Here is a 57,671-nt window from a genome sequence, read left to right on the forward strand (position 1 = left end):
GCCATATCAATATCATTTCACAGGGACCACTCGTCGCTAAAAGCTTAGAAAAATATTTGGACCTGCACCATGATATTGAATACAAAAGTTCTAAAAATGGAAGCATGCAATTTTATACAACCGATGATCCACTTGATTTTGAATCTAAAGCAGAAATATTTTTCGGTCAAAAAATTAAAGCTACACACATTAAAGTCTCATAAAAAAGGCCTCATCTACTAAAAGATGAGGCCTTTCCATTTTATCGATGTAATTTAGATCTTAATCAGCCAATACCTCTTTTTTAACATAACTATCATTATGAACCGCGGCAACAGCTCTGCCCGAAGGATCATTTAAGTTTTGAAATGACGCATCCCATAATAAAGCTTCAGGAGTACTGCAAGCTACAGACTTAACAGAGGGCACTGTTTTAGCAGCCGCTTCTGAAGGGAAATGTGATTCAAAGATCGTACGGTATAAAAACTCTTCCTTATTTTTAGGAGGATTGATAGGAAATCTTTCTGCTGCACCAGCAAATACGGCATCACTTACTTTACTTTCAGCCTGTTCTTTTAAAGTATCGATCCAACTATAACCTACACCATCAGAAAATTGCTCTTTTTGTCTCCAGGCAATACTTTCTGGTAAATAATCTTCAAATGCTTTACGTAGCACCCACTTTTCCATTTTACCATCCTTAATCATTTTATCCTTTGGGTTGATCGTCATGGCAACATCCATGAATTCCTTATCTAAAAATGGGACACGTCCTTCCACACCCCATGCCGCTAAAGATTTATTAGCACGCAAACAGTCATATAAATACAATTTCTTCAATTTGCGAACTGTCTCTTCGTGAAATTCTTTAGCATTCGGTGCTTTATGGAAGTATAAATATCCTCCAAATAACTCATCAGAACCTTCTCCCGAAAGAACCATTTTTATCCCCATAGATTTGATCACACGTGATAATAAATACATCGGTGTAGAAGCTCTTATCGTAGTAACATCATAAGTCTCTAAATGGTAAATAACATCACGGATAGCATCGAGCCCCTCCTGAATAGTAAAGTTAATCTCGTGATGGATAGTGCCAATATGGTCTGCAGCTTTTTGTGCAGCAATTAAATCTGGAGCACCTTTTAATCCAACTGCAAAAGAATGCAATTGTGGATACCACGCTTCTTCTGCATTACCAGATTCGATACGTTTGGAAGCAAATTTTTTTGTTACAGCAGCAATTACTGATGAATCTAAACCTCCGGATAATAAGACACCATAAGGGACATCAGACATCAATTGACGGTGAACAGCAGCTTCTAAAGCTTCACGCAATTTAGCTATATCTGTTTCAGCATCCTTAACAGCGTCATATGATTCCCATTGTCTTGAATACCAACGCTTAGGCTCTTTACTTTCAATGCTATAAATATAATGTCCCGGAGGAAATTGATCCATAGTAGTGCAAAATCCTTCTAAGGACTTCAATTCCGAAGCAACAAAAAATTGTCCCTTATCATCCGTACCATAGTATAAAGGTATAATACCCATATGGTCACGAGCAACAAAAAATGAATCATTGCGAGCGTCATAAAGAGCAAAACCAAAAATTCCGTTTAAATCTTCTATAAATTGAGGTCCTTTCTCTAAATATAAAGCAAGTACAACCTCAGAGTCAGATTGTGTAGCAAAATCATAATTTGGTAGACTATCGCGCAATTCCTGATGATTGTAAATTTCGCCATTAACAGCTAAGACAACTTGCCCATCTGGACTATACAAAGGTTGACTACCCGATTTTGGATCTACAATAGCTAGTCGCTCATGCGCAAGTATAGCCAGATCTGAACTATAAATACCTGACCAATCTGGTCCACGATGACGTATACGCTTAGACATTTCTAAAACTTGAGGTCTGATTAATGCGACAGATTCCTTTAAATCAAATGCTCCGATGATACCACACATATTATTGTTTTTTTATTGTTTCTTTCTTTTGATTGAATTATTGATACAAATTAAAACAATAAATAATTAAATTCATAATGTTTTTTAAATTTTATTAAAAATTTAACATTAAAAAACTAAATTCTTTACCATTTATACATTAAAATGACTCAATCAGTACCAAATAAAAAATAAAGAACCCTTTAATAACCAGCAATAGAACATTTCTTATTAAATATACTTGTTTCATTTTTTAACCAGATTTGGCATTTTTTGCATAAATTCATATTAGAAAAAAAATATAAATCACCCATTATGAAAGCTTTACTTCATCATTATGAAAATCTAGCAATTAAACAAAGTGACCTAAATAAAATAATGACCGGACATGAGCTTCTTCATTTTTCTAAAAATGATTTTTTACTCCGGAAAGACGAAAAAGCACATGAATACTATATTTTGGAAAGTGGCCTCATAAGGTCATTTATTCATGATTATAATGGAAATGAAATTACAACTGATTTTTTTGGTGATCATGATGTAGTTATCGAAGTCACTTCGCTTTTTCTTCAGTTTCCTTCTCCCGAAAATCTTCAATGTTTAACTGACTGTAGCGTTTGGAAAATTGATTTTAATACCTTTCAATCTTTGTATCATACCATTCCAGCTTTTAATGAATGGGGACGGTCATGGATGACCTATGCTTTACACATTAACAAAAAACGTTTTATTGATATGGTTTCACTTTCTGCTACCGAACGCTATCACAATTTAATCAGTACCAAACCCCAAATAATTAAGCAAGCAGCTTTAAAATATATAGCTTCGTACCTTGGCATAACAGACACATCGTTAAGTCGCATCCGAAAAGAAATATAATTTATCCGAGCAGTAAAATTACTTGTCCTATGCGAAGTCGATTGATTAGGGTTTACTTTACTTTTGAGTAAGATAAATAAAACAACAGATCGTCAAGACTTTAAAACAGTTCTTTTATATTCTGGTTTATCAATAGAAACAAAACTTAAATAATAAAAATATTTTTGACCAATTTATTTACTGACATACAGCTGTCAAATCAACAACTAACTTTGATATAACTTAAATATAAAAAAGAAAATTATGGCTATTTTACATGCTTACTTAAACTTTAACGGTAATTGCGAAGAAGCTTTCGAATTTTACCAATCTGTTTTTAACACAGAATCACTAGGTATATACCGATTCAAGGATATGCCAGCCGATCCAAATTATCCACTACCTGCTGATGCAGGAGATAAAATAATGCATACCGCTATTAAAATCAATGATTCTGTCATGCTAATGGGATCCGATTGTATCGAAGGTTTCGGACATAAAGCAACTTCTGGAACAAATGCTTATTTAATGTTGGATACAAAAACAGCTGATGAAGCAAAAGACTTATATGCAAAACTCACTGCAGAAGCACAAAATATAGAAATGCCATTAGGAGAACAATTCTGGGCTGAGTTATATTCCTCATTCCAAGATAAATATGGTATTTCGTGGATGATTCATTTTGAAGGGAATAAAAAAATGCAATAATGAAAAATGCAGTTGTATACTTTGAGATTCAAGCAACTGATCCTAAAAACCTTGTTTCATTCTATCAACAACTTTTTGGTTGGACATTTATTAAAGAAGAAAACCTTCCAATTGAATACTATCGAATAGAAACAGCAGCTATAATGGGTGGATTATTAAAACGTCCAGCTGAAGTTCCTCCGTCAAATTGTGGTACTAATGCATTTACATGTTCAATGGAAGTTGACGATTTTGATCAGACATCAGCAAACATTTTACATAATGGCGGAAAGATTGCCTTACCTAAGTTTGCAGTAATAGGAAAATGTTATCAAGGATATTTTACTGATCCGGACAACAATATCTTTGGGATATTTGAAGTGGACATCAACGCTCATTAAACGTATACTAAAGGGATTAATAACTTATTTATTAATCCCTTTAGTATATTTCTATAAAAATATCTGCACCCTATTTGCTATCCGTTTCACAAGATCAAGTTTATAAAGGATCCGAATTTCTTTACCATCACTTTGTATAGGAATATTGAAAATTGTAATTTTTCAATATTGTTTTACAAAGATTTATACGTTCTTTGCAAATTCAAAAAAGGAATTTGTGTTAAAAAAATATCTACCCTACTTTTTACTCACTGGTAAAATAATCTTTACAGCTTGTATTTTATTTATTGCACTCATTTTTACTATTCCTTTATTATTTCAGGAACAAGTAAATATAAAAATTAAAGAGGTTATTAATGATCAGATTGATGGCGAGTTAAATTACAGTAAAATTCATTTATCTTTCTTCGACCACTTCCCAGCATTAACAGCTTCCCTTCATGACCTTTCCCTAAAAGGATCTGCTCCATTTAAAGATGTTGAACTATTAAAAGCAAAACAAGTAAGTCTTGGAGTCGATATTCTAAGCCTTTTAAAGTCAAAAATTGTCGTTGAACAATTCTATATCGATCATGGCAAAATCCACGTTAAAGTAAATAAAGATGGTGAGTCTAATTATAATATCGTTAAAAAAAAGAATGATAAAATAACAAATACTGATAAAACAAGTACCGCAATTGACTTAGCCTTTAAAAGCATTTTACTTCAAAAAGTAGATGTGTATTACGAGGATTTATCAGTTCCAATCATCCTAGAAGCTAAAAAAATGGATTATGAAGGTCATGGTGATCTCATGTCTTCACTTTTTGATTTAGATAGCAAAGCAGACATACAATCATTAAGCTTAACTCTCGACGGAGAAAAATATGTAGATGATAAAATGATCAATGCTAGTCTCATGACTAAAGTAAACACCAATACATTGGCTTTTATATTTGAAAGGAACGACATTCGGATCAATAGACTTCCTGTTAAATTTAAAGGTGAATTTGGTTTCTTAACAAATGGCTATCACCTGGATTTTAAATTAAAATCCAGTAAAAGCACTTTATCTGAATTACTATCTTTAGTTCCGGTCTCCTACTCGAAATGGTTGGCCGAAACAAAAATAAAAGGTAACTCAGAACTATTCATAGATCTCGTAGGAGAATACATTGTGGAAGAACATAAAATGCCAGATCTTACCGTGGGTTTAAACATTACAGATGGATACTTTTCCAATAAGACGGCTAAAATCCCAATAGAAGATATACAGACAAAACTTAAGATTAGCCTTCCTCAATTAAACCCAGATTCTATTTTAATTGAATTAAAACAATTTGAATTTAAGGTTGCTTCCGGATATTTCAACAGCAAAGGAATAGTTAAAGGACTAAATCCTTTATATGTAAATACTGAATTTAAAAGTAATCTAGACTTAAGTGCTGTCAGTAATGCACTAGCTTTGCCCACCTTAAGCTTTAGAGGAAATTGGATGTTAGCTGGTTTTATTAATGGAACCTACGCAACGGCTATTAAAACCTCAGGATTAAGAAATAAAATAGATACTACCATTGCATCTATACCTAATTTTGATATTCACAATACGTTACGCGAAGGGTATTTCAAACTCGCAAATTTACCTGCAGCTATCGAAAAAATTGAGTATGATTTAAAAGCAACATGTAATGATGCAAAAATCACCAATGCTCAAATTGCATTAGATCATATTGACATTAAAGCACTGAACAATTACATAAAAGGATTTATACATATCAACGATTTGCTAAAATTAGATGTCAAATCAAATATGCAGGCTGATATTCAATTGGCCGATATTAAAAAAGTATATCCAGTCGATAGCCTTGAAATATCGGGAAAAATCTTTGTCAATATGGTAGCTGATGGTAAAATGGATCTAAAAAAAGGTACTTTTCCACAAACAAATACAACAGTTACTTTAAAAAACGGATTTCTAAAAACACTAAATTATCCCTTTCCACTTGAGAAGATAAATATTGAAACCTATATATCCAGTGAAAAAGGTTCTTTAAAAGATTTAAAAGTTAAAGTTTTACCGATATCTTTCAATTTAGCTGGCGAACCTTTCTTTTTGCATGCAGATTTGCAAAACTTTAAAAATGTACGCTATGCAATTAAGTCTCAAGGGAAGCTTAATTTAGAACCCCTATATAAAATATTTGCCATCGATGGGATAAACGTCAATGGTTATATTAGAACCGATCTGGATCTCGCCGGATTACAAAGCGATGCTACAAGTGGGCAATACCATAAATTAAAGAACCATGGAACATTAGACATCGGGCAAATACAAGTACAATCCGAATTATTTCCTAAACCCTTTAATATCAAAAAAGGACATTTCACTTTTGCCAAAGAGAAGTTAGTTTTTAGCGATGTCGCATCTTCATATGGACACAACAAATTAAATATTACAGGATACTTAGATAATCTTATCCAATACTTCACAAACACAACACAGACATTAAAAGGTAATTTTCAATTAAGCAGCCCCATTATTAATGTAAATGATTTTACATTTTTTGCTGAAACTGAAAACAGTAGCCCAACAAGTACTAATTCAGGCGTAATTTTAATACCAAAAAATCTAGATATCTCAGTTAATGGTATCGTAAATAAAATGAAATATGATCAGCTTACATTAAATCAACTAACGAGCAAAGTATCAATTCAAAATGGAAACCTTTCATTCTCAAATACAGGATTTGAACTTTCAGGATTAAAAGTGGCTATGAGTGGTCAATATAAAGCATTGAACAGCAATAAAGCTCGATTTGATTACCTTGTAAAAGCTGATAGTTTTGACATCCAGCGTGCTTATCATGAAATCCCTATGTTTAAAGAAATGGTTTCTTCTGCGAAAAATGCCCATGGACTGGTATCGCTTGAGTATCAATTATCAGGACTTCTAGATAACAACATGAATCCAATAATACCTTCAATAAAAGGAAGCGGTTCCTTGACCCTTGAACAGATCCAATTCTTGGGGTTTAAACTATTGAACAACATTTCAAAAGAAACTTCAAAAGAAAGTCTAGCTGATGGATCGGTCAAAAAAGTTAAGATCAATACATCCATAGCCAATAATGTAATGACTATTGAACGTACAAAAATGAAAATGGGATTTTTCAGACCTCGTTTTGAAGGACAGGTCACACTGGATGGTAAGATGAATCTTGGATTCCGATTAGGGCTCCCTCCTTTTGGTATTTTTGGAGTTCCAATGCGAATAACTGGTAGTGCACAAAACCCAATAATAAAATTAGGAAAATATAAAGAAAATGATCTGGATACAGATATGGATAATGATGATAAAAAATTATATCAAGAATCATTGATGCAAGATTCAATCACAATATCCAACAAATAGACGATAAAATAAAAAAAGGTATCCAAAATCACAATAGATACTTAAAGAATATTAAAATTAAAAAGGCGAAGGATTGTTTTTATCAAATAATCCTTCGCCTTTTTAATCCATTCAAATTTTAAAAGTCATGAATAATAGATTATCTTTCGATGGATTTAGTTACTTTTTCCAATATTTCAAAAGCCACTTCAGCCATTTTATTCCCTTGGTGATCCAATAACGGATTTACTTCTACCACCTCAAAGCAAACAACCTTCTTAGAGCTTAATATACCTTCAAGCAATTCTGTAACTTCAGAAGCATAAAAACCTTTAGGGACAGGCGTACCAGTTCCATCAGAAATTAACTCGCTATCCATGCTATCAACATCAAAAGAAACATAAATCAGATCACAACCGGCGAGTTTCTTCATCACCTCACGTATACAGCCCTTTACAGATAACTGACGAACCTCATCGACAATATAATTCTTAATTTCTAAATCATTGATTAATATATCCTCAGGAGGTTCAGTATCACGTACACCAAAATAAATCAAATCCTGAGCCTGAAATTTCCCTAAATGTCCACCAATACCCTTTAACTTCTGCCAATATTTTTTCGTCTCCTCATCAGGCCGATTAACTGTGCACAATAAATTATCTATGCCCAATGTAGCTGCCAAAGGCATACCATGTAAATTCCCAGAAGGAGTGGTGTAAGGAGAATGGATATCGGCATGAGCATCAATCCAAATTACCCCTAATGATTGATCGGGGTAAACAGATTTTATTCCAGAAATAGTTCCAATAGCAGAAGAATGATCCCCTGAAAAAACTAAAGGAAAGAAACCTTCTCTTAATGTCCTTTCAACGACAAGTGCAACCTCACGGCATTGCTCGTAGACTTCTTTAATTCTTTTAGCATAGGGATGGAAGGACGGATCATAAACCGCATCATTTCGAGTTTCCACATCAATATGAGGATAATTATGAAAGTATTGGCTTCCCTTATTAATCGCAGCAATCTCAATAGCATCAATTCCTAAATCGGAACCTCTTGTTCCAGCCCCTATATCAGATCTATTTTTGATAATTTTTATGGATCTTTTCATACATCAAATCTAAAACTAGGCATACAATTAAAAATAAAAACCACGAAACATAATATGAATACTTAATATTCACTCATTGGGTTATAATTGTTTATATAAAGATAATTATTTCAAGTTAATAATACCGTCTAATACTAGGATAAGAATCAAAAACAAAACGGGCTTAGAAATATTTCTCTAAGCCCGTTTTTATAAAAAATAAAAAGAATTTAAAATCTTAATGTATTCAGATTTTTATCAACTAAAAACCCTTGAACAGCTTTCAATGTATATTTTAAATCTTTTTTTGCTCTAAGTTTCAAAACAAATAGATCTTCATTTCCATTTAAAGCTTTTTGATCGCCAATATTTACAAAAGTAGGATATAATACTTTTTCACCACTAGTATGAAGTCGGTCATTGGTCAGGTTATCCATCCCTTTAACAGCTAACGCCTGAACTGAAATAAATTCGTAATCTTGCGACTGATATGGTAATCCAAAACTGATGGCATTAACAGATTTAAGATCCTTACCTTTAACCATAATTTCAATGATCTCATCCTTCTTATAACTTGCTTTCGGAATCGATAGGTTGATTTCACCTGCAACTTTTTCGACTTTAGGATCTCTGATACCACCATCTAATTGAGTAGCTACAACTGAAATATCATAAGCATCAATTAAATCATTTTTATTAATATCACCGTTACTAACATAGCCTTCAAAATCAGCATCACCCCTTTTCAAACCAGTATAATTTGTATAAGAAGTCAAATCATTTCGATCGATCAAACGATCGTTGTTGATATCACCAGGAATGTAACTCTCTGTACCAGGAACTTTAAAAACATACATTTCACGACCTGAACCAAATCCGCCGACTCCTTCAGTAATTGCTAACTTAACATAACGAGCTGTAGGCTGATTAGCAAAATTGAAGGTCTTCAGTTCATCATTATTAGCCCAGGTAAATGCACCTGTTTCTGTCCAGCTATCTTTATCTGCGCTATAATAAACTTTACCTTTCAGCACAATACCGTTACCACGACCTGTACGAGGTAAATAGTGAATCTTATCCAATTGATTAACAGACTTTAGATCTAAAATCATATCAAATGGTAATGCATTTTTACCCCATGCAGTATGCCACATATTACCTTCGTCAAAGTCAAACAATTTATCAACTCCTGATCCATCTTGATTCTCAGCTGTTGTTTCGCCTTTAATATCATGAATAGCAAACTCCAGTGGATTTGACTTCGTCACGGACTTAACTTCAACCCAGTCAGAAAAACCACTCTTATTGACAGCTCTTAACTTAAAAGTATACGCCGTTTCTGGACTTAACCCATCAAAGAGCAATTCATTCTCCTTGATCGTCGAATAAAGCATATCTTTAAATTCGATCTCATAATAATCAGCATGGTCTACCTTGCTCCATGTCGGCTTCAATGTATATGCAGCTTTATTATCTTCACTAACAATAGCATTTTGAGGCGCAATCAATGCACCCGAAGAAATGCGGAAACGATCCTGTGGATTAAATTCAAATCCCTCCAACAGTAAGCTTACATTATTTGCTGTAATATCTGTAAAGGCCAATTTAATATGTACTACAGGATTTTTAGTAATAATCTGCTTCTCAAATTCACTACCTTTCGTTGCAAACTTATTCATGTTAGGCGCAGCATCATAAAAATAAACATTTTCTTGATTAGCCAATTCTCCTAAAGAATTTACTTCAACCAATTTAACCTTGCGTTTTCCAATCAGTCCAGTCAGTTTTTTAGGTTTCGAAGTAACGTTTATTCTAAATTCTGTTTGCTTATTTTTCACGAAACCATCAAAATCACCAATTGTAGCATTCACCGTAACAGCTAACCGATTTTTTCCGTCTAAAGATGATTCAATTAAGGTAGAAGATCCTTTACCTAATTTATAAGCTTCAGAAACCCCATCATCATCATACTCCGTAAAAGACGTTTTTCCTTCTGGATAGATTTCATAAATACGAAGTCCTTTATTTATTTCATGAACGTTATTGTTTGGATTTGCCATGGGAATAATGGAACCATTTTTTACAAATACGGGCAATTTCCAGATCGGCGAATCAAAATTATTGAGAATAACATTTCCAGTAAATTTATCACCTGTAAAATAATCTATCCAAGTACCCTCTGGTAAATAAATGCCATTACGCACATCATTACCTTTATCATCAGATTTCGTAGCCTGATAAATAGGAGCTACTAAAAAGGAAGGACCGTATAAATATTGATACTGTGTAGATGTTCCTTGTGTATAAGCATTTGGGTACTTTAAGAACAGTGCTCTGATCATCGGTAAACCATCTACTGCTTCTTTAGCAATACTATAAGCATAAGGAATAAGCTCTGATTTTAATTTCAGATAATTACGATTAATTGAGGTAACAGGCTCACCAAGTGCATGTGGATATTTTTCATTCGAACCCCACCCGTCCATATTCAACTCCATTGGAGTAAAAGTTTTCCATTGAAAATCACGAATATTGACCGCATTATTTTTACCTCCAAAAATACCATCCATATCGGATGTAATATTAGGCTGGCCAGATAAACCTGAACCTAAATATGTCGGAATATGGAATCTGATATATTCCCAGACACCACCAGTTTGATCGCCAGACCAAATGCCGGCATAACGTTGCGTACCTGCCCATCCGTCTAACGAAATAGTGAACGGTCGAGCTTCATTTCCATAATACGGAATAATATGACCAACATCCGCCACACCATTCAATCCAAAAGAATAACCAGCACCTACCCAGGCAACATCCGTTTTCAGAACACGAACTCCAGCATCTCTCACTTCTTTTACGATATCACGTTGCAATAATGCACTGATCTCAGGTTTTGGATGTAAATCAGACTGTGTCCACAATCCAATTTCAACCCCATTCTTACGTGCGTAATCACCAAGACTTTTTAAATTAGCAATATTACCATCTAAAGTTTCTGTCTGTCCGTAACCCGCTCCATAACCATCATTAGGCAACAACCAGCCAAAAGGCATATCATGCTTCCTATAACGATCAATAACAGCACGCGCCGAGAATTGGTAATTATTCAATTCTCCATTTAAAGACTCCTTTATACCGCCATTATCTTTTTGACCTTCCTTATAGCGCTTCCCATCTTCAAACAAGATGCCCTTTTCATCCTCTTTCCAAAAATCTCGGTTGTAAGCATTCAGATGACCTTGATAAAAACCAAACTTCGGAAGTAAAATAGGATTTCCTGTTAATTGATAGAAATCATTCAACAAAGGAACTGCGCCATCATTTACCATGAAGAAGACATCAAGATAGTCGCTGTCATGTGTCAATTGAACTTGTCCTTTTTGTTTTGAACCAAAATCATACTTACCGGGCTTGAAAGTATACCACATAAAACCATATCCTCCGGATGACCAGTAATAAGGAGTAGGCGAAGCAACACCACCGTCGGTCCAGCTATTTTGATTTTCAATAGAGATAACTTTTCCTTTATGAGAAAAACGCCCATTCTGAACACCTCCCCCATAAAAATACTCATCCGGTTTTTCCTGAAGACTTAAAGTTACCTTTCCCTTTTCAAATTGAATAGGTTTTGTAAAAACAATAGACTTGTCTTTATTTTTTTGATTAACAACAGTCAATAAATTAGTTGACTTATTAATAACAACAGAAATTTCATCTGTAGCAATAGTTATCTGATTATTTGAATCGTTAAGATTTAAAAGATGAACAGGCTTTCTGGGATTTGAAACTAATATCGAAGCTGTAGGTTTGGCTTCTGGATCACGAATGATACCTCCGGTATTATCCTGAAACAAACGAAAAATATGTCCTCCGTAAAAATCAAATGTTAATCGTTGATTATCGGAAAATAAAACCTCTATTGTCGTCGCATTTATTTTTTTTGCGCTCACAATAGTTAACGTTGGATTAATTTGCTTCTGCAAAGCCTCTCCCTTGAAATTGGCCTGCGTAGGAGCAATACTAACCATTAAAGGAAATGCCAAAGCAAACATCACCTTTCTGTGTTGTTTATACATTATGTTACAATTTTGTGTTTTCTTATTTTATTTATAGCTGTTTAGACGTTAAATAATAATTTGTTTTAAAACTGTATTTATAGGTCCGTAAATGTAGGAAAGAGATTTGAAAATAAAAGATTGTATCTATTAAAATACATTATTCTTCAATTTAAATTAAAGTGCATATCAATTTGTAACTCCTTCAATCAAGTTCTACTTATCAGAAACAGCTATATAGCATTAGCATTTAGATGAAATAACAAAAGGTCAGAACTAAGTTATAATTCTGACCTTTTGCTATTATTATATAAGTTCAACTATTTATTTGAAGGGGCAATACTGTAAAACTTCAGTTCCTCTTTTTTGAACCGATTATTCAATTCAATCAAGACATCATTTTTAAAACCACCACTATTACCCGAATTATCAATCCAGCAACTAATACTAAGGTAAATCATTTCTTCACTTATATCTTGAACGCTAATGCCAATACCCAATTCAGGTTTACTAAAAGTACTATGCTCAACAGCCTCTGTAATCCATGATTTTAAAGTATCAAGTTCAGCTGTACGATCCACCTGAATAACAAAACTTGTTTTTGCATCATCATTAGATAAAGTCCAATTGACCACACGTCCAGATAATAAATCACCATTTGGGATAATAACCTCGGCCCCATCTCCAGTATTTAAGATGCTCGCGCGAATACCAATCTCTTTTACCCTACCCTTTTTATCAGCCAACTCAATGCGATCTCCAACGCGAAAAGGTTTATCAAAAGCTAAAATAATACCGGAAACAAAATTATTAATGATATTCTGCATCCCTAAACCTATACCAACACTTAAGGCTCCAACGATTACCGTCAATTTATCAAGACTAACACCTAAAGCAGAAATAGCTATAAAAAAACCTATAACAATTATAATCAACCTAAATAAGGGAAAAAGGGTCATTTTCTGATCGTAATCAGTACTCAACGTTCCATTTTCACCACCGATCAACAATAAATTCAAATTCTTTTGAAACCAATTAGCAGCAGCCAATATAATTACCGCTAACAATAAATTACCAAAATTAAAATTAATTCCACCGAGCTGATGATTACTGCTCAAAAATTTAGACACCGAAGATGCTAAAGAAGCAGCAAACTGAAGGTTATTCGCCAGCACAATAATGGCTAGTAGAAGACAAACAAATTTCAAAGCATCTCCTGTAGCCTTCAAAGCACGTTCTTCATTAAATCGTAACCAAAATCCTCTCTTCACACGATTTCTTGAAAACTGATTTCTAACATCCTCTTTTATCATCTGCGTGAAAAAAGTCAAGGTAAAAGATTGTGCAAGACCAACGGCACCTGCAATACTAAAACTACGGGAGTGATCCACATAGCCTAAAATATTCAGAATAATTGCACCAATATTTAAAACGGCAAATATGATAAAAACTGGAAGTTGAATATAGCCCGCGGCAGTAGGATCATTAATATTCTTTTTTAAATAAAACCCTATTCCTAAAGCCACTATATTAAATAAAATACAAACAATCCGCATAATCAAGTCTTCGCTAACAACAGAATTAACAAAGACATCGCATATATAAAAAAGAAGTAAAAATCCTACAATTTTACCATGTTTTACAGTAAATTTATTTCTTAACAAAAGACCAAATATGGCCATAATTAGCAATTGCATCCCTTGAATAACCAAAGTTGGAGTAACAATGGAAACAATAGGCAATAACGTCAGAAATAGAACAATTGCTTTTCCAATAGGAACCCAATAATTAAAAGATGATTTCGTATTAGATAGGCTATTGTTATGCTTATTTAATACATAAGCTGTCGAAATAATCCAATAGAGATAAGCAAATACCAAAATAATCAATAACACCCTACTCGTCCACTCAGTCTTATTCACATAAGTATCTAGCGATTTACTCTTTCTGTAATTATCTTTTAAATTATTTAAAATTTTCTCTTTTGTAACTGCGGCACCTCCAGCTTTCCATAATGAACTTTTTACAGCTGAGGTATCCGACTTCCCTGCATGAGTTTGCTTAGAGACAGCTTCCTTCACATGATGGGATAAACCATAATAAGCCTTCAAATTATCATTGGTAATACTTACAGACACTTGTAAAGAATCAATTTTACGTTGCACATCTTGTTCTGATGTAGTCAAATAAGTGCTTAACCGCTCATTAGTTTCACTTTGACTATACTTTGATCGAAACCCTTTTAGTTGACTTAAAGTCAAATTAAGACTACGGTTGTAACTTTCTAAACTACTGTGAAATGCATTTAAATCAGCGATTTGAGTGCGAACATAATGCGTCCATGAAGTCACAGAATCTGGAGGAAGCGTTCCTGAAAAATTATTTACCTTCTCAATAAATTCAGTCCGTATATCACGCTTGTGTATAGCCTCACTTTCCAATGCGTATGCACGTATATTTGCAATGTATTTTACATTGATCTTTGATAGATCAGCCCGCAGACTATCAACAGTACTATTCGAATGCAAACTAGCGACAGTATCTACAAAATTGCGTCGCATCCTATTTTCTCTACGATTTTCCTTATTACGAGAAGCTTTAACAATGTATTCGCTCTTCCTTGCACTACTGGTATCAACAGCGATCTGAGCGAAACTTTTATCACTAAAGCAGAGCAATAAAAACAAAATCAATATATAATTAGATGGTTTCATTTAATATTCGTTAAATTAAAAACAAAGGATACTCAAGATTAATGTGTGCAATCAAATTCAAGTTCGACAAAAATAACTAAATATCTAAGATTATAAGGAGCAAGCGGAACCTTCGGTCATCCTTAATCTGAAATAAAAGTTCCAATATTTTCATTTAAAGCTCGAATCAAAATAAATTCCTAAATTCATGTTTTATAGATTATTTTATCAAATTAAAATAATGGCATTTCCAGAACAGATCTGACCATTGTATCTAGTAACAGGTGCATTACACGAATTGGTCACAGGCTTTTCCTAAAACTTGCGACCGTAAAAAACCAAAAGCAAGCTAGAAAATAAGATTTAACTGTTAAACCCAGCGTAGATTGAATGTACACGCTATTAAAGAAGCTTTACATAAACGAATAGCTAATTTTCACCATCTTATGTCTATAGATATACATAAACCATATAACAGGAATGAATAAGGCATTTCTTACCGCTTTGATAGATCTAAAAAATTAACATAGCAAAGTTAATTTTTCAATTTCTTGAATTTCAAAAAAACAGCACCAACTTAATAAACATCAAAATCGAAGTATGTTTTTTGGTAAGGTTCATGAATTAGAGTAAAATGCCACCATTCTTTCGCATAGCCTTTAAAACCATGTTTCATCATGATGCTTTTCAACAATGTTCTGTTCTTTTTCTGCGCCGCATTAATTTCCTCAGTATCAAAATGGGATATTGGTCCAAAAAAATCAAAAGGACTTCCCATATCCAATTCTTTATGATCAATAAGAGTGACTATCGTTAGATCGATCGTACTACCTCGACTATGCCCCGATTTATTTGCGATATAACCTAATTTAAATAAATTTCTTTTATCTAGATTCGGATAGAATTCTCTTTTTGATAAAGTGTCATTAATTTGTAGAGCCCATCTTTTAAAATGTTGAACCGCTTTTTGTGGGCGATAAGCATCAAAAACTTTCAATGACATTCCCTGTGCATTTAATTCCTTCTCCACTTTTTTCAAAGCACTTGTCGCTGCAGTACTCCATATAAGGACAGGGGATTTATAACCGTCGATTTTCTTACCAACAAAATTATGTGAACTATAATAACGTAGATCAACATTTATTCCAGGTATGATATCTTTAACATAACTAAAACCTTTCGGCAATTTTTGCTGAGCAAAAATGGTGGTTTGACTAAAAATAAAGATAAAAAAAAGATAGCGATGTATTTTCATTGATAAGTTGTATGCTTGAAGTTAATAAAAATATAGGATACTACTTGAACAACCTGTCGAAATAAAAGAGAATAAAAAAAGCCAGTACTTACGTACTGGCTTGGGGTAAATGATGGGGCTCGAACCCACGACCCTCGGTACCACAAACCGATGCTCTAACCAACTGAGCTACATCTACCGTGTTTGTTGCTACAAAAGTAGAACAATTATTGGTATTTAGAAACTGTTTTTAATCTTTTTTTACAATAAATTTTTACTTCGTTCATAATTAAGAATTTAATTTTCACAAATATCCACTTCAGCCCTATTCATCAAGCATATCGGCAATAAATGCAAAATATAAAACCGCACTTGTTAAATAAAAAACAAACAAATTCACTTTAGAAATTACGTGTGGACAAAAAAACGTAACGCAAAAATATCTACTCTTTCCTAAAACATATTTTTTGTAATCACCATTTCCAATATTTGACTTTTATCAAATTCAATCAATGGCACTTTGATAAAGATGATCGTACTCTGTCTTGTACTTCTGCAAAATCACTTTACGTTTCAGCTTTAAGGTAGGAGTAAGTTCTCCCCCTTCAATTGTAAATTCATCTGCAATGATTATAGGCCTTTTGATCTGCTCCCAATTACCAAAATGTTGGTTAGCCATACGCACCTCTTGATTTATTTTTTTAATAACCTGATCTTGCTTCAGAAAATCTGCCTTAGATAATTTTAGAAGATTAGGATTTTCAGATTTGGCCCAGTCAATTAAATGTCCATAATCAGGAACAATAAAAGCAGAAGCAAATTTCATCCCATCGCCAACCACCATCGCCTGCTCAATAAACTTAGACTCTACTAATTTTTTTTCAATAGGCTGAGGAGTCACATATTTGCCTCCTGAGATCTTAAATAATTCTTTTTTTCGATCAATAATTTTTAAAAATAGACCGTCCTCCCAAACTCCGATATCACCTGTATGCAACCACCCATCAATAATCGTCTTACTCGTTTCTTCCGAATTTTTATAGTATCCCATCATGATATTTGGCCCCTTCACTAAAACCTCACCATCACTGGCCAATTTTATCTGAACATCCTTTACTGCAAGTCCAACAGTACCTACCCGAGTCCCTCTTAAATAATGATTAACAGATATAAGTGGAGATGCTTCAGTCATCCCATATCCCTCATAAATAGGAATACCTGCAGCTAAAAAAACACGTGTCAACTTACTTTGCAAAGAAGCACTTCCAGAAGCAACTGTCTGTAAAGAACCTCCAAGCCCCTCATACCATTTATTCAATACCAGTTTCCTAGCTAGGTTTAATTTAACATCATATACAAAACTTCTTTTTTGAGGATCGGGATCATAATTTTCCCCTACCGATACAGCCCAATCAAATATTTTACGTTTAAGACCATGCAGATCATGTCCCTTCTTAATGATCTTTTCATATACTTTTTCCAAAATCCGAGGAACAGCAGTCATTATGTTAGGTTTTACCTCTATTAGATTTTGACCGATCTTATCAAAAGACTCTGCAATGTAAACGGTTATACCGATATAAAAATAAGTGTATATAACCATCCTTTCATAAGCATGACAAGGAGGTAAAAATGTTAGTCCGCGATCATAAGCCTTACAGGGGGTAATCTCTCGGGCCGATCGAACATTTGCTATGATATTATCATGTGACAACATCACACCTTTAGGCTTTCCTGTAGTTCCTGAAGTATAAATCAAAGTTGCAAGATCATCAGATTTTACTTCATTTTTCAGTTTTTGAAGATGCCCATCCTCAATATGACTTCCTATTTGAACAATCTCTTTCCAATTCCGTACCTCATCATGCGAACTCATACAGAAAATATACTTGAGCGTATAGATGGAATTTTTAATATTAACAATTCTTTGATAAAGACTCCTTGTACTAACTATAGCAACCCGAATCTCGGCATCATTAAAAATATATTGATAATCAGCATCCATAATATTTGGATAAATAGCAACAACTACAGCTCCAATTTGTTGAATTGCAAAATCAACAATATGCCACTGCACACTACTTTCGGCGATTAAACCAACTTTTTCATTAGGCTTGACCCCCAATTCGATTAATCCTTTTGATAGCGCATTAACCTGACTAATAAACTCATCAGTCTTTAGATCAGTCCAGTTTCCATTTATTTTACTGGAGAACATGGCTAGACCGGGATATAATCCTAACTGCCGTTCAGCTAAATCAAATATTCTTAATTTTTCTTCCATTTCAATCCTTAAAAAATCCACCTTCAGAGTAAGGTCATCTCTTAAACAAAATGTTAAGAGAATAAGTTTACAAAACTAACCAATTGTCAATAGAAAATAATTCAAAATATGAGTCCCAATAAAAGAATCTAAATATTTAAGATCAATTGAATTTATTCTGTAAACAAAAAAGGCCTTGAGTTATATCCCAAAGCCTTTTTTGAAGGTTATAAATATTTATTTTTTAGACCAACTTTTAAAAAACTGCATGACCTTATTTTTGTCATAGCCTTTACCAGATTCTAAACTACCACTTTCCTGAATTTTAAGGACTTCACCTGTACTATTCATGACAATAAAAAAAGGATATCCTAATTTTAACGAATCGGGTACATACTTTTTAAATATGGCCTCATTTTTATTCTCTTTGGAATAATTAAGATGGTAGTATAGATAGTTATGGCGGAGATAATCATCAATCTCAGCAGTTTTATGAATATAATCATTAAATCTCAAACACCAAATACACCAATTACCTCCCGCTTGAATAATAATATTTTTATCCTCTTTATTAGCCTGAGCTATTAATTTATCTAAATCCTCTTGTGCATTAGCTTCAGGATGATACGGATATGATAAAGTATCTTTTTCTCCTACAGGCTTCGTTTGTGCAATAACCTGCTGAAAAGTAAAAAAAACAAAGCATAACGTGATAACTCTTATAATCTTGCGCATACAATTCTATTCAAATGTAAAATCAAATTTAAGGAAAGTAAAGCTTAAAACAACCTGCATTCATGAGTTTTTATACATTCAACGACGATTCAAGCTCCATACTATAAAAATACTCCACCTGTTCAACCATGAGTTTACTTCCTATAACTACAGGAACACGCTGATGTAATTCAGTAGGCTGAATATCCAAAATCCGTTCACTGCCAGTAGTAGCTTTGCCTCCTGCCTGCTCAACAATAAAAGCCATAGGGTTACATTCATACATCAAACGCAACTTTCCTGTAGGAAAAGATAATGTTTCAGGGTAAATAAAAACACCTCCACGAATCAAATTACGATGTATATCAGCAACCATTGACCCGATGTAACGGGAAGTATAAGGACGTTTTGAAGCCGAATCTTCAATTTGGCAATATTTAATATAGTTCTTGACCGCTTGTGGAAATTTAATATAATTTCCTTCATTGATAGAATAAATCTGCCCACTTTCAGGAATTCTCATATTAGGATGAGATAAACAGAACTCTCCTATAGAAGGATCTAAAGTAAACCCATTCACACCATTTCCGGTAGTATATACAAGCATAGTCGACGAACCATAGATAATATATCCTGCCGCAACCTGCTTCCGCCCCTGTTGCAATAGTTCATCAGCCATCGAAACAGGTTCATTGTTCGCCCTTCTGTATATTGAAAAAATTGTTCCTACTGAAACATTCACATCGATATTAGAAGAACCATCTAGAGGATCAATACAAACCATGTACTTTGCATTCTTGGAAACAACATCATGCGACAAGTCAATGCCCAATTCATGTTCCTCCGAAGCTAAATAACAGCATTCTCCTCCCCTCTGTAGTGCGGAAGTAAATTGAACATCAGCATAGACATCCAGTTTCTGTTGCACCTCACCCTGTATATTCATATCCCCGCATGCACCCAGAAGATCAGCTAACCCCGCTTTATTAACTTCACGATTTACCACCTTTGCGGCGATAGCGATATCTCTTAACAATCGTGATAACTCTCCTTTTGCAAAAGGAAAATCAGCCTGTTTTTCAATAATAAATTGACCCAACGTTTTCATATATACACAATGATTTAGCCTTTACATTAGACGGTAGTAAAATAGGTATCTTGATATTTTTTGAAGTTATTCTCAAAAAGTGATTTTAGAGCCATGGCCTGCTCATCATAGGCATCATCATTGCCCCACAATTGCTTGGCCCCTAGAATCTGCTCTGGAACTTCTTGACAAAATGTGGGATACTTTAAATTAAAGATCGGATGCACTTCCATAGGATATTCCTCCAGTTCTCCTGATAATGCGGCCTGAATTAAACTACGCGTATAAGCGAGCTTGATGCGCCTACCTACACCATAGGGGCCTCCGATCCAGCCAGTATTGACTAACCAAACCTTAGTATCTGGATTCTTTTTTAATCGATCTCTTAATAACTCAGCATACTCCATAGGATGTAATGGCATAAATGCCTGCCCGAAGCAAGCTGAAAATGTAGCCGTTGGTTTTGAAACCCCCATCTCAGTACCAGCAACCTTTGCAGTATAGCCATTGATAAAATAATACATGGCCTGTTCTATAGTTAACTTTGATATTGGAGGCAAAACTCCAAAAGCATCCGCTGACAAGAAAAATATATTATTAGGTGCATCAACCAATTTAACATCTTTGTAGGAAGAAATATAGGATAATGGATAAGAAACACGCATATTCTCAGTAATACTCGCATCCTCAAAATTAGGAACAGCTGTACCCTCGTGAAATTTAATATTTTCCAAAAGTGATCCCGATTTTATAGCTCCGCAGATCTCCGGTTCTTGTTGCGGATTTAACCCTAAACACTTTGCGTAGCACCCACCCTCAAAATTAAACACACCATTGTCAGACCAGCCGTGTTCATCATCACCAACCAAATTACGATTCACATCCGCAGAAAGTGTCGTTTTACCCGTACCCGATAATCCAAAAAATAAAGCTGTATCTCCATCTTTACCAACATTTGCAGAACAATGCATGGACAAAACTCCATCCTGAACGGGCAATATAAAATTCAAAATCGAAAAAATACTTTTTTTAATTTCTCCAGTATAACCAGTCCCAATGACCAAGACAACACAACGACTAAAATCAATAACAACACAATTTGGAGCATTAAGACCCAACTCCTGAAAATTAGGAACTTGAAGATCCGAAGCCACAAGAACAGTCCAATCGACCTCAGTATATTCAATACCGTTTGTTTCAATAAACATATTGGAAGCAAACAGATCCTGGGTAGCTTTTGTGGAGACAACTAAAAGATGTTTCGATAAATCATCACTCGATACAACCTGACAATCTCTTACAAAAAGTTCCTTAGCCGATAGATACTCAGTAGTCAAGTCATACAATTTTTTAAATGCATCTGGAGTAATTGCTTGGTTAACTTCATTCCAAAAAACTCTGTTTTCAGTTATCTCATCCTTTACGAGATAACGATCCTTAGGAGATCTGCCCGTAAATTTACCGGTCAAAATATTCAAAGCCCCATTTTCAGCCAATGAAGCTTCTCCTTTTTGAATAGCATGTCCAATAAGAGCATTTCTATCCAATTGACAAAATACTTCCTTGGGCTGGTGAATACCCAAAGCAGCTAACTGTTTAATCTTTGATAAAGTCATACTTTTGTTTTAAAATATTGTTCAAATCTAGCTAAATATAACACATAGATACAAACAAAATTTAGCTTATTGTTGAAACTACACATTTATAATACTTTGAAAATAAGAGCATTATTATCACAAATTAATTTAAATATTATTTAAACAGCTAAAATTAAAATATAGATTTAAACATATTTTTGCTAAAAAAAACAAGTCGCAATTCAAAAATAAAGCCCTTGAAATTTAGAATAACAAGGGCTTTGTAAAAATGAATATATTTTAGACCTAAGATTCGATTATAATAGATTGTTTACTAAACAACTTGTATTTTAATATTTCTTCGGAGAGTTTTGAGATAGCATATCCAATAATAGTCACATCATCTATCCATCCCAATACCGGAATAACGTCTGGAATAGCATCTAATGGCGATATCACATATATTATGGTCGCAACGATAACGGATAAATTCCACTTATTCATTTTGTATTTTCCCGAAAATGTATCCTTACACATTGCTATCAACAATTGAAAATCTTCCTTTCGAACATCCAAATTTTTCGCCTTTTGTTCAGCTTCCTCTAAATCCGCCGACGTAATTTTATGTGTTTTAAATCTTTCAAATAGAGCCAGAGCCTTACCTAGAAATTGTTTCTTCATGTCCTTAAATTATAAAAACCATCCCTTAAGACTAAAATATAAGATCAAAGTTTAATCTCAACAATGGTGCAATGTATATTTACTTCAATATCTATTCCAATAAACTATTATATCTCAAAAACAATTAAATACGTTAAGACAGAAATAATCTTATTTATTATCAGTAGCTTTAGTAAGAATTATTATTCACTTAAACATAACTGTTATGGCAAAGGAACAAAATGCGGTAAAGAATGATAAAAAGAAAGCTGAAAAGACGCTAAAAGAAAAAAGAGCTGAGAAAAAAACAAAGAAAGCTAGTAAAAGCAAATCCGAATAAAATAAAATCCCCTTTACTTTTGTAAAGGGGATTTTATTTTATTTGGTTACTAAAAATTAATTGAGATATTTCTTCATTGCCACCTTCAATCGTTCGTCATAACCATAGATATCAGGAAATTGTTGAATTTTATCATCCCCATCTAACCAAGTCGTGTAATAAGATAGGTAAACAGGGATGCCCTCTTTCATTTTCACCCATCTGGAATTATTAACTGAATCTTTGATTTCTGTTGCAATTTTTTCCGCCTCTCTCTCATTATTAACTAAAAAAGCAGCTAAACTGGTAGGATCTTCTACACGTACACATCCATGACTCAAAGCACGGTTACTCACCTTAAATTTCTGTTTAGCAGGAGTATCGTGAAGATAAATAGCATAAGGATTTGCAAAGATGAACTTTATATTCCCTAATGAATTATCAAATCCAGGGTTTTGCTTAAATTTAAAATTCTCTACCGAATCTGCCTGCCAATTTATTGTATAAGGATCAACGATTTGCCCCTTTAGATTATAAACCACCATATTCCGACTCTCAAGATAACCTGGATTAGCTCTTACACTATTTAACAGTTCCTTTTTCACAATACTTTTAGGTATATTCCATACAGGATTAACTTGCATTCTATCCAGTACACCACGCATCATAGGAGTTTCGTGATTTTCCCCTGTTTTAGCAAAAGCTTTGTTTTCAGTCTCTCCCACACAAACATTCATCGTTTGTTCAACAGCCCCTGCTGTGATCATCTGAAGTTTCATTTCCGGAATATTCACGAAGACATATTTATCAGGAAAATCTTCACCCATCCACCGCAACCGTTCCATGGTCATCAAAACTTTGACACGTTCTTCCTTATTAAGATCTCCTTCAAGCAACAGATGCTGAAATTTTCTATAAATAGAATTTGTAGGTTGAGCATGGTTCACAACCTCCGAAACATTTAAAGCACTATCCAACAAGTGCTTTGCCTTATCTAACGAATATCGTTTATGCCCGACAAAATATCTTCCGTAAAGTTTTTTAGGATTTACAATACCGTTTTCCAATACGTTCAAATAGGCAACCAAAGCATCTGAAGAAAGAACTTCCACTTTCGCCAACAATTGGTAAGCCTCATTTAAATCCGTTATTTGCTTACTTTTTAGCCGATTCAAAGCATGGCTTATTTCTACAGTATGAAAAATTGAGGGATCAATACCATGTTCTTCAGATCTTTCTAGATAGTACAATAAAGTATCTGTACCACCCGTAAACAACTGATTAGGTATCCAGGTAAAACCACGAGAGGAATCTGCTAATACACGCATCCATTTCGGGTTAAACAAACGAGAGTTATCACCTTTTAATTCTTTCTCAATAGCAGAGAAATATGCCGTACTATCAAAATCTTTAAATATCTCTTGATCAAATGACTTTGCTAAAATATCACCAAATGTGGGCGGATCTGTTTGACAAGATGAAAAGGAAAGTATAAACAAAAAATATACAAGCACTAAATTTCGCATAATATAATTAAGAAATTGCTCAAAAGCTCAAAGATAACAATGTTTCAAATGATATTGAAATTTGTTATTACAACTACCCTAATTGTCAAGGTCCCGCTACAACCTTATAAAATGAACAGAGCCTAAAATAATGTAATTTTAGGCTCTATTAAAGGTTAAGAAAGACTTAAACTGTCTGTAGATACTGTGCAAAACAATACCCCTCTTCATTATCTTTTGTCCGAACTAACCACCACTGGTCATTAGCTTTACTAATCAATGTGATGATTTCATCCTTTGCAGCTTTCCCAACGATAGGCTGATCAGTACCAGGTCCTTTACGAATGTTCAGATTTGAACTATCAGTAATAACCCTGACCTCACTTCCTGGAACCTCAGTAGCTACCTCTACATCCATAACCACATCTCCTGTTGCAAAATTTGGGTCTATATTTCCATATATTTCCCATAATTTATTCTTAACATCTGCAGAAGGGGCAGTACCCCTAATTTGCAATACGCCATCCTGCTCGGCATAATTTAAATCATTAATACCAGATGATCTCGCAGTATCCAATAATACTTTATATTTTTCTTCTAAAGCCATGATATTCGTTTTTTGAATTAGTTATTTAGTGACAACCGCACTCAGATCAACTTTTTTGGGATGTAAATTATCCAAAGCTTGTTTTAGTGTTACTAACTTTGCTTTTTCAATAGTTCCAGTTACTGAAATAACTCCATCTTTAACAGTAGCCTGTACAGTTGGAAAATCTTTTGTAGCATCAACAATACCTTTAGCTAATGATTCATCCACAGTATTAACAGAAATCTCTGCCGGAGGAACAGCTTGCACGATAATATTATTCACAACAGACTTGATAGACTTATCAGCAGCTTTGACGTCAGTTTCAATCTGAGCCTTCTCTGCATCTGAAGATGCGAAACCTTCCAAAGTAACGACACCATCCTTAACCGATGTCGTTATACCTTGATGGCTAGTAATCACCGTTTCTACTTTAGCTTTTAAATCAGCATCAGAAACTTTAGATTTACAGGAAGGCATTGCAACAGCTAAAGTGCCCGCCATCATTAACATTGGGAATACTCTTTTTAACTCCATAATCACAGTTTTTTATTTTTTTTAAAGCCTAAATCATCCAATATAGACACTTAAATCTAAACAATTATCAGAGTAAATAGTTTCGATCCCCAAACTAATTAATAGAAAGTAGACGTTGTTCTACATTATTGAAGACAAATGATTCCCCAACTTTCTTTCGTAAAAGCAACTTTCCGATTGGCGATTGATTAGATATTACAAACACCTTATCATGATCGATTTTCACAACACCAATGCTAATTGCTATAAAATAAATACCCAAATTTGTTTCCACTATACTTCCATTCTGTACAAAATCCAAATGATTAGGTTCAAGAAGCCCCGTTAATATTAATTCATCCTTTTTTGCTTCTGCCAACTGCATTTGACATCTCGCGATATCCTGTTGCATCATTTCGCGCGTAGTTTCATATTTATCACCCGCACTACTTTTAGTATCATCAGTACTTGCCTCGTGAGCTGATTTCAATGCCAGTTCTAAGTTTGCAATGCGATCCTCAACATGTAATTTACATGATGACATTAACAACGATCGTAATAAAGTATAATCCTTCTCCATGATTGCAAACTAGGGATAAAGATTTAAAGAAAAAAATCAAAATAAAAGTAACTTAAAAACAGCATGATACAGCTCACAATAGATTAAAACAGCTTTAATTGCCAAAATAAATTTGGTAGTGAGCTTAAAATTTGTACTTTTGTGACGGAGAGCTGGCAGAGTGGTCGAATGCGGCAGTCTTGAAAACTGTTGACTGTCATAGGTCCGGGGGTTCGAATCCCTCGCTCTCCGCCAACAAAAAATAAAGCCCAACTGCAAAGTTGGGCTTTATTTTTTGTTGGAAGTTTTTTAAGCTTGCTAAAAAACTTCCAAAACAACAATTCCTGATAAGGCCTCAAACACAATTAATCCCAAGTATGCAATTTGGAAATTGCTAATTTCCCAGCACCTGAGAATAATAAACTCAATCCAATTAGCATGTAAATTGCTAATAATTCCAACGCCCACCCCCCATAGTCGTTTAATTTAAACAGGAACGGAATCTGAGTTAATAATATTGCAGTGAAACAATTAATAGCTAGCACAGCACCAGCTATGCGTGTACGATAACCAATAATGATAAGAATAGGAGCAATGATTTCTCCTACATAAACACCATAACCAAGAAATGAAGGTAGACCGCTAGCGGTTAACAGATTCTTTATAAAATCAATACCTGTAAATAATTTATTTATTCCATAAATCAACATCGGGAATCCAATACCCATCCTTACTAATAAAAGTCCTAAATCAACGTTTTTGTTCATCATGTATATATTAAATTTGTTTTTATTGTAATCTAATTTGACTCATCCTCAACCAAAATCATCAAAAAGCACGAGTAAAAAATATCCCAGCATTTTTAAGAGTTTTCTGATTATTATTCCATTGATCAAGATTCAAAGCCAGACCATAAATAATCTTGTGTTGTTTCCTTCCCAACCTCAACCATTGAAAACCCCGCTGGTATTCATTCCGATCTATATTCGCTACCATTTGGAAACTTATATAACCTTCTATATTTTGTTTTATTCGAGGAAAATAGACCAATTGTAACGATTGTTCAAGTGTCCATTTTTTTTGATATGTACCACCGATAGTATAGCTTGCTCTGAATGTTTTTCGAGTGAGCTGATACTTCAAGGATAGTGTAGAAAATTTGCCTGGATTTTTCACCCCCACCCCCATATTAATAGCGATGTTCTTATGTAGCTTATAAGTAAATGTATTTCTGATGAAAAAAATATTATTTTTGTCACTCCCATATTCGGTATCTAATAAACTGAGATTACTAATAGTAAATTTCTTATTGAAAGTGACATGCACGAGGTGTGTATAAGCCATAGAGCGATACCCGCCGACAAACTCCGGAGCAAAGGAAATCTCTTGTGCAGAAACAAACTGCAAAGTGATAAAAAAGAAGATAAAAGATAAAATTTGTGCGTTCATTTACACCCTTGTTTTTAGTATAAAACAAAGGTAGAACGACTATTTAGGACGAAAATTAAGAATTCTTAAGAAAAATCAAGAACATGCTTTTTTTTGAGCGCACTTAAAAATTCTGGACGCATTCCTAAATAAGAAGCAATGACATACTGAGGAAGCCGTTGTTCTATATCCCTGAATTGAGTGCGAAAATTACTATAGCGTTCATAAGAATTAGTACTAAGATTCTCTATAGTTCTTTCTTGAAGCGCGACATAAGCAGATTGAATTTTCAGTCGAAAAAAACGAGCTATTTCTGGCACCTCTAAATACAACGACTCAAGATTATCTCGATGAATTTGAACGAGTACTGTTTTTTCAATAGATTGCACATACATACGTGAAGGTTGACGGCTTAAATAGCTGTGAAGATCATTAATCCACCAATTTTCAATACCAAATTGAAGTGTATGCTCCTGACTATTTTCATCTAAATAAAAACTCCGCATACAACCACTAACAATAAATCGCATATACCTAGAAACATCACCAGGTTGGATAAGATATTCTTTACGTTTTAATTTCTTGATTTCAAGTTTTTTTAAAACAAAATCAACATCCAAATCTGATAATTTAATAGTTTCTTTAAGATGATCAATAAATCGTAAAAACACTTCCTGTGACTTCATATGCATTCAAAAACTTCTATATTTTTAATGTTTATTAACAAGGTATAATGATACCCAAAAAAGTCTACTAAGATACCTTTTTTAGGAGTAGCAAAACAATCAGACAAAAACGACATCTGAAATTTAGAAGACCAGTTGAAGAATTAGCATAATAAAAAACTGTGAGCTATCTGTAACAGAACTCTATTTTACAGAAAAAACTGAACAAAAAAATACCCATTTACTAATCTTAATGATCTTCAAATGGGTATTATTTATTTTAATTTCGTAATCAAATTTGTTTACAGAAGTGGTTATGCTTTCTTTGGAGGAAGATCAAAGGCAATAGCCTCATGTTCAAAATGACCATTGTGAGCACCATCGCAAAAAGGTTTATTTTTGGATAATCCACAACGACAAATCGAAAGTACTGTTCTTCCCTGCAAACCATAAGTGTCACCATTTCTATCAACGATTTCAAAATCGCCTTCAATTTTTACTGATCCGTTATTATTAATTGTAAGTTTCGTCTTCGACATATCTATTTTATTAATGTGTTTTCTATACAAAACTAGAGATAATGAACTAACTTTACGCAATCTCACTTCTATTTAGAAGCGTTCCGTTTAACGAGACAAAATTCCATAAAAACAATCTACATTAAGCAATAAGACAATATTGATGTACGTAATTTTATTCAATTGTATTAAATAAAGATTAAAAGACCAAAGTACCGTTAACAAGCATAAATCATTTTTAAATGCACAAGAATGAGGTTAGAATAAAGTTGATTGCCAAATAAAAGATATAAATCTATAATCCTGTTCTTCGAACCGTTTTAGAGAACCGTTCGTAAAAGATTCGAGACTGTGACGTGTTTAATTTACCCGATGTTCGGCATTGTTTCGACTATTGTTTTCCTCGCTGTCGAATATCAGTCGATGCAGACTCGAACCAGACTCGAACCAGTTTCGAAGAGATGTCATAAGAATACCGGATCAATGTCGGATCACTATTAAGTGATGTATGCACTTTTACGGACTTTCATGGACTTATACGGACTTTCATGGACTTTAGCAGACTTTAAAATTTTCATCGGACCAATAATGACATCATTTACGAGTAATTTTCGAAGCGGCAATTATAAACAGCTGTCCGTTATAAATTAATAAAGTATTACGTGAGCAAGAAAAAGAAATAATAAGGAAAAAGGACAATTATACGTATAAATGTCCTTTTTCCTCTCTAAACTATGAAAGCTTTAAATCGACCATTAGATAATGCCATGCAGTGAACCACCTTTTGCTCCCATTGCATCTACTCTTTTTTCAACTGCAGGATCTTTAATTAAGTCAGGGGCATGATGCGGCTTACGTCTTGCATCGATAATAACCGGTCCATAACAACCCCAATGTTTATATTTAGTAAAGCTATTGACACCATAAATATCATATGCTGGATTCGATCTTGTAAAGGTTACCCATACAAAATTGTTTTCATTTGCAGCAGTAAAAGATGCGTCATCAACTAAAACAATCATCTGTATGCCCGTAAAATCAACATCTTTCATTGCATCACACCAGTCCTTCAAAATCACTTCCTCTTGCTCATAAGATGAAAATGCAGCACCATCGACAACAAGGATACCAGGCATCGCCATCTTAACATGATTGAAAGGACGAGGAAACGATAATCCCAAAGGAATTTCATTACTCAATATTCTTTTCTTTGAACCTGCGGCAGCAAAAATAACTTTAGAGCCGGAATTAAGTCCATCACCAGAATAATCGAGAGTATCTATAGTAGTATTAGTATGAAAATGTAAATCTCTTGAAAGATCGATTCTTTCTAACATATGACGCAAAAAACCTGAAACATCATAAATATTCAGATCAGGATCATCTTCAATCGCTGCAATAAATAGGTACTTCGCTAAACTAAGTTGATTTTTACCCAATGCCTGGCTGGCTATCGTCAAGATCTCCTGCGGTCTATCCACTTTTTGATACGGCGTGTAGCTTTCTCTTCCTATAGCAAACAATAAGGGATGCACACCAGCGGCATCAACAGCATGAACAGCCTGTAGACCATTAATTTCCTTAGGAATTGCGGCACCTGTAATTTCATGAATCAAATTACCAAAACTTGTATCTTCCTGTGGAGGGCGACCAACAACGGTAAAAGACCAAATCGGATCTTTTTTATGATACACATTATGAACTTTCATTAAAGGAAAAGGATGGGTTAAACTATAATAACCGATATGATCACCAAAAGGACCTTCAGGCTTATTCTCATTAGGATACACGGTTCCTGTTATCACAAAATCAGCATCTGCTGAAATACAAAATCCCTCATGATCATAAAAATAACGGAATCGACGATTTCCTAGAGCCCCGGCAAAAATCATTTCTGACAACCCTTCAGGTAAGGGCATTACTGCTGAAAGAGGATGTGAAGGAGGACCTCCAATGAAAATACTAACTTTCAAAGGTTTCCCTAATTGATTTGCTTTTTGTTGATGAATACCAATACCTCTATGTAATTGATAATGCAGTCCTATTTCTTTATCTTGAATATAATCATTACCAGAGAGTTGTATACGATACATCCCTAGATTTGCCTGCATGATACCCGGCTTAGTAATATCCTCGGTATAAACTTGAGGCATGGTTACAAATGCACCTCCGTCCATAGGCCAATTTACTACTTGAGGCAACTTGCTAATTTCAGTTTTACCATACAAAATAGGCGCATTGGATTTCTTTTTCCAAGGAAGAGCTCCTAATGCGACAGCCGAAGAGCTTAAATATTTAAACGGATTTTTTAAAACTGCGGTAGGGTCCATCTTGACATCAACCAGCTTTTTAATATGATCTAATGTATCCCTAAACATAAATTTAGAACGGTCTAAAGTTCCAAATAAATTAGAAACTGCTGGAAAATCTGTGCCTTTTATATTTTCAAAATACAAAGCCGGTCCCTCTGCGTCGAAAACACGCATGTGAATGGCTGCCATTTCTAAATAAGGATCTACCTCTTCCTTAATTCGGATCAAATGTCCATGTTGCTCTAAATCGCTAACACACTCCGCTAAACTTCTATATCCCATATAGCTCCATTCTATTGTTCTATTACAAAATTAACAGAATAATTGGGAGGAAAAAGTTTTAAAAATACTTACCTTGATTTATTGATCAAGCAAAAAGCAACGATTAATTGTGGTAAAAGTGAAGTGCACTTTTCTAGACCAGCTGGTATTATCAACTTCAGCTTCATATTTCATCACTCTCCTAAATTCATCAAAATTCTCTTCATGAATTCGATAAAAACGAGTGTACACCAATTTTACCAACCATTTCTTGATCGAAAATGTTTTATACTCACGATCAGGATGGTAAACTTCCATGTATTGATTAAAAAGCTGTTTATAGTTTAAAGACTCCTCCCCGCCCAAATAAATTACCTCACCAATAAAATTATCTTCCCAGGGAATTGTCCTAATCCAACGATAAACATCCAATAGTGGGATAGGCTTAAATTTTAAATCGCCGATAAGTTTCCAGTAAGGAATAAATTTACTCTTGGCCAAGCGACCGAAAATATCACTAATAATAGTGCCCTTCCCTACTGCACTACATTTAAGGACAACCGTATACTTAACTCGATGTTCCTCAAATAAACTCTGAATGGCATCAATGTAGAACGAATCCATCAACTGTGCAACATACACAATTCTATTGCACATGTTTTCCTTGCAAACTTGAATAAAATTTCGAAGTGAAATAAGCTCCATTTGCATATTTAATTGGTCATTCAAACCCGGAACCTGAGTAAAATAAATCCCTAACTGCAAATTTCCTAAAGAGAAATTTTTACTCAAAGTATTTGTTTTAAATAAATCAATTTCAATTAAATCTGCTGTTACAGGTTCATTTAATCGTTTATTAAAAAGTTCCAAATTACGAACCAATCCAGTGACTTTAAATTCCGCAGAATTTAGATGACTGACAGCCCTTCTACCCAAATACGTGTTTAAACCTGTAATTAATACTTCCATGAATGAACCATTCAAATTTCTTTAATTAGAGATTAAACAAATAAAAAACACTAAGGTTTAATCACCACCATTTTTTTACACTTACAATTATTGTCCTTTTATTGTCAATATGTAAATAATGTCCATAAAACAAACAATAACCTTATATATTTGTACTTCCTATAAGCTTTTTCGAGGAAAATAATACAAAAAAATTATATCTGTATGGAAAAAAGGGCCGCGTTGATCTGGTTTAGAAATGATTTGAGGCTTCATGACAATGAAGTGTTTTTAGAAGCATCCTCAAAAAGTTCCTTTATCATCCCTATCTTTTGTTTTGATCCCAGATATTATGCTAAAAACCAATACGACTTCTTAAATACAAATGTTATAAGAGCTGCTTTCCAACTAGAAACAGTTAAAGCCCTGAAAGAAAAATTACAATCCTTAGGAAGTGATCTGATTACTTTTGTCGGCTATCCTGAAGATATTATTCCTCGCATTGCACAAAAATATGAGGTCGATGAAGTCTACCATCATCGTGAAGTTGCTAACAGAGAAACTACAATATCCGAAAAAGTAGAAGAAGAACTCTGGAAAAGTAAAATTAATTTAAAGCATATCATCGGTCACACCCTCTACCATAAGGAAGATTTACCTTTTCCAATCCGTGATATTCCAAATTCATTTGCAACATTCAAAAAGAAAATAGAGCGGGAAAGTTTTGTAAGAAGATCAGCAGATTACCCTACTAATTTTGTAACAGCCCCTCATCTCGAGAAAACAGCTCTACCCACTTTGGAAGAGTTAGGTTATAGCAAAGAAGAAATACAACTTGTTAAAAACAAATTCATTGAAGGTGGAGAAGATCTAGCACTTGAAATGATGCAGGCTGTACTGGATGATCCTAGAGGGTCAGAACATGACTATACATTACTATCTCCTTTTATAGCACTGGGCTCATTATCGCCGATAAACCTGTATCATGAAATTAAGAAAAGGGAAAACGGTAAGAAAAATAAACGTTTTGACAAAATCATAGATATGTTACTCTGGAGAGACTATTTCAGATTCATGTTAAAAAAATATCCAAATGTTTTCTTTAAGGAGAAAGGATTTAAAAAAGAGCAAATAATGAGTAAAAATGATCAATTACTCTTTGATAAATGGAGATTTGGAGAAACAGAAAATGATTTTGTTAATCAAAGCATGATCTTACTCCAAAAAACAGGATACCTCCCTTACTTTGCGAGAATTATTGTATCGAGCTTTCTTGTGCAAGAATATAATATCAATTGGCTAAAAGGCGCATATTGGTTTGAACAAAATATATTCGACTACAGTCCCGCAACCAACTATGGCAATTGGTCGCATATAGCAGGGGTCGGTACAAGTGAAAAAGATAATACACCAATAGATTGGCAAAAGTTAATTAATACACATTATCCAAAAGGAATTCAAGAACCAGAGGATTATTGGGGTTAATAATAAAATGGCTTATTTGAATAATTAAATTGCAAATCATCATATAGAGTCAAATTTTTATTCACAATAAAAACAAGATTAAAAATGAAATTCGTTACTAAAATAATCAATCACAGTACCTAAAACTCTATTTTTATTCCTAACTTTGACACATTCATATTTTTTCAAATAGATGGACAAACTTACATATTTGAGTAACGCTGATTCGAGCTATATCGACGGCTTATATCAAGCGTACAAACAAGATCCAGAATCCGTAGATTTTGGATGGCAAAAATTTTTTGAAGGTTTTGACTTTGGTCAAAATGCTGGCGAAAGTGTTGGTGTTTCTGGAGATGCAACACCAGATCATGTTTTAAAAGAGATTAATGTCTTGAACATGATTAATGGCTACAGAGACCGTGGTCATTTATTTACGCAAACAAATCCGGTACGTGAACGTCGCAAATATTATCCTGGAAAAGAATTAGAGACATTTGGCCTTTCTGAAGCTGACATGAGCACAATTTTTAATGCTGGTGTGGAAGTTGGCTTAGGTCCTGCCAAATTAAAAGATATTAGACAATTAATTGAAGATACTTATTGTCGCTCAATTGGTGCAGAATTCAAATACATCCGTAACCCGGAAAAAATTAAATGGTTACAAGATCGTATGGAGGCTGATCGTAACAAGCCTACCTATTCTTTAGACATCAAAAAAAGAATCTTAGACAAATTAAACCATGCAGTTGCTTTTGAAAGTTTCCTAGGAACAAAATTCTTAGGTCAAAAACGTTTCTCTTTAGAAGGTGCAGAAAGTTTAATTCCAGCTTTAGATGCTGTTATCGAAAAAGGTTCTGAATTAGGTATCCAAGAATTTGTAATCGGAATGGCTCACCGTGGCCGTTTAAATGTATTAACAAATATCATGGGTAAACCTTACAAAACTGTTTTTTCAGAATTTGAAGGTAAAACTTATGCCGAAGACCCTGAAATTAACTTTGGTGGTGACGTAAAATATCACTTAGGCTATTCAACAGATGTTAAAACAGATGATGGTAAAACAATCCATTTGAGTTTAGCTCCAAACCCTTCTCACTTAGAAACCGTAGATCCAATTGTTGAAGGTTTAGTTCGTTCAAAAATTGACATGAAATATGAAGGCGATTCATCTAAAATCGCTCCTATTGCTATTCATGGTGATGCTGCTATCGCTGGTCAAGGTGTTGTATATGAAGTAACACAGATGTCCAAATTGGATGGTTATAAAACAGGTGGTACAATCCACATTGTCATTAACAACCAAATTGGTTTCACAACAAATTATAAAGACGCCCGTTCTGGTACATACTGTACAGATGTTGCAAAAATTACTTCTTCACCTGTGTTCCACGTGAATGGTGATGATGCTGAAGCTTTAGTATATGCCATTAAATTGGCAGTGGAATACCGTCAAAAATATAAAACTGACGTTTTCATTGATTTATTATGTTACAGAAGATTTGGACATAATGAGGCTGATGAACCTAAGTTCACGCAACCATTACTGTACAAATTGATCGAAAAACATCCGAATCCAAAGGAAGTTTATGCTAAAAAATTAATCGAAGAAGGTAGTATAGATGAAGCTTATTCTAAAAAAATAGAAAAAGACTTCAAAGCAATTCTACAAGAGAAATTAGAAGAATCAAAAGAAGTTGTTAACTTAACAGAAGAAACTCCAATGTTCTCAGGCGCTTGGAAAGGTCTTCGTCCTGCTAAAAAAGGTGAATCTTTCAAACCTGTAAAAACCAATGTATCGGATAAAACATTCTTACAGTTAGCAAAAGAAATTACAACACTTCCTAAAGATAAAAGCTTCTTCCGTAAAATCTCTCGCTTATTCGAAGATCGTGCAAAGATGATTGAAAAAGATTCTTACGATTGGGCAATGGGCGAATTAATGGCTTATGCTACATTATTAAATGAAGGAAGCCGCGTACGTATTTCTGGTCAAGATGTACAGCGTGGTACATTCTCTCACAGACATGCTGTATTAACATTAGAAAATTCAGAAGAAACTTACACACCATTAGCAAATATCAATGGTGGAGATAAATTCTCAATTTACAACTCCCTACTTTCTGAGTATGCAGTATTAGGTTTCGAATATGGTTATGCTTCAGCAAACCCACATGCATTAACAATTTGGGAAGCACAATTTGGAGATTTCTACAATGGTGCACAGATTATTGTGGATCAGTATTTATCATCTGCAGAAACGAAATGGAAACGTTCTAATGGTTTAGTCATGTTATTACCTCACGGTATGGAAGGTCAAGGTCCTGAGCACTCTTCGGCTCGTATCGAAAGATTCTTAGAGCTTTGTGCGGACGAAAACTTGATCTTAGCAAACTGTACAACACCTGCAAACTACTTCCATTTATTACGCCGTCAACAAGTTCGTGAATTCCGCAAACCATTAGTAGCGTTTACTCCAAAATCGTTGTTGCGCCATCCCAAAGTTGTTTCTTCATTGAAAGATTTCACGACCAGCACTTTCCAAGAGGTAATTGACGATGCAAATGTAAATGCAAAAGATGTAAAACGTGTGTTGTTCTGCTCTGGTAAAGTATACTTCGATTTATTAGAAAAACAAGAAGCTGATAAACGTAAAGATATTGCAATTGTGAGGTTAGAACAATTATTCCCTATTCCTGAGGAACAATTGAAAGCTATCCGTAAAAAATACAACAAAGCAAAAGAATTTATTTGGGTTCAAGAAGAAAACGAAAACATGGGAGCTTGGTCTTACTACTGTCGTAAACTAATGAATACTGAAATTGCATTCACTGGATTTGTAGCACGTAAGGAAAGCGGTAGTACTGCTACTGGTTATATGAAACAGCACGTAGCACAACAAGCTAGCATTTTAAATAAATCATTCGAATAAAAACAATTTTTATCCAATTGCGTCTTTTATCAAAAAGACGCAATTGTCTGTAAAGAACATTATATATGAGCTTAGAAATTAAAGTACCAACCGTAGGTGAATCCATTACTGAGGTAACCTTGTCACAATGGTTGAAACAAGATGGCGATTACGTCGAAATGGACGAAAACATCGCTGAATTGGAATCTGATAAAGCAACTTTTGAATTACCAGCAGAAAAAGCAGGTATTTTAAAAATCATTGCTCAAGAAGGTGATACTTTAGAAATTGGTGCTGTAGTATGTACTATCGAAGAAGGTGGTGCTCCTGCTGGTGATGCAAAACCTGCAGCTGCTGCTTCTGAAGAAAAAGCTAGCACTCCTGCTGCAACAGCTAATGTTGCTGATGAGAATCCTGATTCTTATGCTGCTGGAACTGCTTCTCCTGCTGCCGCTAAAATTTTAAGAGAAAAAGGAATTGATCCTGCTACTATTAAGGGTACAGGTAAAGAAGGTCGTATTACAAAAGAAGATGCTGAAAAAGCACAAGTAGCTCCTAAAGCAGCTGCTCCTGCTAAAGAAGCACCAAAGGCTACTGCTCCAGTTGCTGTAGCTGGTTCACGTAACGAACGTCGTGAAAAAATGACTTCATTGCGTAAAACAATTGCGAAACGCTTAGTTTCTGTTAAAAATGAAACAGCAATGTTAACAACTTTCAATGAAGTTAACATGCAACCGATTATGGATCTACGTGCTAAATACAAAGATACCTTCAAAGAAAAGCATGGTGTAGGTCTAGGCTTCATGTCATTCTTCACGAAGGCTGTTACAACAGCATTAAAAGAATGGCCTGCAGTAAACGCTAGAATTGAAGAAAATGAATTAGTATATTCCGATTTTGCAGATATTTCAATCGCAGTTTCTGCTCCTAAAGGATTAGTCGTTCCTGTTCTTAGAAACGCAGAGTCAATGTCATTACATGAAATCGAAAAAGGAATTGGCGCATTAGCTGTAAAAGCACGTGACAACAAATTAACGATCGACGAAATGACTGGTGGTACATTTACAATTACGAACGGTGGTGTATTTGGTTCAATGATGTCAACTCCGATTATCAATGCTCCACAATCTGCTATCCTAGGTATGCACAACATCATCCAACGTCCAGTTGCAGAGAATGGTCAAGTCGTTATCCGTCCAATGATGTATATCGCACTTTCATATGATCACCGCGTGATTGATGGTCGTGAGTCTGTAAGCTTCTTAGTACGTGTAAAACAGTTATTAGAAGATCCTGCTCGTTTGTTATTAGAAGTTTAATAACAAATAAAAGCTATTAAATAGAAAATCCCGATGAGAATTATTCTCATCGGGATTTTTTTATTTAATAAAACTTAAACCCCTAACCTAATAGTGTTCTAATTTATTTATGCTCTCGCCTGCAAAGCCAAGGCGTACAATTTCATTTGTTTCACCATGGATAGCAATCCATTGGCACGAGTCGGCGAAAGATGTTCATGAAGACCGATCTGATTAATAAAATATAAATCAGCATCCACAATTTCTTTTGCTGTATGACCAGACAAAACCTTTACCATCAAACTCACCAAGCCTTTTGTAATGATTGCATCACTATCAGCAGTGAAATACACTTTTCCATCTTTCACTTCAGGAAATAACCAAACTTTCGATTGGCATCCTTTAATGATGTAATCATCTTTTTTATGTTCTTCACTTATTAATGGAACTTCCTTTCCTAATTGAATGATATATTCATATTTTTCCATCCAATCTGTAAAAAAAGAAAAATCCTCAATTAACTCATCTTGTATTTCGTTAATAGTCATTACTATTTATATTTTTTTAAACTAACATATTTGCAGCCCTCTTTAGACCTGCAACTAAAGTATCCACCTCTTGTTTCGTATTGTACAAGGCAAATGAAGCCCTTATTGTACCTGGAATACCGAATTTGTCCATAACCGGCTGTGCACAATGATGCCCTGTACGAACTGCAATTCCTAACTTATCTAAAATAACCCCAACATCATAAGGGTGAGTACCATCAATCAGAAAAGAGATTACCGAACTCTTATGAGCCGCTGTACCAATAAAACGAATTCCTGGTACAGTTTCCAATTGCTCTTGTGCGTAAGACAATAATTCTTCCTCATAAGAAGCAATCTCATCAATACCGATAGCATTAATGTACTCGATAGCAGCATTTAAACAAATACCTGCTTCAATATTTGGTGTCCCTGCCTCAAACTTAAATGGTAATTCATTATACGTTGTCTTCTCAAAAGTCACTTCTTTAATCATATCTCCCCCACCCTGGTAAGGAGGGATAGCATTCAAAGCATCCTCTTTTCCATATAAAACTCCAATACCCGTAGGGCCATACATTTTATGTCCAGAAAAAGCAAGAAAATCGACATCTAGATCTTGTACATCAATTTTTATATGTTGAATAGCTTGAGCTGCATCTAAAAAAACAGGAACATGATGTTCATGTGCTATAGCAATCATATCTTTAATAGGATTGATCGTACCTAATGAATTTGAAACATAAGTAAAAGAAGCAATCTTAGTTTTTTCAGAGAACAACCCTTTATAAGCTTCGATATCCAGTTCCCCCTGCTCATTCATAGGAATAACCTTTAGAATAGCACCTTTTTCTTCACAGATCATCTGCCATGGAACTATGTTTGAATGATGCTCCATTGCCGAAATAATGATCTCATCACCAAGGCCAATATTTGCTTTACCAAAACAAGTCGCAATTATATTAATACTATGGGTTGTACCTGTAGTGATAATGATTTCATGCTCATGCCTAGCATTTATAAAAGACTGAATATTCCTTCTAGTCACTTCAAAAGCGTCCGTGGAAATTTGACTTAAATAATGAACTCCTCGGTGAACATTACTATTCATATCTGAATAATAATGAGTTATTGCATCAATAACAGACTGCGGCTTTTGAGTCGTCGCTCCGTTATCTAAATAAACTAAAGGCTTTCCATTGACTTCCCTTTTAAGTATTGGAAAGTCTGCTCTTATCTTACTTACATCGAAATCTTTCAATTTGTTTTGCTTCATGATATGAGCAAAGTTAACAGTATTTTAGCGAAAAAATGTCTTCGTTATCTACTTTTTAAATATAGCGACACATTTGTCCCATTTTTTTAATTTAGCTCTATACTTGATTTTTATCACATAAACGTATAATCTTTTTTCTAATACAATTAATATTGAACCTATTTAATTATCTTTGTATTGATATGCAAGAATTACCTCTAAATTTACCCGAAGGCTCACGAAAAGAAGTTATGAGCTATTTGGAACCGTTCATGCTTAACGAGATGAGCGATTATTTAAAGCCTGTAGACGAAATGTGGCAACCTGCAGATTTTCTACCAGATGCTTCTAGAGATACATTTTTTGAAGAAATTAGAGATTTGCAAGAGAGTGCAAGAGAACTTCCATATGATTTAGTTGCTGTATTAGTTGGTGATACGATTACAGAAGAAGCGTTACCTACATACGAATCCTGGTTAACCATGGTTGAGGATGTAGAGAAAAATGAACAAGGTGGCTGGATGAGATGGGTACGTGCTTGGACTGCTGAAGAAAATCGTCATGGTGACCTTCTGAACAAGTATCTATATTTATCAGGAAGAATTGATATGCGTCAATTCGAGATCTCAACACAATATTTAATAAAAGATGGTTTTGATATTGGTACTGGAGCAGACCCTTACCGTAACTTTATTTACACATCTTTCCAAGAATTAGCAACCAATGTTTCTCACCGCCGGGTCGCAGGTCTCTCCAAAAAGAGCGGTGATAAATTATTAGCAAAAATGTGTGGTGTTATTGCTTCAGATGAAGCACGTCATGCCAAAGCATATATGTCATTTATATCCCATGCATTAGTCGTTGATCCTAGTGAAGTAATGATTGCTTTTGAAGATATGATGCGTAAGAAAATTGTTATGCCTGCACAATTCTTAAGGGAGTCCGGAGAACCACAAGGGGAAGCATTTGCGCACTTTTCTGATGCAGCACAACGTCTCAATATCTATACAGCGATTGATTATGTTGATATATTAAAAGAATTAAATGCTGATTGGAAAATCGATCAAGTGACCGGTTTAAATGAAAAAGGAGAAAAAGCGAGAGATTATCTAATGAGACTACCAGATCGCTTACTTAGATTAGCAGACAGAATGAAGGTTCCAGAAACGGAATATAAGTTTAAATGGATCTACGATCAGAAATAATAAAAAAAGCTCGATAATTAATTATCGAGCTTTTTTTATTATTTCACAAAATTATGGATAAGTGGATTATTTCACTCCCCCCATTAATTTCTTCACCAATGGTGATAAAGCAATTAAAACCACTCCGGCTATTAAAGAATAAATACCCAGTTGCTTATAGCTATCCGTATAAGTGATTAATTTATCCGCCAAAGAATCACCTTCTCGAGCTTCAGCCATACTAGCTCCTATTAAACCCGCTACATATTGACCATAAGCACTAGCTAAAAACCACATCCCCATCATAATTCCCTGCAGCTTCCCTGGCGACAGTTTAGTCATTATAGATAAACCAATAGGCGATAAACATAATTCACCAACAGTGATCACTAAAAGCGCTAAAGTAAAGATATCTAAAGATGCGATTCCATCCTGCGCAAAAAATTTAGTTCCAAATAATACGTAATAACCTAAACCTAGAAAAATAAATCCTAAACCAAATTTAATAATGGTATTCGGTTCCATCTTTCTTTTTGACAGCCAAATCCACAATAGTCCAAAAATTGGAGCCAAAATAATAATGAAAAATGCTCCTCCCGAATTATTAACGCCATTAGGATCTAAATGAAATAATCCACCTAACATGGAGTCATTCAAATTCTTCGCTGCAAAAATGCTCAATGAACCACCACTCTGTTCGTAAATTCCCCAAAAAATGATAGAAAATAAAATAAAGACCAAAGCAGCAATCAATTTATTTCTTTCGACCTTATTTAGTTTTGTCATTTCATAGAACAAGTATATCAATGTCAATGGACCGATTAGGTACATAAAAATATCCGTATACTCCGTTTTAGAAACCATCACCTGCACTAACGGTATTAATAATAAAGTCGCTAGATAAACAGCATATTCTGCCCACTTAGGTAATGCCTTAACTTTAACAATAGCATCTGGATGTCCTGGCTTTAAACCGATAGGTCCTAAGTGAAACTTGGTAAAATGAAAATTAATGAGACTGATCAGCATACCGATAGCAGCTAGACCAAAAGCAACATTCCAACGATGTGCCTCATCAATTACTGAAGCTAGCATATATCCCTTTCCAATTGCAACACAAATGTACCCACCTAGGAATGCACCTAAGTTTATCCCAGCATAGAATAATGAAAATCCCGCATCGCGACGATTATCATCCGAGCGATATAATTCACCCACCATTGTTGAAATATTTGGCTTAAAAAAACCCGTCCCGATAATGATAAATGCTAATCCGAAGAAGAAAAATTGATGTGGATCTGTTGCTAATAATGCACTACCAACAATCATCAAAGTACCACCCCAAAAAAGAGATTTTCTAAATCCTAATATTTTATCAGCAAATAAACCACCGATAAAAGTAAAAGCATATACAAAAGCCTGAGTCGCTCCGTATTGCAAATTTGCTTCCTTTTCTGCAAAATTAAGCTGCGTGATCATAAAGAAAACCAGCATACCCCGCATACCGTAAAAGCAAAAGCGTTCCCACATTTCCGAGAAAAATAAACTCCAAATCTGCTTTGGATATTTTCCTTCAAAATGTTGAACTTGTTCTAATGTTTGTTGTCCTTGTTTTGACATTTCGATTATTATTAAAAAGAGCTTCCTTATTAGGAAGCTCTATCAGATTTCATTATTTAACGCCGTGCATCAATTTTTTAATAATAGGATTAAATACCATTACTAACAAACCTGCTGCTGCTGGAATAGCAGTAAACAAAAAGAAGAAGTGACTTAAGGAATATTCCTGCTGAATAGTCTCCACTTGTCCACCTAATACGGCGGCAACTTTTTGCGCAATCGCAATAGCTAAATACCAGATACCAAACATAAAAGCCAGCATACGGCCCGGTACAAGTTTCGAAACATAAGAAAGACCTACCGGAGAGATAAATAACTCACCCAAAGTGTGGAATAAATAAGTAAGAATTAGAAATATCATGGAGATTTTAACACCCTCACCAATTCCCCATGAGCCTAAACCAATGACCAAAAATCCAATCGCTACTAAAATTAAACCGTAACCATATTTCATCGCGGCTGAAGGATTATACTTAGACTCCCATAGTTTAGAAACCGTTGAAGCTAAAGCAATAATAAAAAAGGAATTTAATGTTGAGAACCAAGAAACAGTAATCTCCGAAGCTTCTTTAGAAAACTCATTTTTCAACATCCAGATTGCTGCACCCCAAATAAGTACAAAACAAATAATCAAAATGATATTAGATAAAGCAATTTTATTCCATGTCGCTTTTGCTAACTTGATTAATACCCAAGATATAAGTCCCAAAGGAACAATCGTTAATAACGCATTTACAATATTAAAAGTAGTCAAAGCAGCACCAGTTAAACTTCTATCGATATAATCCCGAGCAACTATAACCAATGAAGTAGCTCCCTGCTCAAAACTCATAAAGAAGAATATTAAAAAGAAGGCTAGAAATACCACAGCTATCATTCTATCCCTTACAACTTTATCATATCGTCCTATACGAGATGCAATTAAATAGATGAAAAGAACTAAAGCAATAAAGATCATCAGGTATTGACCTCTCAAGAATGGTAAGTCCAATGCACTAAACATATCTATAATACCATTTTTAGACAATGGATCATTAAAAGCATATAAAAATCCTATGATCGAGATAATAGCTATTAAGATGTAATCAAGGGAAGTAAAAGGATTTCTTTTGTCAGCATCTTCTAACAATTTATCTTCAGCACTTAAGTCTTTCGCTTTACCTAATATCCCTAGATTACCCATTAAAGGTTTAGCAAACACAAATTGTAATGTCCCTAAAAGCATAAAAATTCCGGCTAAACCAAATCCCCAGTGCCATCCTTGTGTTTCGGCAATATAACCACAAAGCATCATACCAAAAAATGCCCCCGCATTGACCCCCATATAAAAGATCGTATAGGCGCCATCTTTCTTTTCAGGTAGATCTTTATACATTTCACCTAATATAGATGGCATATTAGGCTTAAAGAAACCTGTACCGATCACTAAACATGCTAAACCAATAAAAAACATCATCTGTGTATCAAATGCCATTGAAGCATGACCGATTGTCATGATAATAGATCCAATAATTACAGCTTTACGTGATCCAATATATTTATCGGCTATAATACCACCCAAAATTGGAGTTAAATACAGCATCATCGCATATGTACCGTATAATGCTCCGGCTTGTTCTGCACTCCATGCCCAGCCTCCTTTTAGAACTGCAGCAGTCAAAAACTGGATCAACAATACCCGCATACCGTAGAACGAAAATCGTTCCCACATTTCGGTAAAGAATAGGACAAATAATCCCGATCGTTGTCCTAAAACATTTGATTTATAAAAATCAGAAGTCGTCCCTCCTGAAAATGAAGCCTTAGATGCTTGACTCATATCAATAATTTAAATCTATTTATGCGTATTAAAAAAATGTATTAACAGTCTACAAAGAAACAAAAAACAATCGCATTTTTTACTGAATAATTGTATTATCTCTATTATAAGGCATCATTTAAAAACAAAAAGAGACGTCTCTACCGAAACGCCTCTTCTAAATATTATATAATGAGCACAGATTAATTGATACCGTGCATCATTTTCTTTAACACTGGGTTTAGAATTAATAAAATTAAAGCTGTAGCTGCTGGAACAATGGCAAAAATCATAAAGAAGTATGACATAGAATGTTCAGCAGTAATTTTATCAATATATGATCCTAAGTAACCACCTATAAAGTTAGCGATTGCAGATGCACAGAACCAAAATCCAAACAATAGACCTAATAATTTCTTAGGAGATAACTTACTTACATAAGATAGACCAACTGGCGATAAGCATAATTCTCCTGTAGAGTGAAAGAAATAAGCAATAATCAACCAGATCATACTCACAGTTGCAGTCTTAGCTCCTTGAGGTATTTCACTTGCGCCGTAAGCTAAAGCGGCAAAACCGACACCTACCAAAGCAAGTCCTAAAGCAAATTTCACTGGACCTGATGGATTCCAGACCTTTTCCCAAAACTTACTGAATGAATTTGCTAATGAAATGATAAAAAAAGCATTTAAGATTTGGAACCATGAAGCAGCTACTTCTGTTTCTGTAGCGCCAAATTCTCTAAAAACTTTCCATAAACCTAAACACCAGATAACTGCAAATGAAATTCCTGTAAATATAATAGTTAATGGGTATTGCTTATAGATACGTTTTGCTAATGCAAACAAGACAACACTAACAATAACCATTGGTGCAATGGTTAAAATGGTATCTATCCATTTAAAAGTAGTAGCTGTGTTTCCCGAAAGAACACGTTGTGTATAATCTTTAGCAAAAATAGACATTGATCCTCCTGCCTGCTCAAATGCTAAGAAGAAAACGATACTTGCAATCATTAATACCGCAATCACAATCAAACGGTCCCTTACCACATTTGGAGGAATCACTTCATCAGGTTCTTCTTCGTGATTTTTTATCTTTTCATCATGAAAAGCTTTGGTAGCTTTTGGAGACTCACCAATGACACCAAAAATCTTCTGGGCAAAGTAGAATTGCAACATTCCAAAAAACATAAAAACACCAGCTAAACCAAATCCGTAGTGCCAGCCAACCTTCTCTCCAATATAACCACAAAGTAACATACCAAGAAAAGATCCCGCATTAATACCCATATAGAATATCGTGTATCCCGCATCTTTCTTAGCACTAGCATCTGGATAAAGATTTCCAACCATGGAGGAAATATTTGGTTTGAACATACCATTACCAAGAATCATTAAACCAAGACCAACGTAAAAGAAATTTTGGTTTATCCCTTCAAACGCCATAGATAAGTGGCCCATGGTCATAATCAATGCACCAATTAAAATTGCTTTTTTAAATCCAGTCAACTTATCAGCTATCATGCCACCAATTAATGGTGTCAAATAAACCAAACCAGTATAAAGTCCATAAAGCTTCATGGCTTCCTCATTACTCCATCCCCATCCTTCATCAGCAAGAGAACTGATTAAGAATAATGTCAGTAAAGCACGCATGCCATAATAACTAAAACGTTCCCACATTTCGGTAAAAAATAGGACAAATAATCCCGCAGGATGTCCAATTACCATCTTATCGTCCACACCTTGTTTTTTCAAATGGATAACAAGAGCTTCATCTCTTTCTTGATACATATAATATATTAATAGGGTTATCTAAGTTTAAAATTTTAGCAAATTAACAAAAAGTTATGGATTAATGAATACCGTGCATCATTTTCTTAATCCCCGAACTACACAAAACCAATATTAGGGCAAATATAAAAGAAACAACGGTAAACATACCAAAGAAATAAGACATAGAGTGCGTTGCCGTAATATCATCTATGTAAGAACCTATAAAACCTCCTATAAAATTGGCAATCGCATTTCCGCAATACCAGATACCAAATAGAAGACCAATGACTTTCTGAGGCGATAATTTACTTACATAAGAAAGACCAACTGGTGATAAACAGAGCTCTCCAACTGTCTGCAGAAAATAAGCCAATACCAACCAGATCATACTCACTGAAGCTGTTTTAGCCCCTTGGGGGATAGCTAAACTGCCATAGGCCAACGCTGCAAAACTTAAACCAACAATTGCTAAACCTAAAGCAAGCTTTATAGGCCCCGAAGGATTCCAAACTCTTTCCCAGATACGACTAAAAGAGGTCGCTAAAGTGATGATAAAAAACGAATTTAGCATTGGAAACCAAGAGACAGTAACTTCAGAACTCAACGAATTAAATTCCCTAAATAATTTCCAACCGCAAAGTACCCAGATAATTAAAAATGAAAGTGCCGAACATATAACAATAAGTGGATACTTGGACCAGATCTTTTTTGCTAATGCAAATAAAACGGCGGAAACGACAAGTATTGGAAATACCGTCAAAGCCGCATCGACCCATTTAAAAATAACGGCAGTATTTCCCTCGAGAACCCGTTGGGTGTAGTTCTTTGCAAAAATCGTCATCGATCCCCCAGCTTGCTCAAAAGCTAAATGAAAAATAATACTCGCAAACATAAAAATACCGATAACAATTAATCGGTCACGGGTTACATGTGCAGGTGTTTTTAACTCATTAGGATCATCTATTTCTTTTACCTGATCAACGTGTTGCAATTTGGGCGAATCACCTATAATTCCAAATATCTTTTGAGCAAAATAAAATTGCAACATACCCAAGAACATGAAAACACCTGCTAAGCCAAAACCAAAGTGCCAGCCAACTTTCTCTCCGATATAACCGCATAACATCATACCCAAAAATGCCCCACCGTTGATACCCATATAAAAAATAGTGTAGCCGGCATCTTTCTTACTACTAGAATCTGGATATAATTTTCCAACCATCGAAGCAATATTTGGTTTAAACATTCCATTACCTAAAATCATAAGTACTAATCCTAGAAAGAAAAAATTAGAATTTATTCCTTCCAACGCCATGGAAGCGTGACCTATGGTCATCGTTAAGGCACCAATTAAAATTGCATTTTTATATCCAAGCAAGCGATCAGCAATTACTCCTCCGATGAGCGGAGTTAAAAACACAAAACCAGTATAAAGACCATACAGCTTCATCGCTTCAGCATTCGTCCATCCCCATCCCCCACTTGAAATTTCACTAATTAAGAAAATTGTCAGCAAAGCGCGCATACCGTAATAACTGAAACGTTCCCACATTTCAGTAAAAAATAAAACAAATAAACCCGCTGGATGACCTTTTACTAAAATGTTTTCTAATTGCAGCTGATGCAAATGCGTGGCAAGAGCATCATCTTTTACCTGACTCATATTTTTGGTTTGTTTTAATATTTGTTTTTCTTTAAATAAGGAGTTGCAAAATACTAATTTAATTCAGTTGCCGTATAAACAATCGAATTTTTCATAAAACTGTTTTTGCCTTATCTTAAGCATTTAAAAGTCATACTTCAACATGCTAGCGACATGAGACAGATACTAAATGGTGTTAAAGTAATACAATGACACGCAGTTTCTTCACAGCTTAGAAAAATAATCATTCCCACAAATAAGCTTAATAGAGATTTAAATTCAACAAAAAACCCTTTATTTATGCAAATTCATAAATAAAGGGTTTCAGCTATCTAAAAGTTTTGTACGCTATTATACTTAACTATTAAATTGTTGGACGTAAACGCTCCAATAATTTTTTTGAAGCAAAAATACCTGCTTCTTCACTGATATTGCTTCCTTCGTATTCGATACCGATATAACCTTTAAATTTAGCATCTTTTACTATTTTAAGCATGCGTGCGTAATCAATTTGAGTTTCATTACCATTTGCATCAAAATCATGTGTTTTAGCACTCACTCCTTTGGCATACGGCATTAAATCCTGAACACCTTGATAGCGATCATATTCGTAAAAATTACCCAAATCAGGTAAACTTCCACAATTCTTTTTACCTACAGTTTTTAAAGTATCTGCTAACCAATCGCCATGTGATGAAATACCACCATGATTTTCAACGATAACACTTATTTTCGATTTTTTACCATAATCAGCCAAAGTAGATAAACTTTCTACTACAGCTTTTTTAACTTCTTCTGGAGTACCTTTACCAGCGGCATTTACACGTACTGCGTGACATCCCAAAAAGTTTGCCGCATCAATCCATTTATAATGATTCTCAACAGCTTGTTTACGTTTAGTAGCATCTTCATCACCTAAATTACCCTCGCCATCGATCATAATTAAAACGTTACGAACACCATTGTCTTTAGCGCGATTATTAAGATCTTTCAAATACGTCATATCTTGTGCTTTATCCTTAAAAAAAGCATTCACGTATTCAACTCCATAAATTCCGAATTTTTTTGCCGCTAATTCAGGAAAATCGATATTTTTAAGATCTCCCTTAAATAATGTTTTGTGCAATGACCACTCAGCTAATGAAATATCGAACCAGTTTTTAGGTGCTGCCAGCAAATCTAAGCTCGGCATTAAGGCTACTCCGGCAGCCGTTAAACCCAAATTTTTGAGAAAATCTCTTCTTGAATTCATAATTATAGTATTTAGTTTAAGTTCTTTATTTTTAAATATTACCCCAACCTGCTGTTAAAACATCAACCAGGTGAATAGTTTTTATTGGTAATCGATATTGATCGATATATGCTTGTAACTGAAGTAAGCATGAGGCATCTGTCGAAATAATGTAATCAGCATGCATATCCATGGCATTTTTTACTTTTTGCTCTGCCATAGCAGAAGAGATTCCTTCAAATTTTACTGAAAATGTTCCACCAAAACCACAGCAAACTTCACTATCCTTTACTTCCACCATTTCTAGACCAAGGACTTTACTTAATAAATGCCGCGGTTCATCTTTGATTTTACACTCTCGTAATGCTGAACATGCATCATGATAAACAGCAATCCCCTCTAACTCAGCACCAAAATAATCCTTCTTAACGACATTTACTAAAAAATCAGAAATTTCAAATATATTTTTCTGTATCGAACGACAGTGTGACTGCTCAATAGAGCCTGTGAATAAATCATTGTAACTATACTTCACCATTCCGGTACATGATGTAGATGGCGAAACTATATAATGATCTGCACTAAAATCTTTTAAAAATTTTTGCCCAACAACTGTTGCCTCATCCCAAAAACCGGCATTATAAGCAGGTTGACCACAACATGTTTGCTCTGCGTTATAAGTAACTTCACATCCTGCTTTCTCTAACAGTCGAATAGTATTAAAAGCCGTTTCCGGATACAACTGATCTATAAAGCAAGGAACAAAAAGTTCAACTTTCATATGTTAATATTCTAAAATTTAAATTTAGGATTTATTGAACCGCAACAGACGAGCGAGCAGTAACAATCCAATTACAAAAAATAAAGATAAGGATAATGCCGAATATCTAATATTATGTGTCATTTGTTCAATCAGCGCAAATGAAAACAAACCCACCACAATTGCTAATTTCTCTGTAACATCATAAAAAGAGAAAAAAGCCGTTGTATCCTGTATACCTTCAGGAATTAATTTAGAGAATGTCGATCTTGAAAGCGATTGAATTCCTCCCATTACCAGTCCAACCAAAGCTGCCAATATATAAAATTGAATTTCGGTTGTTAAAAAATAAGCAGAAATGCAGATACTGATCCAAATAACCACAACTAACATCAACACTCGAACATTTCCAATACGAGCTGAAATAGCCGACATAATAAATGCACCTGCAATTGCAACAAGTTGAATCAATAAAATAGTACCAATTAATTTAGTCGCGCCCAAATGCAATACCTTCTCTCCAAATGCCGATGCGACAATCATTAATGTCTGTACCCCTATACTGTAAAAGAAAAATGCGGGAAGAAATTTTTTGATCTCCTCTATTTGCTGAATATGCCCCCAAACTGAAGAAATTTCTGCTTTTACCTTGTTAATTAATGACAAACCCTCACCTTTTCGGGTAGCCGGAATGTTAGGAAGATATTTGAAAGGAATAAGAGAAAATCCCAACCACCAAATTCCAACCATTAAAAAGGAAACCCTTGCCGGTAAAGAAGGATCAGTAATACCAAACCAATCAGGTTTAAGTACAATAATAAAACATAAAATCTGTAAGGTAACACAGCCCACATAACCATAGGAAAAACCTTGTGCACTCACCTTATCTTGCTGTTCCACAGAAGCGATAAGAGGAAGATAAGAATTGTTAAATAGAACACCGCCTATATACCCCATCGCGGCAATCACAAAACAGATAATACCAACTTCCAAAGTTTCCAGCTTAAAGAAAAAGAGTCCCATACATGCGACTGCTCCAGCAGTAGTAAAAAACTTCATAATTTGTTTCTTCTTGCCATTTGCATCTGCGTACGAAGAAATAAAAGGTAAAGTCAATGCCATGACCAAATAAGCAAATGCTAAAGCAAAATTTGATAATGCCGTATTAACAAATTCAAACCCAAAGAACTTAACCACATCACCATGTTCTTTTGTATTGGTGATTGTTGTATAGTAAACAGGAAAAATCGTTGATGTAATAACCAGATTGTAGGCCGAATTAGCCCAATCAAACATGGCCCAAGAACGAATTAATTTTTTATTATCTTTTTTAATAACAGACATACTGAAGGTTTAGTCGATAAAAATAATAATTAAGCAGTATAAACTGAAATATTAATAATTCTGCCTGATATAAGTCATGATATTAACCATTTCCTTTCTAATAATCGCGCTTCTTTCATCAATAAAATTATTATTTAAAAAAGAAAAAGCAAGTTTTTTTCCAGATCGGGTTATTAAGTATCCACTTTGACAGTAAACTGATGTAATGGTTCCTGTTTTAGCAAACACAAATGGAACACCACGGTCAGTACTGTATGAACGTTTTAATGTACCATCAACGCCACCTGTAGAAAAAAGTTTAAATCGTTGAGATTCATCTGGAAGCTTATTTTTTATAGCCACTAAAACATCAATCATGTTTTGTGGCGTTATCTTATTATAAGAAGAGAGACCAGATCCATCATGTAATACAATTTCATCCGAGTAATATTTAAAATAATGCTCCTTCATCCAGTTGCGGACTAAATAAGTATCAAACATCTTAAATTTCTGTAGTGATATCATCATGAGAATTTGCTCAGCGAGGTAATTATCACTAGGTAACATCATTTCACGTAAAACATAACGGGTAGCATTAGAGTAAAGAGTTTTTACCTCAGTTGGTTTACTATATTCAATGATCTGAATAGATTTATTTAAAGTGTCAGATAATAATCTAATGGCTAAAGTATCCGAATATTTAAAAGGAATTTCGTTAACATAGTTGGAAGGTACCTTTTCCCGAGATTGTAAGAATTGATTTCCAACAAATGATCTACTTAGTGTAAACTTACCTTTATCTAAAGAATGATCAATCGTTAACTTATCTTGGAAGAAGTCTGGAACAAACTTCAGACCATTGTTCGAATTCTCTCTAAAAGTAACGACATTTCCATAAATTGGAAATGTTGCAATTTCGGGTTGATAATAAGAATCAAAATCATCCATTGTCCAACCTGCAGCAAAAAAACGATTCTGCATAGGAGTTGGAATAAAGAACAACTTTTTTTCTGTCTTCTTTAAAAAGTTGTAGACAATATGTGAATCCATTTTACTGTGTAAAAAAGTCGGATCACCTGTTCCCCAAAATAAGAGCGAATCACCTTTTTCAACATACTGTAACCCAGGAATTGAATCACCAAGCATTTCTAGAGCTGTATAAAGTGTAAAAACCTTAGTATTAGAAGCCGGTGTAAAATGCTTGTGACCATTAATATCAACAACATAACGATTACTGTCTAAATCGTATAAGGAAAATCCAAAAAAATGATCATTAAGTATTTGAGATTGCTGCAATTTAGCGTAAACATCACTAAACACCTGGGCATTAACATAATAAATATTAATAACTAAAATTAAAACAATAAATATTCTCTTAAAAAATTCCATCCCTGTAAAACTACGAAAATTGAGACATAATACGGATTTAACTTGTTTCCCTCATGGCCATAAATGAGCATGAGGGAAACAGCCAAACAATTATTATTTAACCAGTAAACATTTGCATTCAATATGAAAACAAGCAGAAAGCTATTACACTAAAAAACATTGCTTAATTAATGATCAGTTCCTTCAAACATTTCGTAGGAGTATTAATGAAAACTTACAGACAATCAATAAATATAAAGTAAAAGGTCCTTATATTTGTTCTTAATGAATGTAAGCAATTTATTAGAAAAAGCCTTAAAATTTGAGTTCTTAACCAAAGAAGAAGGCATATATTTATATCATAATGCAGCCACAGCTGATCTAAGCTATGTTGCAAATGAATTACGTAAAATACAAGTACCTCATGGAAAGGTAACTTGGCAAATCGATCGTAATGTAAATACCACAAATGTTTGTATTGCAAACTGCAAATTCTGTAATTTCTTTCGCAGACCTGGCCATGAAGATAGTTACATCACAGATCTTGAAACATACAAACAGAAGATTGAGGAAACCTTTATGTACGGAGGAGATCAATTATTGTTACAGGGGGGACATCACCCGGATCTTGGTTTAGAATTTTATGCGACTATTTTTAAACAATTAAAGGAGCTCTATCCAACATTGAAACTCCATGCTTTAGGTCCTCCAGAAATTGCCCATGTTGCTAAACTTGAGAATCTATCTCATATTGAAGTATTAAAAGCCCTAAAGGAATCCGGATTAGATTCACTACCAGGAGCAGGTGCAGAAATCTTAAATGATCGTGTGCGACGCCTTATATCAAAAGGGAAATGTGGCGGTAAAGAATGGTTAGATGTAATGCGTGCAGCACATCAAATTGATCTCCCAACCTCAGCAACAATGATGTTTGGTCATATCGAAACAATCGAAGAACGTTTCGAGCATCTTGTCTGGATTAGAGAAGTGCAAACTGAAAAGCCTGAAAACCACTTCGGTTTTGTAGCATTTATTCCTTGGCCATTTCAAGATGATGGTACTTTACTAAAAAGGCTCAGAGGCATTACAAATGACGTAACTGGGGAAGAATATATCCGTATGATTGCATTAAGCAGAATCATGCTTCCAAATATTAAAAACATTCAAGCTTCTTGGTTGACCGTTGGTAAACGAACAGCTCAATTATGCCTACATGCCGGTGCTAATGATTTTGGTTCCATCATGATCGAGGAAAATGTAGTATCCGCTGCTGGAGCTCCGCATAGATTTACAGCAAAATCTATTCAACAAGCGATCAAAGAAGCTGGATTTGAACCCCAACTGAGAACGCAGCGTTATGAGTTCCGCGAGCTTCCTGAACATATGGTAGAACAAGTCATCAATTACTAAAATCAGTGAAGGATATTATTCGTAACATAGAAGCAATTATATATGCTTCGGAAGACGGCATTACGCCGCAAGATATCAAACATGTATTGCAAGAAGCTTTAGCGATCGAAATTTCAAAAGATGAATTGCAAAATTTAATAGATAAGATCATCATTAAGCATCAAAGCGAAGATGAAGTGTTGGAATTAAAAGTGATTAATAACAGCTACCAATTTTTGACAAAATCAACTTACCATGAAACGATCAATCAATTACAGTTGCATCGGGACAAGAAAAAGTTAAGTCAGGCGGCATTGGAAACTTTAGCAATCATTGCATATAGACAACCTATTACAAAGCTAGAAATCGAACAGATAAGAGGGGTGAGCTGTGACTACTCCGTTCAACGACTTTTAGAAAAAAAACTAATTCAGATTGCTGGGAAGTCAGATTCAATCGGAAAACCTCTGCTGTACAGCACAAGTGCTCAATTTATGAACCACTTTGGCATTAATGGTGTAAGAGACCTACCACAACTTAAAGATATCGTTTCTGTAGACAATGAAATTGGTGAGGTCGTCGAATAACGACATTAGTAATTTTGCTCCACATTTACAAATCACCTAATAACACTAATAATCAATCTTTTAGATTGATTATTTTTTTTCAAAAAAAGTTTAAAGTTCGAATTTTGTTATATAATTTTACATTATTAAATAAGCAAAAAAAAATATAATTTTATGAACACGGCAATGATGAAAAGTGAATCTATGAATGTAGAAGATGATAAATTTGGTTCATTTAATGGACCTGATGATGATTCTGATGATATCTTAGAAGATGACTTTAATTTAGAAGACATTGACTCTATTGGAGAATTTGACGATTTCGGAGACGAAGACGAATTTTAATCCAAATCAATCACAAAGATCTATAGAAAACAACTTACGTTGTCAGTCAAAAAGTAAGAAGGCTTGCAGATTAATATCTGCAAGCCTTTATTTTATTCATTCCCAAAATTGAATAAAACCTATTTCTTATGCAATTGCTCGTAAAGATCAATAACTTTCTTTTGCAACTCGATAACTTCAGTTTCACGGGATTGCAATTTTTTAGTTAATTCTGCCAATTCATTGATAGCTTCTTTATCCTCTTCCATATCGGAAGTTGATAAAAGCTGAACTACTGACAAATTAAATAATTTCGAAATTTGATTTAAGCGAGAAAGGTTAACATCTGTAATTCCTGTTTCAATTTTTGAAAAAGCTGGAATTGAGATATCTAATCTCTTTGCAACATCCTCTTGGCTCCACCCTTTTTGGTGTCTCAGTAGTCTAATTTTTTTTCCTAGTGCATTCATTTGGTAGATTTTTTTATTTACAAAACAAATATAAAATAAAAAATCTTTTATTCAAAGTGTTAAGGCAATTTTATTAATAATTCTTAAAAAAATGATCCGCCAGCTCGGTCAAATTAACCCCACTGTAATTGCCGGAACTCATCAGCAATAAATTATTGCCTTTTGATTTAAAATTCTCAAGGAAATCGTAGAGATCACCTAAATTCGTCACAATGTCCAGGTCTGATCGATTGAACGCGTTTCGGATGTCTTCCAATAGATGTGTAGTACACTTATTTACCTCCTTAATTGATTCCATATTTATAAAAACAACCGGAAGATCCGCTTCATTCATCGTATCTTTATATTGACTGACAAATTTCTCATCCAAACTGTCATAAGCGTTTAATTCAATTATAGCAACCAACTTTTGACTTGGAAATTGCTCTTTAATAGCATGAATACTTGCTTTCAGTTTCTTAGGAGTATGAGCAAAATCCTGATAAACAACAGATCCCTCGAAACTTGCTACAAATTCCAGATAACGAATTGAACTCTTAAAAGTTTTTATGGCGTCAAAGAAATCCTCCTTCTTAATACCAAGCCACTCACAAACCGTATATGCCCCAGCAATGTTTGAAAGATTATGCTTCCCAAATACCTGCAAAGGAATATCACCTTTTACGGACTTAATATATGTGGTACCTTTATTAATAGCATATTCAGGAATCTGATATCCATGCCGATTAATTTTACAAGATTTAGTATCTGTTATAATCTTTTGCAGGTATTTATCTTCTTTGTTGTAAATCAGAGTTCCCTTAGACTCTATCGTATTAATAAAATCTTCAAACTGTTTTAAATAGTTATCGAAAGTTATTGTCGTGCTATATTCATTCCAATTTATACCGCTAATCAAGGCAATATTTGGTTTATAAAACATAAACTTTGACTTATTGCTCAAACTAGAAGCTACATTTTCATCACCCTCGATTAATATAATTTTGTTTGTTTTTGTAATTTCGATCAAATTATCAAAACCTTCAAGTTGCGCTCCAACTAAATAATCAAAAGGTCTTTCAAGAGTTTTTAAAACATGCATGATCATACTCATGATCGTAGTCTTACCATAACTACCTGCTATGATTACCCTCGTTTTATCTTGAGAAAGTTCTTGAATAAATTCGGGAAATGAATAAATCTTTAATCCTAACTCCTGTGCTTTTATAAGCTCAGGGTTATTTATAAGTGCATGAGCTCCTAAAATTACAGCATCAATATCATCGGTAATTTTTTCGTCAAACCACCCTAGTTGCTCAGGCAATAGACCTGCATCAATGAGATGACTACGGGAAGGTTCCACAATCTGATCATCAGACCCAGAGACCTGATGCCCCTGCCTTTCCAAAGAAATAGCAAGGTTATGCATGATACTTCCTCCTATCGCAATAAAATGTATGCGCATATTATTATTTTACTTTCACGAACTTAGCCGAGCACCAGTTGTCCATTACTTTATTGGAAACAAACTCAAAACCTATAGCTTCTGCACTCGTTCTCAAAATTGATAAATCTTCCCCATCAAAAAAACCACTAATATACAACTCTCCGTTTAATCGAAGAGACTTGCTATACTGCGGAAATTGTTCCAACAATATATTACGGTTTATATTAGCTAGAATGATGTCAAATTCCCGACCTATTATTGTTTCATATGAACCTAATTTTGATTCTATATTACTAACGTTATTCAGTAACTTATTTTCCTCAACACTAGCGATACAAACATCATCAAAATCTACAGCCAATACATGTCTTGCTTCTTTTTGTGATGCTAAAATAGCCAATATACCTGTACCACAACCCATATCCAAAACTTCTTTATCCTGAAAGTTATTTTCCAGGATATAACGAAGTATCATAGTTGTGGTCTGGTGATGCCCCGTACCAAACGACATCTTAGGATCTATTATTATTTCATAACGAATTTCCGGTTTAGCCGGATGAAAATTAGCTCTGACATAACAATCATTATCAATTAAAATCGGGCTAAAGTTACTTTCCCATAACTTATTCCAATTTTGATCTTGTAGATCTACTACCTCATAACGGACCTCGAAACCGTCTTCTTGTTGAAGAATAACTGTTTCCAATGCCTGAAGATCAAGGTTTGCAGTTGGAATAAAGGCTGCAAACCCTGTCTCAGTATCTTCAAAAGTATCAAAACCTATATCAGCTAGCTCGGCAATAAACAAATCCTGTTGCCACTCTTCCCCTACTATTCGCGTAAATATTACCTCACTATATTTCATAATAGATTTTTACTTATTAAAAACTTTAACGATATCTAAGAAGTCTCTTGATTTTAAAGAAGCTCCACCGATCAATCCACCATCAATATCAGCCTGTGCAAACAATTCACCTGCATTTTTAGGGTTACAGCTTCCTCCATATAAAATACTAGTCTCATCCGCAACAGATTGATCATAATGAGCCGCTACAGTAGCACGAATAAAAGCATGAACTTCTTGAGCTTGCTCTGG

46 protein-coding genes and 2 tRNA genes (2 of these 48 only partly in view) are annotated in these 57,671 nt (G+C 34.4%); 13 read left to right on the plus strand and 35 right to left on the minus strand.

Features of this window, described 5'->3' with window-relative positions; all coding sequences use genetic code 11:
• Window positions 1-203, plus strand: the final stretch of a protein-coding gene (gene murI / locus ACFS6I_RS16410; protein WP_380922199.1) for a glutamate racemase. 628 nt of this gene lie to the left of the window's left edge; 203 of the gene's 831 nt are visible here — the last part of the coding sequence; its start codon lies beyond the left edge, outside the window; it ends in the stop codon at window positions 201-203.
• Window positions 204-261: 58 nt separating this feature from the next.
• On the opposite strand, the gene asnB is transcribed toward murI, so the two are convergent.
• Window positions 262-1,950 carry an asparagine synthase B gene (asnB, locus tag ACFS6I_RS16415; protein WP_380922201.1) on the minus strand — a complete coding sequence of 563 codons (1,689 nt, stop codon included), beginning with the start codon at window positions 1,948-1,950 and terminating at the stop codon, window positions 262-264.
• A 294-nt stretch (window positions 1,951-2,244) separates the two neighbouring features.
• Between asnB and ACFS6I_RS16420 the strand changes: the two genes are divergently transcribed.
• The 4 genes from ACFS6I_RS16420 to ACFS6I_RS16435 all read left to right on the plus strand — a co-directional run bounded on the left by ACFS6I_RS16420 (window position 2,245) and on the right by ACFS6I_RS16435 (window position 7,266).
• The gene (locus ACFS6I_RS16420) at window positions 2,245-2,808 is read left to right on the plus strand and encodes a Crp/Fnr family transcriptional regulator (RefSeq protein ID WP_132771982.1); all 564 of its coding nucleotides are present in this window, start codon (window positions 2,245-2,247) and stop codon (window positions 2,806-2,808) included.
• 243 nt (window positions 2,809-3,051) lie between these two features.
• On the plus strand, window positions 3,052-3,495 hold the full coding sequence (locus ACFS6I_RS16425; RefSeq protein WP_380922203.1) for a VOC family protein: 444 nt from the start codon (window positions 3,052-3,054) through the stop codon (window positions 3,493-3,495).
• A complete protein-coding gene (locus ACFS6I_RS16430; RefSeq protein WP_380922205.1) occupies window positions 3,495-3,875 on the plus strand; it encodes a VOC family protein in 381 nt (126 codons plus the stop codon). The genes ACFS6I_RS16425 and ACFS6I_RS16430 overlap by 1 nt, the downstream gene beginning before the upstream one ends.
• 217 nt (window positions 3,876-4,092) lie before the next feature.
• Window positions 4,093-7,266, plus strand: a complete 3,174-nt coding sequence (locus ACFS6I_RS16435; protein ID WP_380922207.1) for an AsmA-like C-terminal region-containing protein — start codon at window positions 4,093-4,095, stop codon at window positions 7,264-7,266.
• 139 nt (window positions 7,267-7,405) lie between these two features.
• Here ACFS6I_RS16435 and ACFS6I_RS16440 read toward each other — a convergent pair whose 3' ends face one another.
• The 14 genes from ACFS6I_RS16440 to ACFS6I_RS16505 all read right to left on the minus strand — a co-directional run bounded on the left by ACFS6I_RS16440 (window position 7,406) and on the right by ACFS6I_RS16505 (window position 26,130).
• Window positions 7,406-8,359 carry an arginase gene (locus ACFS6I_RS16440; RefSeq protein WP_380922209.1) on the minus strand — a complete coding sequence of 318 codons (954 nt, stop codon included), beginning with the start codon at window positions 8,357-8,359 and terminating at the stop codon, window positions 7,406-7,408.
• A 209-nt stretch (window positions 8,360-8,568) separates the two neighbouring features.
• Complete coding sequence (locus ACFS6I_RS16445) at window positions 8,569-12,417, minus strand: TIM-barrel domain-containing protein (protein WP_380922211.1); 3,849 nt, start codon at window positions 12,415-12,417, stop codon at window positions 8,569-8,571.
• Between the two features lie 299 nt (window positions 12,418-12,716).
• Window positions 12,717-15,110 (minus strand): mechanosensitive ion channel family protein, encoded by a 2,394-nt coding sequence (locus tag ACFS6I_RS16450; protein ID WP_380922213.1) that lies wholly within the window; start codon window positions 15,108-15,110, stop codon window positions 12,717-12,719.
• 556 nt (window positions 15,111-15,666) lie between these two features.
• Window positions 15,667-16,344 (minus strand): M15 family metallopeptidase, encoded by a 678-nt coding sequence (locus ACFS6I_RS16455; protein WP_380922215.1) that lies wholly within the window; start codon window positions 16,342-16,344, stop codon window positions 15,667-15,669.
• A 101-nt stretch (window positions 16,345-16,445) separates the two neighbouring features.
• Window positions 16,446-16,522: transfer RNA gene (locus tag ACFS6I_RS16460), tRNA-His, on the minus strand.
• Window positions 16,523-16,828: 306 nt separating this feature from the next.
• The gene (locus tag ACFS6I_RS16465; RefSeq protein WP_380922217.1) at window positions 16,829-18,607 is read right to left on the minus strand and encodes an AMP-dependent synthetase/ligase; all 1,779 of its coding nucleotides are present in this window, start codon (window positions 18,605-18,607) and stop codon (window positions 16,829-16,831) included.
• Window positions 18,608-18,823: 216 nt separating this feature from the next.
• On the minus strand, window positions 18,824-19,321 hold the full coding sequence (locus tag ACFS6I_RS16470; protein WP_380922219.1) for a thioredoxin family protein: 498 nt from the start codon (window positions 19,319-19,321) through the stop codon (window positions 18,824-18,826).
• Between the two features lie 70 nt (window positions 19,322-19,391).
• Window positions 19,392-20,408, minus strand: coding sequence for a class 1 fructose-bisphosphatase (gene fbp / locus ACFS6I_RS16475; RefSeq protein ID WP_132771990.1), 1,017 nt, complete (start codon window positions 20,406-20,408; stop codon window positions 19,392-19,394).
• A gap of 26 nt (window positions 20,409-20,434) precedes the next feature.
• The gene (pckA, locus tag ACFS6I_RS16480; RefSeq protein WP_380922221.1) at window positions 20,435-22,003 is read right to left on the minus strand and encodes a phosphoenolpyruvate carboxykinase (ATP); all 1,569 of its coding nucleotides are present in this window, start codon (window positions 22,001-22,003) and stop codon (window positions 20,435-20,437) included.
• Between the two features lie 267 nt (window positions 22,004-22,270).
• Entirely contained in the window at window positions 22,271-22,645 is a 375-nt protein-coding gene (locus ACFS6I_RS16485) for a YkvA family protein (RefSeq protein ID WP_380922223.1), read from the minus strand.
• A gap of 375 nt (window positions 22,646-23,020) precedes the next feature.
• Window positions 23,021-24,469, minus strand: coding sequence for a L,D-transpeptidase family protein (locus ACFS6I_RS16490; RefSeq protein ID WP_380922225.1), 1,449 nt, complete (start codon window positions 24,467-24,469; stop codon window positions 23,021-23,023).
• Between the two features lie 166 nt (window positions 24,470-24,635).
• On the minus strand, window positions 24,636-25,055 hold the full coding sequence (locus ACFS6I_RS16495) for an SH3 domain-containing protein (RefSeq protein ID WP_021189752.1): 420 nt from the start codon (window positions 25,053-25,055) through the stop codon (window positions 24,636-24,638).
• A 21-nt stretch (window positions 25,056-25,076) separates the two neighbouring features.
• On the minus strand, window positions 25,077-25,571 hold the full coding sequence (locus tag ACFS6I_RS16500) for a BON domain-containing protein (RefSeq protein WP_021189751.1): 495 nt from the start codon (window positions 25,569-25,571) through the stop codon (window positions 25,077-25,079).
• Window positions 25,572-25,665: 94 nt separating this feature from the next.
• On the minus strand, window positions 25,666-26,130 hold the full coding sequence (locus ACFS6I_RS16505; protein ID WP_380922227.1) for a 3-oxoacyl-ACP synthase: 465 nt from the start codon (window positions 26,128-26,130) through the stop codon (window positions 25,666-25,668).
• 146 nt (window positions 26,131-26,276) lie between these two features.
• Between ACFS6I_RS16505 and ACFS6I_RS16510 the strand changes: the two genes are divergently transcribed.
• Window positions 26,277-26,364, plus strand: a tRNA-Ser gene (locus ACFS6I_RS16510).
• Between the two features lie 110 nt (window positions 26,365-26,474).
• Here ACFS6I_RS16510 and ACFS6I_RS16515 read toward each other — a convergent pair.
• The 6 genes from ACFS6I_RS16515 to ACFS6I_RS16540 all read right to left on the minus strand — a co-directional run bounded on the left by ACFS6I_RS16515 (window position 26,475) and on the right by ACFS6I_RS16540 (window position 32,262).
• Window positions 26,475-26,879 (minus strand): DoxX family protein, encoded by a 405-nt coding sequence (locus ACFS6I_RS16515; RefSeq protein ID WP_380922228.1) that lies wholly within the window; start codon window positions 26,877-26,879, stop codon window positions 26,475-26,477.
• 58 nt (window positions 26,880-26,937) lie between these two features.
• Window positions 26,938-27,558, minus strand: a complete 621-nt coding sequence (locus ACFS6I_RS16520) for a hypothetical protein (protein WP_380922230.1) — start codon at window positions 27,556-27,558, stop codon at window positions 26,938-26,940.
• Window positions 27,559-27,623: 65 nt separating this feature from the next.
• Window positions 27,624-28,223: a Crp/Fnr family transcriptional regulator gene (locus tag ACFS6I_RS16525; protein WP_380922232.1), complete on the minus strand. Its 600-nt coding sequence runs from the start codon at window positions 28,221-28,223 to the stop codon at window positions 27,624-27,626.
• Window positions 28,224-28,516: 293 nt separating this feature from the next.
• Entirely contained in the window at window positions 28,517-28,741 is a 225-nt protein-coding gene (locus ACFS6I_RS16530; protein ID WP_021189749.1) for a CDGSH iron-sulfur domain-containing protein, read from the minus strand.
• 734 nt (window positions 28,742-29,475) lie between these two features.
• On the minus strand, window positions 29,476-31,314 hold the full coding sequence (locus ACFS6I_RS16535) for a UbiD family decarboxylase (RefSeq protein WP_380922234.1): 1,839 nt from the start codon (window positions 31,312-31,314) through the stop codon (window positions 29,476-29,478).
• 78 nt (window positions 31,315-31,392) lie between these two features.
• A complete protein-coding gene (locus ACFS6I_RS16540) occupies window positions 31,393-32,262 on the minus strand; it encodes a hypothetical protein (RefSeq protein WP_183915574.1) in 870 nt (289 codons plus the stop codon).
• A 204-nt stretch (window positions 32,263-32,466) separates the two neighbouring features.
• On the opposite strand from ACFS6I_RS16540, the gene ACFS6I_RS16545 reads away from it, so the two are divergent.
• The 3 genes from ACFS6I_RS16545 to odhB all read left to right on the plus strand — a co-directional run bounded on the left by ACFS6I_RS16545 (window position 32,467) and on the right by odhB (window position 37,935).
• Window positions 32,467-33,726 (plus strand): deoxyribodipyrimidine photo-lyase, encoded by a 1,260-nt coding sequence (locus ACFS6I_RS16545; protein WP_183915576.1) that lies wholly within the window; start codon window positions 32,467-32,469, stop codon window positions 33,724-33,726.
• A 172-nt stretch (window positions 33,727-33,898) separates the two neighbouring features.
• Window positions 33,899-36,637: a 2-oxoglutarate dehydrogenase E1 component gene (locus tag ACFS6I_RS16550; protein ID WP_132771996.1), complete on the plus strand. Its 2,739-nt coding sequence runs from the start codon at window positions 33,899-33,901 to the stop codon at window positions 36,635-36,637.
• Window positions 36,638-36,702: 65 nt separating this feature from the next.
• On the plus strand, window positions 36,703-37,935 hold the full coding sequence (odhB, locus tag ACFS6I_RS16555; RefSeq protein ID WP_380922237.1) for a 2-oxoglutarate dehydrogenase complex dihydrolipoyllysine-residue succinyltransferase: 1,233 nt from the start codon (window positions 36,703-36,705) through the stop codon (window positions 37,933-37,935).
• Between the two features lie 107 nt (window positions 37,936-38,042).
• Here the strand turns inward: odhB and ACFS6I_RS16560 are convergent, their stop codons facing one another.
• Together ACFS6I_RS16560 and ACFS6I_RS16565 are read right to left on the minus strand one after the other, a co-directional pair.
• On the minus strand, window positions 38,043-38,462 hold the full coding sequence (locus tag ACFS6I_RS16560) for a SufE family protein (RefSeq protein WP_168128031.1): 420 nt from the start codon (window positions 38,460-38,462) through the stop codon (window positions 38,043-38,045).
• Between the two features lie 16 nt (window positions 38,463-38,478).
• Window positions 38,479-39,717, minus strand: coding sequence for a SufS family cysteine desulfurase (locus tag ACFS6I_RS16565; protein WP_380922239.1), 1,239 nt, complete (start codon window positions 39,715-39,717; stop codon window positions 38,479-38,481).
• A 182-nt stretch (window positions 39,718-39,899) separates the two neighbouring features.
• Between ACFS6I_RS16565 and ACFS6I_RS16570 the strand changes: the two genes are divergently transcribed.
• The gene (locus tag ACFS6I_RS16570) at window positions 39,900-40,901 is read left to right on the plus strand and encodes an acyl-ACP desaturase (RefSeq protein WP_132771999.1); all 1,002 of its coding nucleotides are present in this window, start codon (window positions 39,900-39,902) and stop codon (window positions 40,899-40,901) included.
• Window positions 40,902-40,967: 66 nt separating this feature from the next.
• On the opposite strand, the gene ACFS6I_RS16575 is transcribed toward ACFS6I_RS16570, so the two are convergent.
• The 8 genes from ACFS6I_RS16575 to ACFS6I_RS16610 all read right to left on the minus strand — a co-directional run bounded on the left by ACFS6I_RS16575 (window position 40,968) and on the right by ACFS6I_RS16610 (window position 52,421).
• Entirely contained in the window at window positions 40,968-42,500 is a 1,533-nt protein-coding gene (locus ACFS6I_RS16575) for a peptide MFS transporter (protein WP_380922241.1), read from the minus strand.
• Between the two features lie 52 nt (window positions 42,501-42,552).
• Window positions 42,553-44,319 (minus strand): peptide MFS transporter, encoded by a 1,767-nt coding sequence (locus tag ACFS6I_RS16580; protein ID WP_021189744.1) that lies wholly within the window; start codon window positions 44,317-44,319, stop codon window positions 42,553-42,555.
• A 182-nt stretch (window positions 44,320-44,501) separates the two neighbouring features.
• Window positions 44,502-46,094, minus strand: a complete 1,593-nt coding sequence (locus ACFS6I_RS16585; RefSeq protein WP_380922244.1) for a peptide MFS transporter — start codon at window positions 46,092-46,094, stop codon at window positions 44,502-44,504.
• Between the two features lie 61 nt (window positions 46,095-46,155).
• Window positions 46,156-47,739 (minus strand): peptide MFS transporter, encoded by a 1,584-nt coding sequence (locus ACFS6I_RS16590; protein ID WP_380922246.1) that lies wholly within the window; start codon window positions 47,737-47,739, stop codon window positions 46,156-46,158.
• A 343-nt stretch (window positions 47,740-48,082) separates the two neighbouring features.
• The gene (locus tag ACFS6I_RS16595; protein ID WP_132772003.1) at window positions 48,083-48,970 is read right to left on the minus strand and encodes a sugar phosphate isomerase/epimerase family protein; all 888 of its coding nucleotides are present in this window, start codon (window positions 48,968-48,970) and stop codon (window positions 48,083-48,085) included.
• A 31-nt stretch (window positions 48,971-49,001) separates the two neighbouring features.
• Entirely contained in the window at window positions 49,002-49,730 is a 729-nt protein-coding gene (locus ACFS6I_RS16600) for a (Fe-S)-binding protein (protein ID WP_380922248.1), read from the minus strand.
• A 24-nt stretch (window positions 49,731-49,754) separates the two neighbouring features.
• Window positions 49,755-51,053 (minus strand): MFS transporter, encoded by a 1,299-nt coding sequence (locus tag ACFS6I_RS16605; protein ID WP_183915581.1) that lies wholly within the window; start codon window positions 51,051-51,053, stop codon window positions 49,755-49,757.
• 51 nt (window positions 51,054-51,104) lie between these two features.
• Window positions 51,105-52,421, minus strand: a complete 1,317-nt coding sequence (locus tag ACFS6I_RS16610) for a D-alanyl-D-alanine carboxypeptidase (RefSeq protein ID WP_380922250.1) — start codon at window positions 52,419-52,421, stop codon at window positions 51,105-51,107.
• Between the two features lie 264 nt (window positions 52,422-52,685).
• On the opposite strand from ACFS6I_RS16610, the gene ACFS6I_RS16615 reads away from it, so the two are divergent.
• The 3 genes from ACFS6I_RS16615 to ACFS6I_RS16625 all read left to right on the plus strand — a co-directional run bounded on the left by ACFS6I_RS16615 (window position 52,686) and on the right by ACFS6I_RS16625 (window position 54,700).
• Window positions 52,686-53,810, plus strand: a complete 1,125-nt coding sequence (locus tag ACFS6I_RS16615; RefSeq protein WP_132772007.1) for a CofH family radical SAM protein — start codon at window positions 52,686-52,688, stop codon at window positions 53,808-53,810.
• Window positions 53,811-53,815: 5 nt separating this feature from the next.
• Window positions 53,816-54,376 (plus strand): SMC-Scp complex subunit ScpB, encoded by a 561-nt coding sequence (gene scpB / locus ACFS6I_RS16620; protein ID WP_183915585.1) that lies wholly within the window; start codon window positions 53,816-53,818, stop codon window positions 54,374-54,376.
• A gap of 153 nt (window positions 54,377-54,529) precedes the next feature.
• On the plus strand, window positions 54,530-54,700 hold the full coding sequence (locus ACFS6I_RS16625; protein ID WP_165902458.1) for a hypothetical protein: 171 nt from the start codon (window positions 54,530-54,532) through the stop codon (window positions 54,698-54,700).
• A gap of 119 nt (window positions 54,701-54,819) precedes the next feature.
• Here the strand turns inward: ACFS6I_RS16625 and ACFS6I_RS16630 are convergent, their stop codons facing one another.
• From ACFS6I_RS16630 to tpiA, 4 genes are all read right to left on the minus strand, one after another.
• Complete coding sequence (locus tag ACFS6I_RS16630; RefSeq protein WP_021189733.1) at window positions 54,820-55,149, minus strand: helix-turn-helix domain-containing protein; 330 nt, start codon at window positions 55,147-55,149, stop codon at window positions 54,820-54,822.
• A 73-nt stretch (window positions 55,150-55,222) separates the two neighbouring features.
• The gene (locus ACFS6I_RS16635) at window positions 55,223-56,593 is read right to left on the minus strand and encodes a Mur ligase family protein (RefSeq protein WP_380922254.1); all 1,371 of its coding nucleotides are present in this window, start codon (window positions 56,591-56,593) and stop codon (window positions 55,223-55,225) included.
• Window positions 56,594-56,597: 4 nt separating this feature from the next.
• Window positions 56,598-57,440 carry a 50S ribosomal protein L11 methyltransferase gene (gene prmA, locus ACFS6I_RS16640; RefSeq protein ID WP_380922256.1) on the minus strand — a complete coding sequence of 281 codons (843 nt, stop codon included), beginning with the start codon at window positions 57,438-57,440 and terminating at the stop codon, window positions 56,598-56,600.
• 9 nt (window positions 57,441-57,449) lie between these two features.
• Window positions 57,450-57,671, minus strand: the 3' portion of a protein-coding gene (tpiA, locus tag ACFS6I_RS16645) for a triose-phosphate isomerase (RefSeq protein ID WP_380922258.1). 546 nt of this gene lie beyond the right edge of the window; 222 of the gene's 768 nt are visible here — the last part of the coding sequence; the start codon falls outside the window, past its right edge; the stop codon is at window positions 57,450-57,452.

This window comes from Sphingobacterium anhuiense (genome assembly GCF_042686355.1).
GTDB lineage: Bacteria > Bacteroidota > Bacteroidia > Sphingobacteriales > Sphingobacteriaceae > Sphingobacterium > Sphingobacterium anhuiense.

Excerpts from the sequence above, each read along its gene's own strand:
- ACFS6I_RS16465 (WP_380922217.1), bottom strand. The coding sequence starts at position 18,607 with ATGGAAGAAAAATTAAGAATATTTGATTTAGCTGAACGGCAGTTAGGA.
- ACFS6I_RS16570 (WP_132771999.1), top strand. The coding sequence starts at position 39,900 with ATGCAAGAATTACCTCTAAATTTACCCGAAGGCTCACGAAAAGAAGTT.
- ACFS6I_RS16610 (WP_380922250.1), bottom strand. The coding sequence starts at position 52,421 with ATGGAATTTTTTAAGAGAATATTTATTGTTTTAATTTTAGTTATTAAT.
- ACFS6I_RS16590 (WP_380922246.1), bottom strand. The coding sequence starts at position 47,739 with ATGAGTCAGGTAAAAGATGATGCTCTTGCCACGCATTTGCATCAGCTG.
- ACFS6I_RS16585 (WP_380922244.1), bottom strand. The coding sequence starts at position 46,094 with ATGTATCAAGAAAGAGATGAAGCTCTTGTTATCCATTTGAAAAAACAA.
- ACFS6I_RS16630 (WP_021189733.1), bottom strand. The coding sequence starts at position 55,149 with ATGAATGCACTAGGAAAAAAAATTAGACTACTGAGACACCAAAAAGGG.
- ACFS6I_RS16495 (WP_021189752.1), bottom strand. The coding sequence starts at position 25,055 with ATGGCTTTAGAAGAAAAATATAAAGTATTATTGGATACTGCGAGATCA.
- ACFS6I_RS16485 (WP_380922223.1), bottom strand. The coding sequence starts at position 22,645 with ATGAAGAAACAATTTCTAGGTAAGGCTCTGGCTCTATTTGAAAGATTT.
- ACFS6I_RS16450 (WP_380922213.1), bottom strand. The coding sequence starts at position 15,110 with ATGAAACCATCTAATTATATATTGATTTTGTTTTTATTGCTCTGCTTT.
- ACFS6I_RS16425 (WP_380922203.1), top strand. The coding sequence starts at position 3,052 with ATGGCTATTTTACATGCTTACTTAAACTTTAACGGTAATTGCGAAGAA.
- ACFS6I_RS16440 (WP_380922209.1), bottom strand. The coding sequence starts at position 8,359 with ATGAAAAGATCCATAAAAATTATCAAAAATAGATCTGATATAGGGGCT.
- ACFS6I_RS16580 (WP_021189744.1), bottom strand. The coding sequence starts at position 44,319 with ATGAGTCAAGCATCTAAGGCTTCATTTTCAGGAGGGACGACTTCTGAT.
- ACFS6I_RS16515 (WP_380922228.1), bottom strand. The coding sequence starts at position 26,879 with ATGATGAACAAAAACGTTGATTTAGGACTTTTATTAGTAAGGATGGGT.
- ACFS6I_RS16545 (WP_183915576.1), top strand. The coding sequence starts at position 32,467 with ATGGAAAAAAGGGCCGCGTTGATCTGGTTTAGAAATGATTTGAGGCTT.
- ACFS6I_RS16525 (WP_380922232.1), bottom strand. The coding sequence starts at position 28,223 with ATGAAGTCACAGGAAGTGTTTTTACGATTTATTGATCATCTTAAAGAA.
- ACFS6I_RS16520 (WP_380922230.1), bottom strand. The coding sequence starts at position 27,558 with ATGAACGCACAAATTTTATCTTTTATCTTCTTTTTTATCACTTTGCAG.
- ACFS6I_RS16505 (WP_380922227.1), bottom strand. The coding sequence starts at position 26,130 with ATGGAGAAGGATTATACTTTATTACGATCGTTGTTAATGTCATCATGT.
- ACFS6I_RS16565 (WP_380922239.1), bottom strand. The coding sequence starts at position 39,717 with ATGAAGCAAAACAAATTGAAAGATTTCGATGTAAGTAAGATAAGAGCA.
- ACFS6I_RS16445 (WP_380922211.1), bottom strand. The coding sequence starts at position 12,417 with ATGTATAAACAACACAGAAAGGTGATGTTTGCTTTGGCATTTCCTTTA.
- ACFS6I_RS16550 (WP_132771996.1), top strand. The coding sequence starts at position 33,899 with ATGGACAAACTTACATATTTGAGTAACGCTGATTCGAGCTATATCGAC.
- ACFS6I_RS16535 (WP_380922234.1), bottom strand. The coding sequence starts at position 31,314 with ATGGGATATAGAAGTTTAGCGGAGTGTGTTAGCGATTTAGAGCAACAT.
- ACFS6I_RS16595 (WP_132772003.1), bottom strand. The coding sequence starts at position 48,970 with ATGAATTCAAGAAGAGATTTTCTCAAAAATTTGGGTTTAACGGCTGCC.
- ACFS6I_RS16470 (WP_380922219.1), bottom strand. The coding sequence starts at position 19,321 with ATGCGCAAGATTATAAGAGTTATCACGTTATGCTTTGTTTTTTTTACT.
- ACFS6I_RS16530 (WP_021189749.1), bottom strand. The coding sequence starts at position 28,741 with ATGTCGAAGACGAAACTTACAATTAATAATAACGGATCAGTAAAAATT.
- ACFS6I_RS16560 (WP_168128031.1), bottom strand. The coding sequence starts at position 38,462 with ATGACTATTAACGAAATACAAGATGAGTTAATTGAGGATTTTTCTTTT.
- prmA (WP_380922256.1), bottom strand. The coding sequence starts at position 57,440 with ATGAAATATAGTGAGGTAATATTTACGCGAATAGTAGGGGAAGAGTGG.
- ACFS6I_RS16635 (WP_380922254.1), bottom strand. The coding sequence starts at position 56,593 with ATGCGCATACATTTTATTGCGATAGGAGGAAGTATCATGCATAACCTT.
- ACFS6I_RS16615 (WP_132772007.1), top strand. The coding sequence starts at position 52,686 with ATGAATGTAAGCAATTTATTAGAAAAAGCCTTAAAATTTGAGTTCTTA.
- ACFS6I_RS16540 (WP_183915574.1), bottom strand. The coding sequence starts at position 32,262 with ATGGAAGTATTAATTACAGGTTTAAACACGTATTTGGGTAGAAGGGCT.
- asnB (WP_380922201.1), bottom strand. The coding sequence starts at position 1,950 with ATGTGTGGTATCATCGGAGCATTTGATTTAAAGGAATCTGTCGCATTA.
- pckA (WP_380922221.1), bottom strand. The coding sequence starts at position 22,003 with ATGACTTTATCAAAGATTAAACAGTTAGCTGCTTTGGGTATTCACCAG.
- ACFS6I_RS16420 (WP_132771982.1), top strand. The coding sequence starts at position 2,245 with ATGAAAGCTTTACTTCATCATTATGAAAATCTAGCAATTAAACAAAGT.
- ACFS6I_RS16625 (WP_165902458.1), top strand. The coding sequence starts at position 54,530 with ATGAACACGGCAATGATGAAAAGTGAATCTATGAATGTAGAAGATGAT.
- ACFS6I_RS16500 (WP_021189751.1), bottom strand. The coding sequence starts at position 25,571 with ATGGAGTTAAAAAGAGTATTCCCAATGTTAATGATGGCGGGCACTTTA.
- odhB (WP_380922237.1), top strand. The coding sequence starts at position 36,703 with ATGAGCTTAGAAATTAAAGTACCAACCGTAGGTGAATCCATTACTGAG.
- ACFS6I_RS16575 (WP_380922241.1), bottom strand. The coding sequence starts at position 42,500 with ATGTCAAAACAAGGACAACAAACATTAGAACAAGTTCAACATTTTGAA.
- ACFS6I_RS16600 (WP_380922248.1), bottom strand. The coding sequence starts at position 49,730 with ATGAAAGTTGAACTTTTTGTTCCTTGCTTTATAGATCAGTTGTATCCG.
- ACFS6I_RS16455 (WP_380922215.1), bottom strand. The coding sequence starts at position 16,344 with ATGAAAATACATCGCTATCTTTTTTTTATCTTTATTTTTAGTCAAACC.
- fbp (WP_132771990.1), bottom strand. The coding sequence starts at position 20,408 with ATGAAAACGTTGGGTCAATTTATTATTGAAAAACAGGCTGATTTTCCT.
- ACFS6I_RS16490 (WP_380922225.1), bottom strand. The coding sequence starts at position 24,469 with ATGCGAAATTTAGTGCTTGTATATTTTTTGTTTATACTTTCCTTTTCA.
- ACFS6I_RS16605 (WP_183915581.1), bottom strand. The coding sequence starts at position 51,053 with ATGTCTGTTATTAAAAAAGATAATAAAAAATTAATTCGTTCTTGGGCC.
- ACFS6I_RS16430 (WP_380922205.1), top strand. The coding sequence starts at position 3,495 with ATGAAAAATGCAGTTGTATACTTTGAGATTCAAGCAACTGATCCTAAA.